Origin of the sequence: Bradyrhizobium sp. RDI18 (genome assembly GCF_043203335.1) — a bacterium.
Classification (GTDB): domain Bacteria; phylum Pseudomonadota; class Alphaproteobacteria; order Rhizobiales; family Xanthobacteraceae; genus Bradyrhizobium; species Bradyrhizobium retamae.
On the sequence record NZ_JBICRN010000008.1, the window covers coordinates 4,834,281 to 4,890,591 of the forward strand.

General features: G+C 63.6%; 50 protein-coding genes and 6 pseudogenes (2 of these 56 only partly in view). 27 read left to right on the plus strand and 29 right to left on the minus strand.

Annotation, left to right across the window (positions count from 1 at the left end):
• The 5 genes and pseudogenes from ACFXS9_RS32470 to cobS all read right to left on the minus strand — a co-directional run.
• Positions 1-150: the 5' end (the start) of an LLM class flavin-dependent oxidoreductase gene (locus ACFXS9_RS32470; protein ID WP_392696196.1), read on the minus strand. It extends 951 nt beyond the left edge of the window; the window shows 150 of its 1,101 coding nt (coding positions 1-150); it begins with the start codon at positions 148-150; the stop codon falls past the left edge of the window.
• Between the two features lie 167 nt (positions 151-317).
• Positions 318-1,429 (minus strand): annotated as a pseudogene (locus ACFXS9_RS32475) (NADH:flavin oxidoreductase/NADH oxidase).
• Between the two features lie 89 nt (positions 1,430-1,518).
• A complete protein-coding gene (locus ACFXS9_RS32480; RefSeq protein ID WP_392696199.1) occupies positions 1,519-2,586 on the minus strand; it encodes an esterase-like activity of phytase family protein in 1,068 nt (355 codons plus the stop codon).
• Between the two features lie 4 nt (positions 2,587-2,590).
• Positions 2,591-4,495, minus strand: a complete 1,905-nt coding sequence (cobT, locus tag ACFXS9_RS32485) for a cobaltochelatase subunit CobT (RefSeq protein ID WP_392696201.1) — start codon at positions 4,493-4,495, stop codon at positions 2,591-2,593.
• A 136-nt stretch (positions 4,496-4,631) separates the two neighbouring features.
• A pseudogene (gene cobS / locus ACFXS9_RS32490) lies at positions 4,632-5,629 on the minus strand (cobaltochelatase subunit CobS).
• Between the two features lie 301 nt (positions 5,630-5,930).
• Between cobS and ACFXS9_RS32495 the strand changes: the two are divergent.
• Positions 5,931-6,590 carry a DedA family protein gene (locus ACFXS9_RS32495; protein ID WP_392696204.1) on the plus strand — a complete coding sequence of 220 codons (660 nt, stop codon included), beginning with the start codon at positions 5,931-5,933 and terminating at the stop codon, positions 6,588-6,590.
• Here ACFXS9_RS32495 and ACFXS9_RS32500 read toward each other — a convergent pair.
• Positions 6,548-7,765, minus strand: coding sequence for a citrate synthase family protein (locus tag ACFXS9_RS32500; RefSeq protein ID WP_392696207.1), 1,218 nt, complete (start codon positions 7,763-7,765; stop codon positions 6,548-6,550). The two genes, ACFXS9_RS32495 and ACFXS9_RS32500, sit on opposite strands and share 43 nt — an antisense overlap.
• A 74-nt stretch (positions 7,766-7,839) precedes the next feature.
• Between ACFXS9_RS32500 and ACFXS9_RS32505 the strand changes: the two genes are divergently transcribed.
• Entirely contained in the window at positions 7,840-8,931 is a 1,092-nt protein-coding gene (locus ACFXS9_RS32505; protein WP_392696209.1) for a citrate synthase/methylcitrate synthase, read from the plus strand.
• A 179-nt stretch (positions 8,932-9,110) separates the two neighbouring features.
• Here the strand turns inward: ACFXS9_RS32505 and ACFXS9_RS32510 are convergent, their stop codons facing one another.
• Positions 9,111-9,758 (minus strand): J domain-containing protein, encoded by a 648-nt coding sequence (locus ACFXS9_RS32510; protein ID WP_392696212.1) that lies wholly within the window; start codon positions 9,756-9,758, stop codon positions 9,111-9,113.
• Between the two features lie 109 nt (positions 9,759-9,867).
• Here ACFXS9_RS32510 and ACFXS9_RS32515 point away from each other — a divergent pair, with 109 nt between their 5' ends.
• The 3 genes from ACFXS9_RS32515 to ACFXS9_RS32525 all read left to right on the plus strand — a co-directional run bounded on the left by ACFXS9_RS32515 (position 9,868) and on the right by ACFXS9_RS32525 (position 11,285).
• Complete coding sequence (locus tag ACFXS9_RS32515; RefSeq protein WP_392696215.1) at positions 9,868-10,146, plus strand: BolA family protein; 279 nt, start codon at positions 9,868-9,870, stop codon at positions 10,144-10,146.
• A gap of 33 nt (positions 10,147-10,179) precedes the next feature.
• Complete coding sequence (locus tag ACFXS9_RS32520; RefSeq protein ID WP_392696218.1) at positions 10,180-10,695, plus strand: AAA family ATPase; 516 nt, start codon at positions 10,180-10,182, stop codon at positions 10,693-10,695.
• Positions 10,696-10,877: 182 nt separating this feature from the next.
• Positions 10,878-11,285: a hypothetical protein gene (locus ACFXS9_RS32525; protein ID WP_392696221.1), complete on the plus strand. Its 408-nt coding sequence runs from the start codon at positions 10,878-10,880 to the stop codon at positions 11,283-11,285.
• Between the two features lie 44 nt (positions 11,286-11,329).
• Here the strand turns inward: ACFXS9_RS32525 and ACFXS9_RS32530 are convergent, their stop codons facing one another.
• The 3 genes from ACFXS9_RS32530 to ACFXS9_RS32540 all read right to left on the minus strand — a co-directional run bounded on the left by ACFXS9_RS32530 (position 11,330) and on the right by ACFXS9_RS32540 (position 14,515).
• Positions 11,330-12,682: a hemolysin family protein gene (locus ACFXS9_RS32530; protein ID WP_392696223.1), complete on the minus strand. Its 1,353-nt coding sequence runs from the start codon at positions 12,680-12,682 to the stop codon at positions 11,330-11,332.
• A gap of 61 nt (positions 12,683-12,743) precedes the next feature.
• Entirely contained in the window at positions 12,744-13,886 is a 1,143-nt protein-coding gene (gene aroB / locus ACFXS9_RS32535) for a 3-dehydroquinate synthase (RefSeq protein ID WP_392696226.1), read from the minus strand.
• Positions 13,883-14,515: a shikimate kinase gene (locus ACFXS9_RS32540; RefSeq protein ID WP_392696227.1), complete on the minus strand. Its 633-nt coding sequence runs from the start codon at positions 14,513-14,515 to the stop codon at positions 13,883-13,885. Before ACFXS9_RS32540 ends, aroB begins: the two co-directional genes overlap by 4 nt.
• 143 nt (positions 14,516-14,658) lie before the next feature.
• On the opposite strand from ACFXS9_RS32540, the gene ACFXS9_RS32545 reads away from it, so the two are divergent.
• Positions 14,659-14,805, plus strand: a complete 147-nt coding sequence (locus ACFXS9_RS32545) for a histidine kinase (protein WP_213251304.1) — start codon at positions 14,659-14,661, stop codon at positions 14,803-14,805.
• A gap of 32 nt (positions 14,806-14,837) precedes the next feature.
• Here ACFXS9_RS32545 and ACFXS9_RS32550 read toward each other — a convergent pair whose 3' ends face one another.
• On the minus strand, positions 14,838-15,419 hold the full coding sequence (locus ACFXS9_RS32550) for a helix-turn-helix domain-containing protein (protein ID WP_392696231.1): 582 nt from the start codon (positions 15,417-15,419) through the stop codon (positions 14,838-14,840).
• Positions 15,420-15,526: 107 nt separating this feature from the next.
• On the opposite strand from ACFXS9_RS32550, the gene ACFXS9_RS32555 reads away from it, so the two are divergent.
• The 5 genes from ACFXS9_RS32555 (at position 15,527) to ACFXS9_RS32575 (ending at position 21,170) form a co-directional block, all read left to right on the plus strand.
• On the plus strand, positions 15,527-16,573 hold the full coding sequence (locus tag ACFXS9_RS32555; protein ID WP_392696234.1) for an SDR family oxidoreductase: 1,047 nt from the start codon (positions 15,527-15,529) through the stop codon (positions 16,571-16,573).
• A 96-nt stretch (positions 16,574-16,669) separates the two neighbouring features.
• On the plus strand, positions 16,670-17,080 hold the full coding sequence (locus ACFXS9_RS32560; protein ID WP_392696235.1) for a nuclear transport factor 2 family protein: 411 nt from the start codon (positions 16,670-16,672) through the stop codon (positions 17,078-17,080).
• A gap of 64 nt (positions 17,081-17,144) precedes the next feature.
• Positions 17,145-18,104, plus strand: a complete 960-nt coding sequence (gene xerD, locus ACFXS9_RS32565) for a site-specific tyrosine recombinase XerD (RefSeq protein WP_392696238.1) — start codon at positions 17,145-17,147, stop codon at positions 18,102-18,104.
• Between the two features lie 319 nt (positions 18,105-18,423).
• Positions 18,424-19,386 carry an acetyl-CoA carboxylase carboxyltransferase subunit alpha gene (locus ACFXS9_RS32570; protein WP_392700140.1) on the plus strand — a complete coding sequence of 321 codons (963 nt, stop codon included), beginning with the start codon at positions 18,424-18,426 and terminating at the stop codon, positions 19,384-19,386.
• Positions 19,387-19,676: 290 nt separating this feature from the next.
• Positions 19,677-21,170, plus strand: a complete 1,494-nt coding sequence (locus tag ACFXS9_RS32575; protein WP_392696241.1) for a L,D-transpeptidase family protein — start codon at positions 19,677-19,679, stop codon at positions 21,168-21,170.
• Positions 21,171-21,231: 61 nt separating this feature from the next.
• Here the strand turns inward: ACFXS9_RS32575 and ACFXS9_RS32580 are convergent, their stop codons facing one another.
• From ACFXS9_RS32580 to ACFXS9_RS32610, 7 genes and pseudogenes are all read right to left on the minus strand, one after another.
• The gene (locus ACFXS9_RS32580; RefSeq protein ID WP_392696243.1) at positions 21,232-21,933 is read right to left on the minus strand and encodes an ABC transporter ATP-binding protein; all 702 of its coding nucleotides are present in this window, start codon (positions 21,931-21,933) and stop codon (positions 21,232-21,234) included.
• Entirely contained in the window at positions 21,926-22,660 is a 735-nt protein-coding gene (locus ACFXS9_RS32585; RefSeq protein WP_392696245.1) for an ABC transporter ATP-binding protein, read from the minus strand. The genes ACFXS9_RS32580 and ACFXS9_RS32585 overlap by 8 nt, the downstream gene beginning before the upstream one ends.
• Positions 22,647-23,684, minus strand: coding sequence for a branched-chain amino acid ABC transporter permease (locus tag ACFXS9_RS32590; RefSeq protein ID WP_392700142.1), 1,038 nt, complete (start codon positions 23,682-23,684; stop codon positions 22,647-22,649). Before ACFXS9_RS32590 ends, ACFXS9_RS32585 begins: the two co-directional genes overlap by 14 nt.
• Positions 23,685-23,748: 64 nt before the next feature.
• Complete coding sequence (locus tag ACFXS9_RS32595) at positions 23,749-24,969, minus strand: substrate-binding protein (protein WP_392696247.1); 1,221 nt, start codon at positions 24,967-24,969, stop codon at positions 23,749-23,751.
• 4 nt (positions 24,970-24,973) lie between these two features.
• Positions 24,974-25,830, minus strand: a pseudogene (locus ACFXS9_RS32600) (branched-chain amino acid ABC transporter permease).
• Between the two features lie 35 nt (positions 25,831-25,865).
• Entirely contained in the window at positions 25,866-27,380 is a 1,515-nt protein-coding gene (locus tag ACFXS9_RS32605) for an amidase (protein WP_392696249.1), read from the minus strand.
• A 150-nt stretch (positions 27,381-27,530) separates the two neighbouring features.
• Positions 27,531-28,715 (minus strand): substrate-binding domain-containing protein, encoded by a 1,185-nt coding sequence (locus ACFXS9_RS32610; protein WP_392696252.1) that lies wholly within the window; start codon positions 28,713-28,715, stop codon positions 27,531-27,533.
• A 179-nt stretch (positions 28,716-28,894) separates the two neighbouring features.
• On the opposite strand from ACFXS9_RS32610, the gene ACFXS9_RS32615 reads away from it, so the two are divergent.
• On the plus strand, positions 28,895-29,338 hold the full coding sequence (locus ACFXS9_RS32615) for a MarR family winged helix-turn-helix transcriptional regulator (RefSeq protein WP_392696254.1): 444 nt from the start codon (positions 28,895-28,897) through the stop codon (positions 29,336-29,338).
• 100 nt (positions 29,339-29,438) lie between these two features.
• On the opposite strand, the gene secA is transcribed toward ACFXS9_RS32615, so the two are convergent.
• The gene (secA, locus tag ACFXS9_RS32620) at positions 29,439-32,276 is read right to left on the minus strand and encodes a preprotein translocase subunit SecA (protein ID WP_392696257.1); all 2,838 of its coding nucleotides are present in this window, start codon (positions 32,274-32,276) and stop codon (positions 29,439-29,441) included.
• Between the two features lie 345 nt (positions 32,277-32,621).
• Here secA and ACFXS9_RS32625 point away from each other — a divergent pair, with 345 nt between their 5' ends.
• The 3 genes from ACFXS9_RS32625 to ACFXS9_RS32635 all read left to right on the plus strand — a co-directional run bounded on the left by ACFXS9_RS32625 (position 32,622) and on the right by ACFXS9_RS32635 (position 35,371).
• The gene (locus tag ACFXS9_RS32625; RefSeq protein ID WP_392696259.1) at positions 32,622-33,542 is read left to right on the plus strand and encodes a peptidylprolyl isomerase; all 921 of its coding nucleotides are present in this window, start codon (positions 32,622-32,624) and stop codon (positions 33,540-33,542) included.
• A gap of 161 nt (positions 33,543-33,703) precedes the next feature.
• The gene (gene argJ, locus ACFXS9_RS32630) at positions 33,704-34,945 is read left to right on the plus strand and encodes a bifunctional glutamate N-acetyltransferase/amino-acid acetyltransferase ArgJ (protein WP_392696262.1); all 1,242 of its coding nucleotides are present in this window, start codon (positions 33,704-33,706) and stop codon (positions 34,943-34,945) included.
• 15 nt (positions 34,946-34,960) lie between these two features.
• A complete protein-coding gene (locus tag ACFXS9_RS32635) occupies positions 34,961-35,371 on the plus strand; it encodes a (deoxy)nucleoside triphosphate pyrophosphohydrolase (RefSeq protein ID WP_392696265.1) in 411 nt (136 codons plus the stop codon).
• 355 nt (positions 35,372-35,726) lie between these two features.
• On the opposite strand, the pseudogene ACFXS9_RS32640 reads toward ACFXS9_RS32635, so the two are convergent.
• The 5 genes and pseudogenes from ACFXS9_RS32640 to ACFXS9_RS32660 form a co-directional block, all read right to left on the minus strand.
• A pseudogene (locus ACFXS9_RS32640) lies at positions 35,727-35,866 on the minus strand (IS5/IS1182 family transposase); the annotation flags it as partial.
• A gap of 380 nt (positions 35,867-36,246) precedes the next feature.
• A complete protein-coding gene (locus ACFXS9_RS32645; RefSeq protein WP_392696267.1) occupies positions 36,247-37,179 on the minus strand; it encodes an MBL fold metallo-hydrolase in 933 nt (310 codons plus the stop codon).
• 80 nt (positions 37,180-37,259) lie between these two features.
• Positions 37,260-37,949 carry an isochorismatase family protein gene (locus tag ACFXS9_RS32650; RefSeq protein ID WP_392696269.1) on the minus strand — a complete coding sequence of 230 codons (690 nt, stop codon included), beginning with the start codon at positions 37,947-37,949 and terminating at the stop codon, positions 37,260-37,262.
• A 117-nt stretch (positions 37,950-38,066) separates the two neighbouring features.
• Positions 38,067-39,002 carry a helix-turn-helix domain-containing protein gene (locus ACFXS9_RS32655; protein WP_392696272.1) on the minus strand — a complete coding sequence of 312 codons (936 nt, stop codon included), beginning with the start codon at positions 39,000-39,002 and terminating at the stop codon, positions 38,067-38,069.
• 358 nt (positions 39,003-39,360) lie between these two features.
• Positions 39,361-40,206, minus strand: a complete 846-nt coding sequence (locus ACFXS9_RS32660; RefSeq protein ID WP_392696274.1) for a methyltransferase domain-containing protein — start codon at positions 40,204-40,206, stop codon at positions 39,361-39,363.
• Between the two features lie 77 nt (positions 40,207-40,283).
• Between ACFXS9_RS32660 and ACFXS9_RS32665 the strand changes: the two genes are divergently transcribed.
• The 4 genes from ACFXS9_RS32665 to ACFXS9_RS32680 are packed head-to-tail and all read left to right on the plus strand — an operon-like array spanning position 40,284 to position 42,751.
• Positions 40,284-41,093, plus strand: a complete 810-nt coding sequence (locus ACFXS9_RS32665; RefSeq protein ID WP_392696277.1) for a ComF family protein — start codon at positions 40,284-40,286, stop codon at positions 41,091-41,093.
• Positions 41,094-41,136: 43 nt separating this feature from the next.
• Positions 41,137-41,409 carry a glutaredoxin 3 gene (grxC, locus tag ACFXS9_RS32670; protein ID WP_392696280.1) on the plus strand — a complete coding sequence of 91 codons (273 nt, stop codon included), beginning with the start codon at positions 41,137-41,139 and terminating at the stop codon, positions 41,407-41,409.
• Positions 41,406-42,284, plus strand: coding sequence for a carbon-nitrogen hydrolase family protein (locus tag ACFXS9_RS32675; protein ID WP_392696282.1), 879 nt, complete (start codon positions 41,406-41,408; stop codon positions 42,282-42,284). The genes grxC and ACFXS9_RS32675 overlap by 4 nt, the downstream gene beginning before the upstream one ends.
• A complete protein-coding gene (locus tag ACFXS9_RS32680) occupies positions 42,281-42,751 on the plus strand; it encodes a DUF1178 family protein (protein ID WP_392696284.1) in 471 nt (156 codons plus the stop codon). Before ACFXS9_RS32675 ends, ACFXS9_RS32680 begins: the two co-directional genes overlap by 4 nt.
• Positions 42,752-42,841: 90 nt before the next feature.
• Here the strand turns inward: ACFXS9_RS32680 and ACFXS9_RS32685 are convergent, their stop codons facing one another.
• From ACFXS9_RS32685 to ACFXS9_RS32695, 3 genes are all read right to left on the minus strand, one after another.
• Entirely contained in the window at positions 42,842-43,741 is a 900-nt protein-coding gene (locus tag ACFXS9_RS32685) for an EamA family transporter (RefSeq protein WP_392696286.1), read from the minus strand.
• A 252-nt stretch (positions 43,742-43,993) separates the two neighbouring features.
• Positions 43,994-44,752 (minus strand): bifunctional 2-polyprenyl-6-hydroxyphenol methylase/3-demethylubiquinol 3-O-methyltransferase UbiG, encoded by a 759-nt coding sequence (ubiG, locus tag ACFXS9_RS32690; protein ID WP_392696287.1) that lies wholly within the window; start codon positions 44,750-44,752, stop codon positions 43,994-43,996.
• A gap of 3 nt (positions 44,753-44,755) precedes the next feature.
• Positions 44,756-45,235 (minus strand): PH domain-containing protein, encoded by a 480-nt coding sequence (locus tag ACFXS9_RS32695; RefSeq protein WP_392696290.1) that lies wholly within the window; start codon positions 45,233-45,235, stop codon positions 44,756-44,758.
• 176 nt (positions 45,236-45,411) lie between these two features.
• Here ACFXS9_RS32695 and ACFXS9_RS32700 point away from each other — a divergent pair, with 176 nt between their 5' ends.
• From ACFXS9_RS32700 to ACFXS9_RS32720, 5 genes and pseudogenes are all read left to right on the plus strand, one after another.
• Positions 45,412-46,665: an aspartate kinase gene (locus tag ACFXS9_RS32700; RefSeq protein WP_392696292.1), complete on the plus strand. Its 1,254-nt coding sequence runs from the start codon at positions 45,412-45,414 to the stop codon at positions 46,663-46,665.
• A gap of 318 nt (positions 46,666-46,983) precedes the next feature.
• Positions 46,984-49,252: pseudogene (ptsP, locus tag ACFXS9_RS32705) on the plus strand (phosphoenolpyruvate--protein phosphotransferase).
• A 56-nt stretch (positions 49,253-49,308) separates the two neighbouring features.
• Positions 49,309-50,387: pseudogene (prfA, locus tag ACFXS9_RS32710) on the plus strand (peptide chain release factor 1).
• A 163-nt stretch (positions 50,388-50,550) separates the two neighbouring features.
• Positions 50,551-51,432: a peptide chain release factor N(5)-glutamine methyltransferase gene (prmC, locus tag ACFXS9_RS32715; protein ID WP_392696295.1), complete on the plus strand. Its 882-nt coding sequence runs from the start codon at positions 50,551-50,553 to the stop codon at positions 51,430-51,432.
• A 490-nt stretch (positions 51,433-51,922) separates the two neighbouring features.
• A complete protein-coding gene (locus tag ACFXS9_RS32720) occupies positions 51,923-52,666 on the plus strand; it encodes a DUF4167 domain-containing protein (RefSeq protein WP_392696298.1) in 744 nt (247 codons plus the stop codon).
• A gap of 165 nt (positions 52,667-52,831) precedes the next feature.
• Here ACFXS9_RS32720 and ACFXS9_RS32725 read toward each other — a convergent pair whose 3' ends face one another.
• A complete protein-coding gene (locus ACFXS9_RS32725) occupies positions 52,832-53,578 on the minus strand; it encodes a methyltransferase domain-containing protein (RefSeq protein WP_392696300.1) in 747 nt (248 codons plus the stop codon).
• A gap of 120 nt (positions 53,579-53,698) precedes the next feature.
• Here ACFXS9_RS32725 and gloB point away from each other — a divergent pair, with 120 nt between their 5' ends.
• The 3 genes from gloB to ACFXS9_RS32740 all read left to right on the plus strand — a co-directional run bounded on the left by gloB (position 53,699) and on the right by ACFXS9_RS32740 (position 55,681).
• Positions 53,699-54,466 carry a hydroxyacylglutathione hydrolase gene (gene gloB, locus ACFXS9_RS32730; protein WP_392696303.1) on the plus strand — a complete coding sequence of 256 codons (768 nt, stop codon included), beginning with the start codon at positions 53,699-53,701 and terminating at the stop codon, positions 54,464-54,466.
• 5 nt (positions 54,467-54,471) lie between these two features.
• Positions 54,472-54,897, plus strand: coding sequence for a cupin domain-containing protein (locus ACFXS9_RS32735; protein WP_392700144.1), 426 nt, complete (start codon positions 54,472-54,474; stop codon positions 54,895-54,897).
• Between the two features lie 103 nt (positions 54,898-55,000).
• Positions 55,001-55,681, plus strand: a complete 681-nt coding sequence (locus ACFXS9_RS32740; protein WP_392696305.1) for a flavin reductase family protein — start codon at positions 55,001-55,003, stop codon at positions 55,679-55,681.
• Here the strand turns inward: ACFXS9_RS32740 and ACFXS9_RS32745 are convergent.
• A protein-coding gene (locus tag ACFXS9_RS32745; protein WP_392696307.1) for a DMT family transporter crosses the window boundary here: on the minus strand, positions 55,678-56,311 show its 3' portion. Its footprint extends 236 nt past the window's final position; the window shows 634 of its 870 coding nt (coding positions 237-870); its start codon lies off the right edge, out of view — the gene reads right to left on this strand; its stop codon occupies positions 55,678-55,680. The genes ACFXS9_RS32740 and ACFXS9_RS32745 overlap by 4 nt on opposite strands.

Genomic DNA, 56,311 nt, shown 5'->3' on the forward strand with positions numbered 1-56,311 from the left:
CTCCCAGGGCGCGGTGTGGTGCTCGCCGATCCAGGCTTCCTGATAGCCGAGCTCGTCGAGCCAGCGCAGCGTCTGCAGGTCCCAGTCGTGACCCTCTTTCAATCCGCACTCCGGCGGATGGGACGGCATCGTGAAATATCCGATCTCCATGGGGTGTCCTCGCTGTATGTTGTTATTGAAAACGCGTCTATCGCGCGCACGCGAAAGCATAGCACGCCGGACGTATGGCCGAGATATGACGAAACGGATGGGCAGGAGTTCGCGCGGCGGAGCGATGCGCACTTCCCTTCTCACCTTGTGGGAGAAGGAAGAAGAGGCTACCGCGTCCCGAATGTCGTCGCGCCGAACAGCGCCTTCTGGGTCGAAGGCTGCGAGCGCCAGTATTGCGGCGGGGCGAACACCTCGCCGCCGAGTTCGGCCGCGGCGTGCCAGCCCCAGCGCGGGTCGTAGAGCATGGCGCGGGCGAGCGCGACCATGTCGGCCTTTCCGGAGGCCACGATCTCCTCGGCCTGCTTGGCTTCCGTGATCAGGCCGACGGCAATCGTGGTCAGCCCGGTCGCCTCGCGGATCGCGTGCGCGAACGGCACCTGATAACCGGGGCCGAGCGGAATTTTTGCAGCGGCGACACGCCGCCCGAGGACGCGTCGATCCAGTCGACGCCGTGCTTTTTCAGCTCCTGTGCAAATTCGATGGTCTGCGCCAGATCCCAGCCGCCCTCGACCCAGTCGGTGCAGGAGACGCGCAATCCCACCGGCTTGTCATGCGGGAACGCCGCCCGCACCGCGTCGAACACTTCGAGCGGAAAGCGCATGCGATTCTGCAACGAGCCGCCATATTGATCGGTGCGCCGGTTGGCGATCGGCGACAGGAACTGGTGCAGGAGATAGCCGTGCGCCGAGTGCACCTCGATCGCGTCGATGCCGAGCCGCTCGGCGCGCTTCGCGGTCGCGACGAACGCATCGCGCACACGCGCAAGGCCCGTGGCATCGAAGGCAACGGGCGGCGGCTCGCTCTCCTTGTGCGGGATCGCCGACGGCCCCTCCGCCCGCCAGCCGCCCTCAGTCACCGGGATCAACTGCCCGCCCTCCCACGGCGTGTGGCTCGACGCCTTGCGGCCGGCATGCGCGAGCTGCATCATCACGGCGGCCTTCGAACGCTTGCGCACGGACGCCAGGATCGGCCTCAGCGCGGCTTCGGTGGCGTCATTGTAGAGGCCGAGGCAGCCCGGCGTGATCCGGCCCGTCGGCTCCACCGCCGTCGCCTCGATACAGAAGACGCTCGCCCCCGACAGCGCCAGCGAATTGATATGGGTGAAGTGCCAGTCAGTGGCCTCGCCGTCGACGGCCGAATACTGGCACATCGGCGCCACCATGATGCGGTTGGCGAGGTTAAGGCCGCGCAGCTTGATCGGGGTAAACAAAGCGCTCATGGGGACATTATCCGGACTGGAGGACAGCGAGCCTTATGGTGTAACGAGCCGGCCCTGCCGCCTCAACCCGCGCCGGCTGCAACCCACCCCTACTCCACCAGCGCGAATTGCAGCAGCAGATTGCGCTGGATCATCGAGAAATTGTCATCGGAGACGAGCGTCAGGACCGTTTCGCCCTCTGGCGTGACATGGGCGTCGATGCCTTCCAGATTGTCGATCTCGCTGCCGAGGTCGGCCTCGAAGATCACGGGGCCGTCGATAACTGCCCCGGGGGCGATAGAGGCAAGTGCGATGCGGCGGATGCGGATGCCGACGCCGCCGAGCCAGGAGAATTTGCGTTCGAGCAGCAGCAGCCCGCCGGACGGCAGCAGCACCGCGTCGCTGACATCGAAGTTGTCGCTGCGGCGGACGCTGAACAGCCCCAGCGTCCTGCCGATCAGGAAGGCCGTGATGTTGCCCTGCGCATCGAGCCCGCGTTCGGAGATCGCGATCAGCGTTCCCGCCAGCGGCAAGCCCTTCGGCACCAGGACGAGCGCCTCGATTCCCTTGTTGTGGGGCAGCTTGCGCACGCCGAGCGGCAACTGAATCAATTCGCCATGCGCGCGCGTAAATCCCTTGGCGAAGTCGAAGCGCAGGATCTGATTGACGCGCTCGAGGCCGACATAGACCAGCGAGCCGTCGAGCGCGAGCGCCTCGGTGTCGTACCAGCCGCGCGAGGTGATCGGCTTGCCGTCGGGACCGAGCACCGGCGAGGCCTCGACATCGTCGAGGCCGGTCATCTCGCGGCCCTTGTAGACAATGCGGCCGGTGAACCAGCCTCCCTTGTCGCTGATGGCGATGAAGCGCTCGCCCTTTGGATCCAGCCGCAGGCCCGACAATCCGCCGAAGCCGCGGAACCGCGAGGTCAGGATCAGCCCGCTGCGAAATTCGAGTTCGCCGAACCGCACACGCGAGCGGTCGCGGGTATCGAACGACTGCAGCGGCCTTGCATTGACGTCGATCGAAACCGGCGCACGGACCGAGAACTCGTCGGGAACGGTCTGCCTCGGCGGCCGCTGAACGGCGGTCTGCGCCAATGCCGCGCCGGGCACGGCAGCCATGGAAAGCGCCGCCGCTGCATATTTCAGAAGGCGGCGGCGGCCTATGAGCGGGGGCATGCGCTCACGAATGCAGGCGGCGCGGCCGGCGGTGACCGTTGGCAGGCGCGGCGCCGTGGGTCTCGCTGAACAGCTCGGCGAGTTTTTCGGTGATGGCGCCGCCGAGTTCCTCGGCATCGACGATGGTGACCGCGCGGCGGTAGTAACGCGTGACGTCGTGGCCGATGCCGATCGCGATCAGTTCGACCGGCGAACGGGTCTCGATCTCCTCGATGATGTGGCGCAGATGCCGCTCGAGGTAGTTGCCGGGATTGACCGACAGCGTGGAATCGTCGACCGGCGCGCCGTCCGAAATCATCATCAGGATTTTGCGCTGCTCGGCGCGACCAAGCAGCCGCTTGTGCGCCCAATCCAGCGCCTCGCCGTCAATGTTTTCCTTCAGCAGGCCCTCACGCATCATCAGGCCCAGATTCTTGCGCGAACGACGCCAGGGCGCGTCGGCGGACTTGTAGATGATGTGGCGGAGATCGTTGAGCCGGCCGGGATTGGCCGGCTTGCCGGCCGCGAGCCAAGCCTCGCGGGACTGGCCGCCCTTCCAGGCGCGGGTGGTAAAACCCAAAATCTCGACCTTGACGCCGCAACGCTCCAGCGTGCGCGCGAGAATGTCGGCGCAAGTGGCCGCCACCGTGATCGGCCGGCCGCGCATCGAACCGGAATTATCGAGGAGCAGCGTCACCACGGTATCGCGGAAGGTCGCTTCCTTTTCGTGCATGAAGGACAGCGGGTGATAGGGATCGGTGACCACGCGCGACAGCCTTGCGGGGTCGAGAATGCCCTCCTCGAGATCGAACTCCCAGGCGCGGTTTTGCTGCGCCATCAGGCGGCGCTGCAGCCGGTTGGCGAGCCGCGCGACGATACCCTGCAGATGCGCGAGCTGCTTGTCGAGGTAGGAACGCAGCCGTTCCAGCTCGTCATGGTCACAGAGATCTTCGGCGGCGATGACCTCGTCGAATTTCGGGGCAAAGGCGTGATATTCCGGGCCGCGCGGCTCGTTGGCGCCACGCGTATTCGGCCGCGTCGCCTCGCCCGGCGTCTCGTCGTCGCCGAGCTCGCCATCGTCGAACGTATCTGACGTGGAAGCCTGCGCGCTCTCCATCGCGCTTTCCGACATTTCGTCGGTGGAAGCCTGCGCCTGGTCGGCGCTCATTTCCTGCGCGGCATCGGAATCGGGTGAGCCCTCGGCGCCGGACTGATCGCTCTCGCCGTCCGGATTCTCGTCATCATTTTCGTCGTCATCGGCGTCCGCATCGCGGTCGTCGCCGAGGTCGAGCGCCGACAAGAGGTCGTGCACGAGATCGCCAAACTTGGCCTGGTCCTCGGTGACGCGGCTGAGCTTGTCGAGCCGGGTGCCGATCTTGTCTTCCAGCGCCGGACGCCAGAGATCGACCATTTTTTTCGCGGCCGCCGGCGGCGCAAGGCCCGTCAGCCGTTCGCGCACCAGCATCGCCAGCGCATCGGACAGCGGCGCATCGGCGCGGTCGGTGATCTCGTCGTATTTGCCGCGATGAAAGTGATCGTCGAGCATCGCGGTAAGGTTCTTCGCCACACCCGCCATCCGCCGCGAGCCGATGGCCTCGACACGGGCCTGCTCCACCGCCTCGAACACGCCGCGCGCCTGCGGATTTCCCGGCATCAGCTTGCGATGCACCTTGGGATCATGACAGGCGAGCTTCAACGCGACCGAATCGGCGTGACCCCGCACGATCGCAGCATCCCGCTTGGTCATCTTGCGCGCCGGCTCCGGCAACCGCGCCTTGCCCGGTGCAAGACCGGGACGCTCGGCCGCGAATGTCACTTCAAGTTCCGGCGCCTTCGCGATCGCACGCAGGCACGAGGTCACCGCGCGCTTGAACGGTTCGGTCGGGGCTTCCTTGGATCCGGTGCGGAATTTGATGTTCGACGTCGTCATTACGTTTCTATCACCCGTCGTCCCTGCGAAAGCAGGGACCCATAATCACCAGCGGTCGTTAGGTCACCCGACGTTGGCAGCATCCTTCCATCGAAAGTCCTCGGCGTATGGGTTCCCGCTTTCGCGGGAACGACAGCTACGAGAGCGCCACGTTCACCGAACTCTCGGGCAGCTCCTGGTTGAAGCAGCGCTGATAGAATTCCGCCACCAGCGGCCGCTCCAGTTCGTCACACTTGTTGAGGAAGGTGACGCGGAACGCGAAGCCGATGTCGCCGAAGATGTCGGAGTTCTCGGCCCAGGTGATCACGGTGCGCGGGCTCATCACCGTCGACAAATCGCCATTGGCGAATGCGTTACGGGTGAGATCGGCCAGCCGTACCATCTTGTTGACGGTGTCGCGACCTTCCTGGGTGCGGTAGTGATGCGCCTTGGCCAGCACGATCTCGACTTCCTCGTCATGCGCCAGATAGTTCAGCGTGGTGACGATCGACCAGCGGTCCATCTGGCCCTGGTTGATCTGCTGGGTGCCGTGATAGAGGCCCGAGGTGTCGCCGAGGCCGACCGTGTTGGCGGTCGAAAACAGGCGGAACGCCGGGTGCGGCTTGATCACCTTGTTCTGGTCCAACAGCGTCAGGCGGCCGGAGACTTCCAGCACGCGCTGGATCACGAACATCACGTCGGGGCGGCCGGCGTCGTATTCGTCGAACACCAGCGCGATGTTGTGCTGCAGCGCCCAGGGCAGGATGCCGTCGCGGAATTCGGTGACCTGCTTGCCGTCCTTGATGACGATCGATCCTTGCCGACCAGATCGATACGGCTGATGTGGCTGTCCAGGTTGACGCGCACGCAGGGCCAGTTCAGCCTTGCGGCGACCTGCTCGATATGGGTCGATTTGCCGGTGCCGTGGTAGCCGGTGACCATGACGCGGCGGTTCTTGGCGAAACCGGCGAGAATCGCGAGCGTGGTGGCGCGGTCGAAGCGGTAGTCCGAATCGACTTCCGGCACATGCGGGTCGACTTCGGAATAGGCCGGCACTTCGAGGTCGCTGTCGATACCGAAAACCTGCCGGACCGACACCTTCATGTCGGGCAGTCCGACGGGCTCCGAAACTTTGCTCATGGCGGCGGTCGTCATCAGTCCTCCGAGGTCCCGGGCGTTCCCGAAACCAGATCTGTTGAATGGCTGCGGATGGGGGCTAACGTGAACCTAGCAGAGAGCAGGGGCCGGCAGAAGCCCGCGGCGCAATCAAAGTTCCATTGCCTTATCATTGAGATAAGCCATCTCTCAGGTTTTTGGAGGGCTGCCCTGCGAATCACGCCGCACTTTTGCCCGCTTGGCCGCTTTGCCGGAGCCATGCCGAGGTCTGCCGGGTCTTTCCGCCCCTGCCCGGGCTTGGTAGCTCTGGGCGCAGGCGGCCAACCGCAGGACGGCAATTGTGACTTCATTCCTCGATCCCGTGATTGCAGTCGTATCGGCCCATCCGTGGCTGGCCTATCTGACGCTATTTCTGGCGGCTCTCTTGGAAGCGATCCCGGTCGCAGGTGCGCTGGTGCCGGGCTCGACCATCATCCTTGCGCTGAGTGCGCTGGTGCCCGGCGGCGAACTGCAGCTATGGGGCGTGCTGGCGGCCGCGATCGCCGGCGCCATACTCGGCGACGGATCGGCATTTTGGGCCGGCCATCGCTCGCAACGCCAAATTCTGGGCGCCTGGCCGATGTCGAAATATCCAGGCGTGATGGCGCAGAGCGAGACGTTCTTCCACCGCTGGGGAACGCTGGCGGTGTTGTTCGCGCGCTTTGTGCCGCCGATCCGCGCCTTCGTACCGGTCACGGCCGGCGCGCTCGGAATGTCGCCGGCCGTTTTCTTCGGCGTCAACATTCCGGCGGTACTCGCCTGGGCTTTCGCGCATGTGCTGCCAGGCGTGCTCGCGGTCTCGGCGTTGCATGAATATGCCGGTCTGCCGCATCACCAACACACCGGCAAGCATCTGTGGATTCTGGCCGTGTTCGCGGTGGCAATCATCGCGCTCGGCGTCCGGACGCTGCGCCGCCGTCAGGCGCGGACGGGGCTCCGTCCCGGGGCGGGGCCGACATAGCGCGCACGGGGCCGGATCAGCCGGCCATGGCGCAATTGCTCGCAGGCGTGCGCGATCCATCCGACCGTTCTCGCCATGGAAAACAAGACCAGTTCATGGCCGGTCGGCAGGCCGAGCGTGTGCACCAGCACCGCAAGGGCATAGTCGATGTTGACGAACTCGCCGGTCGCTTCGGCGATCCGCTCCGGGATTTCGTGGGTAAACTTACGGTCCGCGCCCGAGCGGGCCAGCGCCTCCAAGAGCGCCCACGCACGGGGATCGCCATGCTTATAGACCCCATGACCAAAGCCCGCGAAGCGTTCGCCGAGCGCGACGCGCTCGCGGATGACGGGGGCGACCTCGCTATTGGCAAGCGTCTTCAAAAGCTGCGCCGCCAGCACGCCGGCGCCGCCGTGCTTCGGACCTTTCAGCGCGACGAGACCGGCGATCATGGCATCGTAGAGATTTAGCCCGGTCGAGGCCGCGCAGCGCACGGTGAAGGTCGAAGCATTCAGCTCATGATCGGCCAGCAGCACGAGCGCGCGGCGGATCAGATCGGCCGCGTGTTTGTGCTCCGGCGCCCAGACGCGCGCGATCTGCAAGTGAAGCGGCTTTGCCGAGGATTTGGCGTTCAGCATGGTCGCGACCACGAGGCGCATGATGCGGCCACCCAGCATCGCGCGCTCTTCGTCGGCGCGGGTGAAGGCCCGCGGGTCAGCCCTGGCGGCGAGCGCCAGCACGGCGATGGCGCGATCGATCGCATTAGCCCCACGTGCAGCCTCGGCCACTGCGCGCATTTCGTCCGACACAACGGGACAATTGTTCTGATCGAAGGGATCGACGCCTGTGACATCCCACAACAGCGTCGCGGCATGTTCGAGCGTGTCGCGCTCGGCGAGATCGATGCAGTTGACGCCGCGATAGATTGCGCCGTCCTCGGTGATGGTTCCGACGGCTGAGTCCAGCACCGGCAGATCGGCGTCGAAGCTGCGCAGGCCGCGCGGCTCCGGCGACGGCGCGCGCCGCTCTTTTAGCGTGCGGACGTCCTCAGCCCGGTAGCGGCGGCTGCGGGAATCCTCCGATGGTTCCGACCGGATCAAGCCACGGCTGACATAGGCGTAGAGGGTCGCCTGGGAGATCGCGAGTTCGGCGGAGGCCTCGCGGGCCGAGAGATAAAGGCCGGCGGATTTTTTCATATTGATTTACATAATCAAGATTGATCAATCTGTCGAGAGGCCCGACCTTTGACAGCAGGCAAAGGAGAGCCCTCATGAACATGCAGATTTCCAAGACCCCGATCGGCCTCGACGGCATTCCGGCCGCCGAAACCGTCCTCAGCCATGTCGACGGCGAGCGCGGCGAACTGATCATCGCCGGCGAACGGGTCGGCGACCTCGCGGGCAAGTCGAGTTTTGAAGGCGTGACCGCGCGGCTGTGGAACGCCACAATGGGAACCTCGCTCAACGAAGCCAATGTGCGCTCACGGCTCGGCGCTGCGCGGGAACGCGCATTCGCACGGCTACCCGAATTGCTGCCGGCAACGCGTGGCATGTCGATTGTCGACGGCTTTCGCGCAGCCGTTGCCGGCCTGCGCGGCGAAAACGGACTTGAGCACGAGGCGACCATCGTCGGCGCGTTGCCTGTGATTGCGGGCGCGCTGCTGCAGCGGGCCAAAGGCGAGGACCCGATCGCGCCCGACCCGACCGTCGGCCATGCCGCCGACACGCTGTCGATGCTGCGCGGCCGCAAAGCCGAACCGCGCGAGATCACCGCGCTGGACACCTACTTTGTCACTGTCTGCGACCACGGCATGAACGCCTCGACCTTCTCGACGCGCGTTGTAGCCTCGACGCAAGCGGATTTGTTCGCAGCCATCACGGCCGGCTATTGCGCCCTGACCGGGCCATTGCATGGCGGCGCCCCTGAGCCGGTGCTGGAGATGCTGGATGCGATCGGCTCGACCGAGCGGATCAAGCCGTGGGTCGACAGCGCACTGGCCCGCGGCGAGCGGCTTATGGGATTCGGCCACCGCGTCTATCGCGTCCGCGACCCACGCGCAGATGTGCTCAAGCGCGCGATCGAGCGGCTCGCAGAAGGCGGCGCCGATCTGCCGTTCGCGGGCGAGGTCGAGGCCTACATCCGCGACGCATTGCGGCGGAAAAATCCGGAGCGCCCGCTCGATACCAATGTGGAGTTCTTCACCGCAATCCTGCTCGACGCGCTGAAAATTCCACGGCAGGCGTTTACGCCGATCTTTGCGGTGGCGCGCGCCGCAGGCTGGACCGCGCATGCCCGCGAGCAGCAGCGTGGCGGCAGGCTGATCCGGCCGAGTTCGGCGTATATTGGCCCAATGCCGAGGTGAGCGGGACCAAAGCTTCGTACAAGACAACAGCGGAGCCAAGATCTCCGCTGTCGTCCCTGCGAACGCAGGGACTCATACGCCGCGGCCCATGGAAAGGGCATACGGGTAGACAGCTTTCTCTATCGATTAATGCCGGTGGTTATGGGCCCCTGCGTTCGCAGGGGCGACGATGAACAGCGCTACGCGCGCACCACCGTCTTCAAATAATTATACGCCTTGATAATCTCGATCAGGCGGTCCTCGGTGGAGCGGTCGCCGCCATTGGCGTCGGGGTGGTGCTGCTTGACCAGCGCCTTGTACCTGGCCTTGACGTCATCGAGCGTTGCTTCGGCGGAAAGCCCCATCACCTGCAGCGCCTTGCGCTCGGCGTTCATCACCTTGCGCGTTTCGGTCTTGGCCTGCGCGCCCGGGCCGGGTCGCCAGCGGCCGCGGCCGTTGAGCTCGGAGAACATGCTGAACGGATCGGCGGCGCCGTCAAAGTCCTCGGCGCTGGGCTGCTTGCCCTTCTTGCCGGCGGTGTTGGCGCCCATCTTCCAGGTCGGGCGATGGCCGGTCAGCGCGTCCTTCTGGTAGCGCGCGACGGCGTCGGCGTTCATGCCCTGGAAAAAATTGTAGGACTGATTGTATTCGCGCACATGGTTGAGACAGAAGTGCCAGTACTCGCGGGAATTCTCCCGGCCCTTGGGCGCGCGGTGCGGGCCCTTGTTCTGGCAGCCCGCCCACTCGCACATGGCGGCTTCCTCGCGCGCCTGCGCCTGCTGCTTCGCACTCAGCTTGTTGGGCTTGATGCGAATGGAATCGAAGAACTTGGATGAATCAATCGGCATGGCTGACTTTGACTACGCAATGCGCAAGGCTTCAAGTCTTGACATTGCGAATACCTCCGTTCGGATGCGCCATTGACGGGAAGCGGACACACAATTATCTGCCGCCATCATGAGCACCAGGGACATTATCATAAACAAGTTGCGTGAAGCTTTCTTGCCGGAAAGCCTCGACGTCGCGGACGAATCTCATCTGCATGAGGGCCATGCGGGCCACCGGCCAGGCGGTGAGACGCATTTCAGGGTGTATATCGTATCTCCGGCCTTCGAAGGGAAGAGCCGGGTTGAACGCCACCGCATGGTAAATGCGACGCTTGCGGCGGAACTTGAGGGCTCCGTCCATGCACTCGCCATCAGGGCGCAGGCGCCGGGAGAAACCGCCGGCCGGTAGTTTGGCACCCTGCCGCAACAGTATGAGCGCCCGATGCTGTCGCAGAAGCTCGTGATTTTGGCAGGGCTCCCGGGTTCCGGAAAGAGCACGCTGGCCGAAGGGCTTTCGCGCCATTTTTCGCTGCCGCTGTTTTCCGTCGATCCGATCGAGGCCGCGATGTGGCGCGGCGGCCTGCCCCGGGATAAAACGGGAATTGCGGCATATGTCGTGGCGCAAGCATTGGCCGAAGAGCACCTGCGGCTGGGGCAGTCCGTCGTGATCGACGCCGTCAATCCGGTCGAGGCGCCGCGCGCCGCATGGCGGAATCTCGCCGCAAACTATCACGTAGAGCTAGCGATCATCGAATGCGTTTGCGCGGATGAAGCAACGCACCGCCGGCGCATCGAAGCGCGAATGCGCTCCATCGAGGGAATGACAGAAATTACCTGGGCCGAGGTCGAGAAGCGGCGCTCCGGCTATGAAGCCTGGACCGATGCCAGGCTGACGCTGGACACATCGGCGTATCCACCAGAACGGCTGCTCGCGGAAGCCATCGCCCACCTGACATGAGGTTATCCGCCAGCTTCCTGTGAAAATCGGCGGAGACGGTAGAACCATCTTCGCAACTATGAGACAATCATCAAAGCGAAGGCCAAGTTGCGGTTGAACGCGGGTCGGCTGACCCTGATGCCATCGCAGCTCGATGGGGTCGTCCGATGCGATATTGGGCACGCTTCAGATGGACTGCCGCCGTGGCACTGCTAGTTGCGGCCTCCCCAATCAGGACGCAGGCGCTCGACATGCCGAGCCCCTTCGTTCAGGAGGTGCTGATCAAGAGCATTCTGGTGACGCTCAACGACGCGGTGGCATCGGACAACTTCACGGTCCTGCACGCCAAGCTTTCAAAGCCGTTCCGCGATCAGTTTCCGCCCGACAAGCTGCGGGCCGTCTTCAAGGACCTGGTCGAGAAGCACGCCGTGTTCGACGCGATCGTCGCCAGCCCGGTCATTCCGGAGGAGGACGCAAAGATCGACGACAAGGGCGTGCTGCGCCTGAAGGGCCGCTTCGACACCACACCGAAAAAGGTGAAGTACCAGCTCGGCTTCATTCCCTCCGATGGCCAGTGGAAGCTCTCCGGCGTCACGATCGATATTGAATAGTCCCACCGTCCTGAGGAGCGAGCGCGCAATGCGCGGAGAAGCGCTCAGAACGCTGTCCCTGCCCGCTTCGGCTTCGGATACTCCGCGTCGGTTTCGCGCGGCAGCGGCGTGATCTTCAGCGCCGTAATGCGGTTGCGCTCGCGGCGCAGCACGCGGAAACGGCAGCCGTGGAAGGTAAAATTCTGGCCGCGTTCGGGAATCGAGCGCGCCTCGTGAATCACGAGGCCGGCGACCGTCGTCGCCTCCTCGTCGGGCAGATGCCAGTTCATGGCGCGGTTGAGGTCGCGGATCGGCACGGAGCCATCCACCACGACGGAGCCGTCGGCCTGGATGCGGACGCCGGCGACCACGACGTCGTGCTCGTCGGAAATATCGCCGACGATCTCTTCCAGAACGTCTTCCAGCGTCACCATGCCTTCGACCTCGCCATATTCGTCGACGACGAGCGCGAAGTGGGTTTTGCGGCGGCGGAACGCTTTCAATTGTTCGGACAGGGGCCGCATTTCCGGCACGAACCAGGGCGGGCGCATGATGTCCGAAACATTGATGTGCGAGGTATCGCCGTCGGAAGCACGGATCGCGCGCAAGAGATCCTTGGCGTGCAGCACGCCGATGATGTTCTCCGGCTTGTCGCGCCAGAGCGGGATGCGGGTGTATTCTGTTGCCAGCACCTCGCCCACCAGTTCGTCCGGCGGCAGGTCGGCATTGATCATCACCATCGCGGTGCGATGAACCATGACGTCGGATACCGCCAGATCGCCAAAGCGGAAGACATTTTGAATGTACTCGGCCTCACCGCTTTCGATTCCGCCGTGCACGGCCGATTCTTCCACCAGCCCTTCGATCTCGGAGTCGGTGAGAATTTCGTGCTGCGAGGATTCCTGTACGCCGAGCAATCGCAGAATCCCGCGCGAGGCGCTGTTGAGCAGCCAGTTCAGCGGCCAGAAAACCAGATAGGACAAATAGAGCGGATACGCGATCCATTGCGATACCGGCATCGGCTCCCTGATCGCCAGCGTCTTCGGCACCTGCTCGCCGACGACGATATGCAGCGAGGAGAACACCAGGAACCCGGCCAGGAACGACACGAAGTGCAGGCTGGCTTCCGACATTCCGAGCGGCATGAGCACCGGTTCGAGCAGCGCCGAAACGGTCGGTTCGCCGACCCAGCCGAGGCCGAGCGAGGCCATGGTGATGCCGAGCTGGCAGCAGGCGAGATAGGCCTCGATATTGCCCATCATGCCGTGCAGCAGGCGCGCACCGAACCGGTCCTGCTCGACCATCGCCTTGATGCGGAAGCCGCGGCTCTTGACCAGCGCAAACTCGGCGGCCACGTAAAACGCGTTGGCGGCGAGCAGGAAGATCGCGAGCAGCAGATTGAACGCGGTCGAACTCATATATTCCTCGTGACGGCCCCGGCCCCGCGCGACGCTTGCGTCAAGCCGCCCGATAATCCCGTCATCCCGACAACTTCTGTTGCAGGAAATCGCGAACCAGCGCCGGCTCGACGTCGTTTGCAACCACCGCGCGGCCGATCGCCTGCAGCAGGATGAAGGTCAGCTTGCCGCGCTTGACCTTCTTGTCCTGCGCCATCAGCGCCATCAGGGCGTCGGCATCGGCCAGCCCTTCCTGGGCGAAGCCTGCGATGTCCTGCAAATGGGTTGGCAGGCCAACGGAAGCAAGATGGCGCTCGACCCGGGTGGCGTCGGCCTCGGAGATCATGCCGAGTTTCGCTGAAAACTCCGCCGCCAGCACCATGCCGACCGAGACGCCTTCGCCGTGGAACAGGCGGTCGGAAAAGCCGGTCGCGGCCTCCAGCGCATGGCCGAAGGTGTGGCCGAGGTTGAGCAGCGCGCGCTCGCCATTTTCGCGCTCGTCGCGGGAGACGATCGCGGCCTTGGCGCGGCAGGAAGTTGCAATCGCGTGCTCGCGCGCCGCGCCACCGGAAAAGATGTCGGCATGGTTGGCTTCGAGCCAGGTAAAAAAGGCTTCATCGCCGAGCACGCCATATTTAGCGACCTCGGCATAGCCGGCGCGGAACTGGCGCGGCGACAGCGTGTCGAGCACCGACGTATCGGCGATCACCAGCACCGGCTGATGAAACGCGCCAAGCAAATTCTTGCCCTGCGGCGAATTGATGCCGGTCTTGCCACCGACCGAGGAATCCACCTGGGCCAAAAGCGAGGTCGGCACCTGCACGAAATCGACGCCGCGTCGCAGGATCGCCGCCGCGAAACCGGCGAGATCGCCGACCACGCCGCCGCCGAGCGCGATCACCAGATCGTTGCGCTCGATCTTCGCCGCGATCAGCGCTTCGGAGACACTTTCGAGACCGGCATAGGTCTTTGATATCTCGCCTTCCTCGACGATGACGCGAGACGTCGCGATGCCGGCTTCGGCAAGCGAACGCTCGGTCTGCTCCAGCCAGTACCTGGCCACAGTACGATCGGTGACGATGGCGGTCCGCACGCCGGGCCGCAGCGCAGCGACGCGTGCGCCGAGCGTATCCAGCACGCCGCGGCCGATCACGATGTCATAGGCGCGGTCGCCGAGGGCGACGTCGACCGTGATGTCGGCGGAATGTTTCAGCGGCGCAGTCATGGCGTGACGTTCATCCCGTCGGTTGTTGGCTGGGCGGCCGGGCCGCCGGCACACAGCCGGGCGCGCAGGGCCTCGATGCATTCGTCGACGATTCGATCGTGCGGCACGTCGCGAGACAGAATGGTCACGTCGGCGCTCCGGTAGACCGGCTCGCGCGCTTCGAGCAGGCGGCTGACGGTGGCAGTCGGATCCTCGGTCTGCAGCAGCGGCCGGTCGGCGCGACGCCTCACGCGCTTCATGATGACGTCGACGTCCGCCTTGAGCCAGATCGAGACCGCCCTGTCGCGGATCCGGTTGCGGGTCTCCTCGCGCATGAAGGCGCCGCCGCCGGTGGCGATCACGGCCGGACCGCTATCGAGCAGCCGCGCAATCACCCGCGCCTCGCCGTCCCGGAAATGCGGCTCGCCATGGGTTTCGAAAATGTCCGGAATCGACATTCCGGCGGCCGCCTCGATCTCGATATCGGCGTCGAGAAATGGCAGCCGCAGCCGCGCCGCCAGGCGGCGGCCGATGGTCGACTTGCCTGCCCCCATCATGCCAACCAGCACAACCGAACGCCGTGCCAGGGCCGACGTAACGTCGGCCTCCTGGGGGGCGCTCGCCTGGGCCGGTGCGACGGTCTCGGACATCAAAAAACTCTGTGGTTTCGCGGATTTCCACCGCTCTGCGACACCTATACTACCCCGACTGATGCAGTTGCCAGAGACTCTTGCCACGGGGATGGGAACATGTTGGATGATTTCGTTGGTTAATTCGCCGCCCTGAGCCCCCTATGCCCAGCTTGTTCCGCTTTCTGACGGTCGTCGGCGTGATAGCCGGGGTGATCTATGGCGTGATTTTCGCGCTGGCGAATTTCGTCAATCCAAGCCCCCGGGAAATGACGGTCACCATTCCCGCAGACAAGTTCCTCAAAAGATAGCCGCTGGTTGCGAGGATCAGACGGCCGGCAAATTAACGACTCAGCGCTTTGCGCAGTAGACGCAGGAACAGCCGCGTATCTTCGAGCAGATCGTGGTCGGCGACTTGCGCGTCCTTGATACCCTCCATGGCCGCAACAATGATGGCGGCCACGTCTGCAGGCGTGGCATGCAAAGCATCCAGGGTGATCGCACCTGTTGCCTGCGCATTGGTGAGCGCTTGAGCAAGGAGGGCCACTAGCTCGGCGCGCGCCGCCAGCGTGACGTCTCGGGCCAACGCAATGTTGGCTTCGAACAGTTCCGCCGCGTCGCCGCTGCCGGCGAAAGGCGCAATTAATTCCCGTTGGAAAGCGGCAATTGCCATTTCAGTCCGACTGAAAACATCGCCATCGCCGGCAAGCGCGGCCTCGACCTTTCGCATCGCCCGGGCGTGCGCCCGCGCCGACCCCGCCCGAAACAGTTCTTCCTTGCTGCTGAAGCTCAAATAGAGCGCCGCCCGAGACATGCCCGCGGCGCGCGCGATGTCGGCCATCGACGTCTTGCGAAAACCGTGACGGACAAAGACGGGAAGCGCCGCGTCGAGAATGGCTTCGGATTTTTGGTCGCTCTGGTTCATCCGAGACAGATTGACAGTGTTTGTCTAATCCGTCAAAAGACGATTAGACAATTACTGTCTATGTGTCTAAGCATCGCCATTCGGCGGTCCTAAAGGATTGAATCTACATGCATACCAAGTTGAATGATCCTGCGGCCGCCGCCACGGTGCTCGTCACTGGCATCGGCGGATTTCTCGGCGGACACATCGCGAGGCAATTGCTGGCGAGCGGCTATCGCGTTCGCGGCACCGTCCGCAGCCTTACCGCCTGTGACCGGATCAGAAGCCAGCTTGGTGCTGCGGCACCTGCTGGCGCCGAGGCGCTCAGCTTTGTTCAGGCCGATCTTTGCTCCGATGCCGGTTGGGATGCCGCGCTATATGGGTGCCGCTACGTCATTCACACAGCCTCGCCGTTCCCGGCGGGTCTGCCAAAGAACGCGGAGGAATTGATCGAGACCGCGCGAGAGGGCGCACTACGGGTGCTGCGCGCGGCCCATCACGCCGGCGTCGCGCGTGTGGTGCTGACATCCTCGATCGCCGCTACTAATCACGGCAGCGGTCGGGCTCCCTATACCGAGAGCGACTGGACTGATCCGACCAGCGCGCGCGCCACGCCGTACTACAGGTCGAAAACGCTGGCCGAACAGGCGGCGTGGACCTTTGCCAGGAAGACCGGGCTCGATCTGGCCGTCATCAACCCGGGCATGATCTTCGGCCCGCTGCTTGGTCCGCAGTACGGCACATCGGTCGGGCTGATCCAGCAAATGATGAGCGGCAAGCTGAAGCGTGTGCCGCGCTTCGGCTTTGCGGTCGTGGACGTGCGCGATGCGGCCGATGCCCATATCCGCGCCATGACCTGTCCGGATGCTTCCGGCCAGCGCTTCATCATCGGCGGAGGGTTTTTCTGGTTGCGAGCATTGGCCTCCGTGCTGGCAAAATCGTTCCCAGCCTATGCTGCCGATTTGCCCCGTGGCGAAGTGCCGAGCTGGATGGTGAGGGCAATGGCTCCGTTTAGCCCGCGTTCGCGCATGATCATTCACGAACTCGATCGCGACCTTAGCGTAAGCGCGGCCAAGGCGCATCGGGTGCTGAACTGGAGAGCGCGGCCCGACGAGGACTGCATCCGCGCCAGCGCACAAAGCCTGATCGACTATGGTCTGATCACCAGGGCGTAGAGCGGCAGCTCCGTTACTCGCGCAATCAGCGTCAAACCCGCAGGTTGCGTCGTCACGACCCACTAATCGTCCCCCTTACAGAATTGGACAACACCGATGCCAACGCACACCACCGACATGGACGGCTCGCCGGAAGCCGAGCACATCCGCAACACCGAACGGTCCCGGCTTCGCGCCCTGGTCGCCGGCGACATGGAGGCGGCAAGACCGCTTCATGCGTCTGAGTTCCAGTTGATTACGCCAATCGGAATGCCGCTATCCAAGGACGAATATCTGGGTGCGATCGCGAGCGGCCAGATCAAATATCTCATGTGGGAACCTGGACCTATCGCCGTACGGCAGCACAAGGGCCATGCAGTGATCCGGTATCGGGCGAGGCTCGAGATCGTGTTCGGTGGCCACCAGGTCGCCCCCGGTGATTACTGGCACACCGACACTTACGAATATCGCGACGGGCGATGGATGGTCGTCTGGTCGCAAGCCACGGCGATCAGTCAAATGTCCTAACCGCATGCGCGTGCTGTGTTTGAAAAAGCCTCCGTCCTGCCCGGATCATGAGGTATCATAGCGAATGCGCACGACACCCTCCGACGCGAAGCTGATCAACCTGTTCCTTGACATGCTCGCGGCGGAACAGGGGGCGGGCGACAATACGCTCGACGCCTATCGGCGCGACCTCACGGATTTCTCCGAATTTCTTGGGCAAGCCGGCCAGAACTTTACCCGTGCCGGGACCGACGTGCTGCGCGACTACCTCGCCGATCTCGACACCCGCGGCTTCAAATCCTCCAGCGTGGCGCGGCGGCTGTCGGCGATGCGGCATCTGTTCCGCTTCCTGCTCAACGAGCGTATCCGCGCCGATGATCCGGCCGCGATCCTGTCCGGCCCGAAGCGCGGCCGCGGGCTGCCGAAGGTGCTGTCGATATCGGATGTCGACCGGATGCTGACGCGGGCCAAGGAATTGACCGGGGCCGAAAACGCCTCGCCGCAACAGCGGCTGCGCGCGGTGCGGCTGTATTGCCTGCTGGAAGTGCTCTACGCCACCGGCTTGCGCGTCTCGGAGTTGGTGGCGCTGCCGCTGTCGGCCGCACGGCGCGATGCCCGCATGATCATGGTGCGCGGCAAGGGCAACAAGGAACGGCTGGTGCCGCTCAACGAAGCCTCAAGGCGGGCAATGGCCGATTATCTCGCCGCCATGGAAGCGCTCAGGCCCGAGAAGAAGAGAAACGCCGCTGCATCGAAGTGGCTGTTTCCCTCCTTCGGCGAGAGCGGCCATCTGACGCGCCAGCACTTTGCGCGCGATTTGAAGGAACTGGCGGCGGCGTCAGGCCTGGCGCCGCGGCTGGTCTCGCCGCACGTGCTGCGCCACGCCTTTGCCAGCCATCTGCTGCATAACGGTGCGGACCTGCGCATCGTGCAGACCCTGCTCGGCCACACCGACATCTCGACCACGCAAATCTATACCCATGTGGTCGAGGAACGGCTGAAGAGCCTGGTGCGCGACCTGCATCCGCTGGCGGAGAAGCCGTAGTCGTCCCTGCGAACGCAGGGACCCAGAACCACCGTAGCTGATTATTTACAGAAGGCGTCGACCCCATTGGTCTGCCCGATAGGCCGCGGCTTATGGGTCCCTACGTTCGCAGGGACGACAGGTAGATGAACTTCCCGCCTTGACTTCCGCGGCTTCTCCCCCGAAACAGCCGTCCCGCCCGCGGCCTTGTTTGGCGCGCTTTCGGCAAACCGGGTCATCCGGACCGAGATGCGCGCTAAATCATTGAAGATGCGTGCTTTCTTGGGGCGAGATCGAAAACCGCTTCGCCTCACAGCGCGTTGTTACCTATATTGTCTTGATGCCGGAACAGATGCGCAGCTATCTCGACTTCGAAAAACCAGTCGCCGAACTCGAGTCCAAGATCGACGAATTGCGCGCGCTGGCGGCGTCCGGCAGCGACATCGGCGACGAGATTGCGCGCATCGAGGACAAGGCGTCCCAGGCGCTGGCCGATCTCTACGCCAATTTGACGCCGTGGCAGAAGACGCTGGTGGCACGCCATCCGCAGCGCCCGCACTTCACCGATTTCGTCAATGCGCTGATCACGGAGTTCACGCCGATGGCGGGCGACCGCAAATTCGGCGAGGACGAGGCCCTGATGGGCGGCTTCGGCCGCTTCCGCGGCGAGAGCATCTGCGTCGTCGGCCAGGAAAAGGGGGCCTCGACCGAGGGCCGCATCAAGCATAATTTCGGGATGGCGCGGCCTGAAGGCTATCGCAAGGCCGTGCGGCTGATGGAGTTGGCCGATCGTTTCGGCATTCCCGTGCTGTCGATCGTCGATTCCGCCGGCGCCTATCCTGGCATCGGCGCCGAGGAACGCGGCCAGGCGGAAGCGATCGCGCGCTCCACCGACGCCTGCCTGTCGCTCGGCGTGCCCAATGTCGCGATCGTCACCGGCGAAGGCATGTCGGGCGGTGCGATCGCCATCACGACCGCGAATAAGGTCTTGATGTTCGAACACGCGATCTACAGCGTGATCTCGCCGGAGGCGGCCTCCTCGATCCTGTGGCGCGACGGCACCAAGGCGCAGGAAGCTGCCACCAGCATGAAGATCACCGCGCAGGACATGCTGCGTTTCGGCGTGATCGACCAGATCCTGAAAGAGCCCGCCGGCGGCGCCCATCGCGATTCTGCCGCCATGATCGCGGCCACCGGCGATGCCATCGCGGAGGCCTTCAACGACCTCCGCAATCTCGACGCGGATGCTGTCCGCCGGCATCGGCGGCAGAAATTCCTCGATATCGGCCGCAAGCTCGGCTGATCGCTCCGTCCCTATCTACGCTGCCCGGTAAGGTCGGTCGGGCTACTCGCTCCAAATATTAACGACCTCCAAACGGCCATTATTTTCGCCAGCGCGCATGATTCGGCCGCAATTAGGCCCCGAGCCCGGTCTTTAGTTTCTGTTGACCATGCCTGCCGCAGCATCCGCTGGACGGCCCCGTTCGGGTTGCGGCGCAGGGGGGCAATGGGTAATATTTTAGACAATGGCTTCAGGGCATGTCGCTGTTGATTTGGGGTGCGAGAATGCCCGGTGGGTGTGGAGCTTAGCCTTTGATTAACCGCTCGCTGGTTCGCGCGCTCGTCACGTCGGCTGTCCTCGTGGGCGCAGGCGTGTTGATGGCCGGCTGCAACAGTGACGGCATCTCGCTGGCCAACAACGCCAAGGCCAACCAACCAGTCCCGCCAAAACTGATCGCCGACATGACGGCGAAGGACATGGACCTGCAGTCCCCGATCCTGGTCCGGCTGTTCAAGCAGGAAGCCGAACTGGAGATCTGGAAGCAGGACCGCTCCGGCCGTTTCGCGCTGTTGAAGACGTATCCAATCTGCCGCTGGTCAGGCGACCTCGGACCGAAGATCAAGGAAGGCGACCGCCAGGCGCCGGAGGGCTTCTACTCGATCTCGCCGGCGCAGATGAACCCGCAGTCGGCCTATTACCTCTCCTTCAACACCGGCTATCCCAATGCGTTCGACAAAGCATTGGGACGCACCGGCTCGCAGTTGATGGTGCATGGCGACTGCTCCTCGCGCGGCTGCTACGCGATGACCGACGAGCAGATCGCGGAGATCTATTCGCTGGGCCGCGAATCCTTCTTTGGCGGCCAGAAGTCGTTCCAGTTGCAGGCCTATCCGTTCCGGATGACGCCGGCCAACATGGCCAAACACCGCAACAACCCGCACATGCCGTTCTGGAAAATGATCAAGGAAGGCAATGATCATTTCGAAGTGACGCGGCAGGAGCCGAAGGTCGATTTCTGCGAAAAGAAATACGTGTTCGATGCGGTCAAGCCGCCGGGCGCCACCAAGGACCCGGTGTTCGAGGCATCCTCCAAGTGTCCCGCCTATGCGATATCAGATGAAATCGCCGACGCCGTGCGCGAGAAGCAGGCCACCGATATTGCCGAGACCGCACGGCTGATCGCAAAGGGAACGCCGGTGGCGCGGATCAACACCGGTATCGACGGCGGCATGCACAAGGTGTTCGCCGCCCGCGTGCCCGAAGGCAACACCGGGCTTTCGGAGCCCGGCGACGGCTCAAGCCTGTCGCTGATGGCGCGTGCGCCAGGCACCGTTCCCTCCCACGTCAGTCCGCCGAAAGCTCCGTCCGAAAACCTGCTGATGGGTCCGCCGGAGCAGCCGAAACTGGCCGCAGTACCGGCTGCTGCTCCTGCCGCTGCTCCTGCCTCCGCCCCAGCTTCGACGCGGGTCGCCAATGCGGCGCCGACGACTGAGCAGAACGACGGCTTCTTCTCCAGCCTCGCCCGCAAGGTTGGCCTGGGCGGCGCAGCCGACGCCACCGCCAGCACGCCACCGTCCAAGCCGAAGGCGGCGACCGAGGCCAAGCAGCAGCCGCGTCCTGATGCCGCTGCGCCGAAGACGACGGCAGCAAAGCCCGACGTCAAACACGCCGCCGCCAGCCGCCCGCCGCTGAAGCCGTCAGTGTCAGATAGCCCGGCACCTGCCGCCAAGGACAATCAGGTCGCAGGCTCCGCGCCGATCGTGTCCACAAACTCGTTCGACAGCCGCTTCGGGGCGGTGAGGTAAGGCGCGGCAACACTTTCATAGCCGGATCAGCCATCGACGCCGGCGCGCCTTCGGCCGGACGCTACGGTGCGAGATAGCGCAATAATTCCGGATCGTTCCGCACCTCGCCAGCAGCGCCTTGCAGCGCCACCCTGCCGCGATCGAGCACATAGGCATAATCGGCGACGCGCAGCGCGAGATCGAGATGCTGCTCGACGATGACGATCGAGATCTGCCTGGCCAACTCGATGAGCCGCTCGGTGATCTCCTCGATCACACCAACCCATACGCCTTCGGTCGGCTCGTCCAGCAGCAGCAATTTGGGATTGCCAAGCATCGCGCGTCCGATCGCCAGCATCTTGCGCTCGCCGCCCGACAGCGTGCCGGCCGGCTGGTCGAGCCGCTGCCCGAGCTTCGGGAAGATGGTCAGGACCCGATCGACCGCCGTCGGATCAACGTTGAACAGCGAACCGACTGCGAGATTGTCGCGCACCGAGAGCCGAGCAAACACCGAATGTTCCTGGGGCACGTAGCCGATGCCCGAGCGGACCCGCTCCTCGGTCCGGCGCCGGGTGATGTCACGGCCGTCGAAAAACAATTCGCCATTCGAACTCGCAAGCTCGCCGACGATCGTCTTCATCAGTGTGGTCTTGCCGGCTCCGTTACGGCCGAGCACCGCGACGCCGCCACGCCAGGGAATGCCGATGTTGACATCGAACAGGACCTGGCTGCGGCCATAACCGGCTTCGAGATGCCGTATGTCGAGAAATGTCTGTTCAGGCACGACGCAGATAAATCTCCTGGACGCTCTTGTTGGCCTGAATCTCTGCGACCGTTCCGGACGCGAGCACACGACCCTGGTCGATCACGGTCAGGCGGTCGCAGATATCGCGGATGAAATCCAGATCGTGTTCGACGATCACAAGCGAACAATGCTGCTTGATGGGCTGCAGGAGTTCGCCGGTGACGCGGCGTTCTTCCAGGCTCATGCCGCCGGTCGGCTCGTCCAGCAGCAGCAGCCGCGGCCTGGCTGCGAGCGCCATGGCGATTTCCAGCCATTGCTGCTGCCCGTGCGACAGCGACGCGGCAGCATCATGCGCGCGATCGGCGAGGCGGAACTGGCTCAACATCATCATTACCTGATCGTGCAGCACGCCGCGCGTGCGCGAGAACACCAGATCGAACAGCGAGGATTGCGCCTGCAGCGCCAGCAGGATGTTGTCGTACAGCGTCAGTGTCGGCAGCACGCTGGTGATCTGGAATTTCAGGCTCATGCCGGCGCGGGCTCGCTCGGTCGGCGACAACTGGGTGATATCGCGGTTGATGAAGCTGACCTTGCCTTGGGTCGGCATCTCGGCGCCTGCGACGCACTTCATCAGGGTGCTTTTTCCCGAGCCGTTCGGCCCGATCAGGCCGTGAAACTCGTTTTCGCCTATCGTCAGCGCTGCACCATCGAGCGCGGTGAGCTTGCCAAACACCTTGACGATGCCGGTCGCCTCAAGGAGCGGCATTGCGCTTCTCCTTGCGTGTCGCCCCAAAACTGCCGACGCGCTCGCGTTCGCCGAGCACGAAGCTGATCAGCCCGAGCGGGCGGAACAGGATCACCAGCAGCAGCAACACGCCGAGAAGGATCGGCCAGATGTCGCGATAATTGTCCGACAGCCAGAAGCTGACGCCCTCGATGATGACGGCGCCGATAACCGCGCCGATCAATGTGCCCGATCCGCCGAATAAAACGTAAAGCACGACCTGCGTCGAGATTACCACGCCGACCATATTGGGCCAGACGAAGCCCTCGTGAAATGCGTAGAGACTACCTGCAAGGCCTGCGATGGTGCCGCCCACGGCGAAAACAATCGCCTTCAGGTGTTGCGCCTTGTATCCGAAGAAGGCGATGCGCTGCTCGTTCTCGCGAAGCCCCGCCAGTGCCAGGCCGAACTGCGAGCGCACCAGGAAGCGGCACAGCAGATAGACCACGACCAGAATGCCGAGCGCGAAATAGTAATAGACCGGTCCTTCGGTAATGTCGTAGCTGCCGAGCGACATCGACGGAATCGAAGGAATGCCGTTCTGTCCGCCGAGATAGTACCAGCCGCGCGCCAGGCGGTCAGCGGCGTAGGATCCGGTCAGGGTACCGAGTGCAACGAAGATCACGCTGGAGGGATGCCGGCCGAGCAGCAGAAAGCCACCGAGCAACAGCGAGGTGGTGAGCCCGATCAGCGTTCCCGCCGGCAGCACCAGAAAGATCGAGGTGATGTTGAGGTCGCGCGCCATCAGTGCAACGCCATAACCGGCCGAGCCGAAGAACAGCGCCTGACCGAAGCTCATGATGCCGGCATATCCCCACACCAGATCGAACGAGAGCGCGAACAGGGCGAGAATAATGACACGGGTGGCGAACACCGTGAGGTAGTCCTGCAGAACCAGCGGCAGGATCAGCGCCGCGATCAGCACCGCCCCTTCCACGATCGGGAGCACCTTTCGTCCCGCCGCTAGTTGCGCCGGCAATGCTCGATTCAATCCACCGTCAACCATCGAAACGTCGGGCCCCCGACTCACCGCTGCGCGAAGGGCCTGCTTTGCTGCACCCATGGATCACTCAGCATTCCTTGGGATCGACGAGGCCGTCGCTGCGGCCCACGATCTCATAGTTCCCGCCTTTGGCAACAGCGGTATACATCTTCATCTTGCAGTGCCGCTTGCCCGGCACCATCTCGGCCGGTCCGCCCGGGCCTTCCGCGATCTTGGCGTGATCGAGCGCCGCGGCCACCGCATCGCGTTCGATCTTGCCGGCCTCCTTGACCGCCGCTTCCCATAGCTTCAGCCCGCGATAGGTGCCGGTCGCCGCGCTGCCGGCGGCGAACAGGAAATTGCCGGGGAAATCCTTCTCGTAGGCCGCGTGGATCTTGGCGCTGACCGGATCGTCCTTGGTCAGCGCCTTGAAGTAGTCAAGGCAGCTTGCAAGCCCCTCGATCTCGCTGGCCTGATTGATGTTGAGCGTATTCTCGTCATAGTACACGCAGGCCAGCCGTCCCCCATTCTTCAGGAAGCCCGCCTCGTAGAGCTGCTTGAAGAACGGGCCGACCCCGGGAGGGATTACGGTGTTAAAGACGACATCGACCTTGTTGGAGATGATGCGGTTGACGGTGGCTGAGAAGTCGACCTGGTCGAGCGGGTAGTATTCCTCGAACACGACCTCGCCACCGCTGGATTCAATCACCTTGCGTGCATAGACGTTGAGCGTGTGCGGCCAGACATAGTTCGCGCTTGGCAGCGCAAACTTCTTGCCGCCGTTCTTGATCAGCCATGGTATGAACTCGTCGCATTGCTGCGCCGGAGTAGGGCCAGTGCAGAATAGATTGGCCGTGCATTCCTTGCCCTCGTAAAGCTGCGGATAGATGTACAGCGTCTTGCCGCGCGCCACGATCGGATCCTTGATCGCGTTGCGCATCGAACTGGTGATGCCGCCGAGCACCATGTCGACCTTGTCGCGCTGGATCAGCTTGCGAACGTTGCCGACGGCGACCGATTCGTTGGAGGCGGTATCTTCGATATAGAGCTCGAGCGGCCGGCCGAGCAGGCCGCCGGCGGCGTTGATCTGCTTGATGACCATCTTGGCGACATTGGCGTCGGCATTGCCGGCATAGGCGATCGGGCCGGTCAGGTCGGTTGCGATGCCGACCTTGATCGGGCCTTCGGCGGCATTGGCCCAGTCGGGCCTGACCACCCAGCTACCGATCCCGGTCGCGATCGCGCCGGTCGTGAAAGCAAAGCCGCTGAGGAAACGACGGCGCGTCAAATCAAGGCGATCGGCAAACATGCGACTAAACCCCTTTTCCAGCGATGAGGCCTTGCGGCCGGAATTTGATGAAGACGATGGCGAGTACGAAGACGAGAACATCGGCAACCACGGGCGCCATGACCCAGGGCAGCGCCGCGCTGAGCGTTCCGATCAAGCCGGCTCCGGCGACCGGCCCGATAAACGATCCGACGCCGCCGACCATGACCGCGACAAAGCCCTGAATCAGGAAGCGAATGCCGAGGTCGGCGAACAGGCTGAACACGGGCACGATCAACGCGCCGGCAAGCCCCGCCAGCGCGGCGCCGAAGGCAAACGTGGCGCCGTAGATCAGGGAGTCGAGATTCCCGACACCCGCGCCAGCGCGGGGTTTTCCAACGTCGCGCGCACGCGAAGGCCGAAGCTGGTACGCGACAGCAATAGATAGCAGCCGCCCATCACCAGCAGCGTGATGACGATGATCGTGAAGCGCCACGTCGAAATGTGCATCGTGCCGATATCGATCGAGCCGCCGATCGGCTCCGGCACGGTCAGATAGAAACCGCCGATCAGGCCGCGCACGCTTTCGCGGATGATCAGGCCGAGCGCATAGGTGCCAAGCATCGCCACGATGGGCGCGGCGTAGAAGCGCCGGATGATGAGCGCCTCCAGCACGAAGCCGAGGCCGCCAACGATGAATGGCGCAGCCGCCATGCCCACCCAGATCGGAATCCCGCGGCTATGCGCCAGATAGGTAACGTAAGCGCCGAGCAGGACGAACTCGCCCTGCGCGAAGTTGAAAATTCCCATCATGCTGGCAATGATCCCGAGCCCCAGCACGACCAGAACGATGATCGCGCCGAAACTCAGGATCTCGAATGCCGCAACGAATGCGCTAGCCATGTTCTATGTCCAGCCGGCCTGCAACGATGAGTCCCTCACATCTTCTTCCAGTCGCCGATCTGCTCGAAGGCGTGCGCGGCGCGGTAGATCGTCGATTCCTCGAACATCCGTCCGACCAGCATCAACCCGACGGGCAGGCCGTCGATCATGCCGCAGGGCAGCGACATTGCAGGATGATGCGTAATGTCGAACGGCGCGGTGTTGGCAATCATCTCGAGCGCCCGCGCCACGTAATCCTCGCGGCTCGCATTGGCCTGCGGCAGCGGCGTCGCCTTCATCGGCGTCGTCGGCAGCAGCAGGAGATCGTAATCCTTGAACGCCTTGTCATAGGCGGCGGTCAATCGGCGTGAGATGTTGAGCGCCTTGCCATAGTAGCGCGGCCCGAAATTATTGTTGATGTAAGTGCCAAGCAGCAGGAACAGCTTCGTGGTCTCGGAGAGCGAGTCGGCCTGCCGTCGCCAGCCGCGATGGAAGTCCATCAGCGAGGTCGAATAGAGGTCGGCACGGCTAAGTCCGTAACCGTCGCCATACATCATGGTCTGCGTCATGCCTTCGGTGCCGATCGGCGTCCAGATCGCAGGCCCGCTCAGATGCATCGGAATCGAGACCTGCTCGACGATGGCGCCGAGGTCGCGGAAACGCTTTGCCGCCTCTCGCACGCTCTCATTGACCGCCAGCTCGGCCGTCGGCTGTTCGAAGCCTTCCTTCAGGATGCCGATCTTCATCCCTTTGATGCCGCCGCCGAGCGCCTTGGTGTACTCCTCGACTTTCGGGGCCTTGATACGCGGATCGTAGCCGTCGTCGCCGGCGATGACCTCCAGCAGCAGCGCGTTGTCCGCCACCGTCGCCGTCATTGGCCCGGTGTGGTCGACGAAGATTTCGATTGGCATGATCCCGGTGTATGGCACCAGCCCCCAGGTCGGCTTCATGCCGTAGATGCCGCAGAACGAGGACGGCATGCGGATCGAACCGCCCTGGTCACCGCCGATCGCCATGTCGACCTCACCGAGTGCGACGACCACGCCGCTGCCCGACGACGAACCGCCGGCCGAATAGCCCATCTTGTGCGGATTGTGCACAGGCCCTACCGCGCCGGTGTGGCTGCCGCCGGACATGCAGAAGGATTCGCAGTGAACCTTGCCGGCGATCTCGGCGCCTGCATCGAGCATGCGCGTGACGATGGTGGCGTCGAAATCGGGTACGTAGCCTTCCAGCGTCGCCGACCCGTTCATCATCGGCACGCCCGCCAGCATGATGTTGTCCTTCAGCGCCACCGTCTTGCCCTTGAGCTTGCCGGCAGCGGCGCCCTTCACGGTCGACTTGCGGTACCAGGCGTTGCGCGGGTTTTCCTCCGGCTGCGGCCGGTAGCCGGGCGTGCGCGGATATTTCACCGGCGGCACCTCGTCCGGCATTGCTGCCACGAGATTGTAGGCGTCGATCGAGCCCTGCATCAGGCCGCGAAACGATGCGACGTCTTCGTCGGTCAATGAAAGGCCGCACTGTTCCGCGACCGCACGAAGTTGGGTTGGGGTTGGTAGGACGACTGACACGACGCTCTCCTGAAGCTTTGAGTTCCCGGCGCGGTGCCGCTGCCCGCCTTGCGGCGTGCCGTCGGCTCCTTCTTGGTACTAAAAACGGAAATATTTTCCTTTTCAAGTATTATTTCGAAATTTGGCACCGACAGGTCGTGCGTTGTTTTTCTAGATCGTCTTGATCACCTTGAAGTCGAGGCCACTGGCCTCGGCAAGATACATCGGCATCTCGGCACGGCCATCGCGGATGGTGATGGGGCCTCGGGCGCCCGCATACACCACGTTACGCGCCGCTGCGAGCAACGGCCCCATCGACAACGATCCGGCTCGGTTGGCTGCCGCTTCGAGGAAGCGCAAGCCCTCATAGTTGGATTGGCTGACGGATCCGATCGGCGGCGCGTGCGGACCGAACATCGCCCGATAGCGGGAGAGGAATTCGTCATTGGCGCGCGAGCCGACGCAATTGAAATAGCCGGATGCGCAGAACAAGTTCTCGGTATTCTCGGCCCCGATGCCGAGCAGGACTGTCTCGTCCATCGCGCCGGCGAAGCGCAGCGTGGTGGCGGCGAGGCCACATTGGGCGAAGGCGCGATTGAACGTGATGCTGTCCGTGCCGATCAGCGAAATCAGCACCGCATCGGGCTTTGCGGCACGAATGCGCGCCAGATGCGCCTCGTGGTTGTCTTCCCCGACCGGAACGAACTCTTCGCCGACGACCTGCCCGCCCGCTTCGGCGATGTATCGCTTGACCGCGCGATGCGACTGCCATGGCCACACATAATCGCTGCCGATCAGATACCAGCGCGACGCCTTCTTGACGTCGGACAGCCAATGGATAGACGGCCGGCTCTGCCAACGCGGTGTCTCGCCGATCGCCATCACGCCCGGCGTGCGCTCGCCACCTTCATAGACGGGGGTATAGATATAGGGAATGCGGTTGCGAGTGACCTTGCGCAGTGCGACACGGACCGCGCTGATGTGCGAACCCATGATCAGGTCGACTTCGTCGAAGGCGAGAGCGCGTTCGGCGCGGCGCACCACCTCCTCGATTGGCCCACCGGAATCGTAGACCGACAGCTCAATCTCGCGTCCGAGAATGCCGCCGCGTTTATTGATCTCGGAGATCGCCAGCAGGACGCTATTGGTGGCGCTCGGGCCCCAGATTCCGGGCGACCCCGAGAAGGTGAGAAAATTGCCGACCCGCAGCTTGCTGTGAGCGCCTCGGCGCCTCGACGACCCGGGCTTGATCGTGGACAGGTCGAGATCGTCCGTCGCCGACGACAGGTTTCGAAACAACAGCGCGGGCGGAATCGCAGAACCGCCGGTAGCTGGGAAGTTTACCGTCGAGCGCACGCCAACTCCTGTCTGTCACCAGACCAAAACGCACCCAGCGGGCGGCCGCGGCATCCACCCTTCCTAGTTGGGGAAATATCCTATTTGAAAATATTGAATATTCAACAATTGAAGTGCATATAGAAACGGCACCGACTGCCAGCCGTTCACTCATTCGGGTCAAGACAAAGTCTCAAGCCGTGGCCAAACCGCCGAAAGACAATCCCCCCATCACAGAACACCTCGCCTATTTGCTCGCGCAAGCCAACCGGGAGATCAACCGGCAGCTCGAAATGCGCTTGAGCAAGGAAGGCGTACCTGTCGAGCAATGGCGCATCCTTAAGGTTCTGTCCGACGGCAACGGCCATTCGATGGGCGAGCTTGCGGACGCGGTGCTGCTCAACCATCCCACACTGACCAAGATGGTCGACCGCATGGTGTCAGACGCGCTGGTCTACCGCGTACAGGACCCCAAGGACCGCCGCAAGGTCCTGATGTTCGTGTCCGACCGCGGCAAGGCGCTGAGCAAGCGGCTGAACTCGCTGGCGGTGAGCCAGGAAGAGCACATCGTCGAGAGCTATGGCGACAAATCGACCAACGAGCTGAAGCGTCTGCTCGAGAGCCTGATCGACAGCTCGAACTAGAGGATGATCCGCGCCTTCGCAGCGGCCAGCTAAATTCGCCTACGCATTCCATCGTCATGGCCCGCCAACGGGTCGGCCGAATGGCCGCCCGATGACAGGCTCAAGCGTACTTGCCGTGGCAATGCTTGTACTTCTTGCCGCTTCCGCAAGGGCAATCCTCGTTACGGCCGACCTTGCCCCAGCTTGCGGGGTTTTTCGGATCGCGATCGGCGGCCGGAGCCTGGGGCACCAGCGAGGCGTTGGCAAAGGCCATCTCGTCTTCGCCGGTATTGGGATCGAACTTGTGCGCTTCCATCGCCGGCAGCACCGGCTGCTGCTCTTCCGGCGGCACGATCTCGACGCGCATCAATTGCGCCGTCACCGCCTCGCGCAGATGCGCGGTCATTGCCTCATACAGGCCGAAGGCTTCCGATTTGTATTCCTGCAAGGGATCGCGCTGGCCATAGCCGCGCAGGCCGATTACCTGACGCAGATGATCGAGCATGATCAGGTGCTCGCGCCAGAGGTGATCGAGCGTCTGCAACAGGATGGTTTTCTCGACGTAGCGCATCACGTCGGGACCCCATTGCGCGACCTTGGCCGCCATGTGCTCGTCGACGCGCTGCTCGATCCGCGTCAGCAGTTCCTCGTCGGCAATGCCTTCTTCCTTGGCCCATTCATCGACCGGCAGATCGATATCGAGCACGCGCTTCAATTCTTCCTTGAGGCCGGCGACATCCCACTGCTCGGCATAGGCGTGTTCGGGCACGTGCTTGGTGACGATGTCGTCGATGAAGTCGTGACGCATGTCCGTGACCATTTCGGCCACGCTGTCGCTCCTCATCAACTCGACGCGCTGGTCGAAGATCACCTTGCGCTGGTCGTTCTGGACGTTGTCGAACTTGAGCAGGTTCTTGCGGATATCGAAGTTGCGCGCCTCGACCTTCTGCTGCGCCTTCTCCAGCGCCTTGTTGATCCACGGATGGATGATGGCCTCGCCCTCCTTCAGGCCAAGCCGCTGCAGCATGGTGTCGAGCCGGTCGGAGCCGAAGATCCGCATCAAATCGTCTTCCAGCGACAGGAAGAACTTTGAACGGCCCGGATCACCCTGGCGGCCGGAGCGGCCGCGAAGCTGGTTGTCGATGCGCCGGGATTCATGGCGCTCCGAGCCCATGATGTAGAGCCCGCCGGGCTTGGTTACGGTCTTGGCCGCCTTTGAGCCCTTGGCAGGCTCGAGTTCCACCACTTCCTCGGCCTTCAGCACGATCTCGCGAAAGCGCTCGATGTCGGCCTTGATCTGTTCGATCTTTTTGGCCTTCTCGGCCTCGTCGGTGATGTCAGCGGTCTCCTGAAGGATCCGCATCTCGAGCGAGCCGCCGAGCTTGATGTCGGTACCGCGGCCGGCCATGTTGGTCGCGATCGTGATCGCGCCGGGCACGCCGGCCTCGGCAACGATATAGGCTTCCTGCTCGTGGAAGCGCGCGTTCAGCACCGCAAACAGTTTTGCCGGCTTGCCGGCGCGCGCGGCGGCATAGAGCTTCTCCAGCGCGACGTCGTTGCCGAAATCGATCTGCTTGTAGCCGTGCTTCTTCAGATAGTCGGCCAGCACTTCCGACTTTTCGATCGAGGCGGTGCCGACCAGCACCGGCTGCAGCCGCGCATTGGCGCGCTCGATCTCGGCCAGGATGGCGGCGTATTTCTCGGTCTGGGTGCGGTAGACCTCGTCGTCCTCGTCGAGACGCGCCACCGGCAGATTGGTCGGGATTTCCACGACCTCGAGCTTGTAGATGTCGAACAATTCGTCGGCTTCGGTGGCAGCCGTACCGGTCATGCCCGCGAGCTTTTCGTACATCCGGAAATAGTTCTGGAACGTAATCGAGGCCAGCGTCTGGTTTTCCGGCTGGACCTGAACGTGCTCCTTGGCTTCCAGCGCCTGGTGCAGGCCTTCCGAATAGCGCCGTCCCGGCATCATGCGGCCGGTGAACTCGTCGATGATGATGACTTCGCCGTCGCGGACGATGTAGTCCTTGTCGCGGGTGAACAGCGAATGCGCCCGCAGCGCCTGGTTGATGTGGTGCACGACCGAGACGTTCTCGACGTCGTAGAGCGACTCGCCCTTGAGCTGACCGGCGTCGCGCAGCAGCGTCTCGATCTTCTCCATACCGGCTTCGGTCAGCGTCACCGTGCGCTGCTTCTCGTCGACCTCGTAGTCGGTCTTGTCGAGCTTGGGGAAGAAGGTGTCGATGGTGTTGTAGAAATCCGAGCGGTCGTCGAGCGGGCCGGAGATGATCAGCGGCGTGCGCGCCTCGTCGATGAGGATCGAGTCGACTTCGTCGACGATGGCGTAGAAATGGCCGCGCTGGACCATGTCCTCCAGCCGATACTTCATGTTGTCGCGCAGATAGTCGAAACCGTATTCGTTGTTGGTGCCGTAGGTGATGTCGCGCGAATAGGCTTCCTTGCGCTCGCCATCATCGAGACCATGAACAATGACGCCGACAGTCAAGCCGAGGAAATTGTAGATCTGGCCCATCCATTCGCTATCGCGGCGGGCGAGATAGTCGTTGACGGTGACGACGTGGACGCCCCGGCCGGCCAGCGCGTTGAGATAGACCGCGAGCGTGGCCACCAGCGTTTTGCCTTCACCGGTCTTCATCTCGGCGATGTCGCCCTCATGCAGCACGATGCCGCCGATCAACTGGACGTCGAAATGCCGCTGGCCGAGGGTGCGCTTGGCGGCCTCGCGGACGGTCGCGAAGGCTGGAACCAGAATGTCGTCGAGCGTCTTGCCGTCGGCGAGCTGCTGGCGGAATTCGGCGGTGCGGGCTTTCAGCGCCTCATCGGAGAGTTTCGCGAGCTCGGGCTCAAGCGCGTTGATGGCGTTGACGCGGGATTGATATCCCTTCACCCGCCGGTCGTTGGCGGAGCCGAAAAACTTGCGGGCGAGCGCGCCGATCATGCCAATTCCTGCCTTTGCCGTTACTTGCGTTGCAAGCCGTGATGGACCACCAAATTGCCTATCAACTCACCGTGACGCACGGCGGCAAATACCCCGTTCCGGGGCGTTATCCGCCTAATGAGTGGGAATTAAGCAATCCAAGGTTCAACGGCAAAAAACGCAGCAAAATAAGCGCTATCGCCGCTGTACGATCGGGCACAGATATGGCCGGGTTCGGGCCTTGTCAACGTGGGTCCATATGTCAAGGAATTCATCATTTTGACAGACTTTTCGCGTTGCCAAGGCCGCATGATTGGGCGAGTGTCCCGCCGCCTTTGGCGCCCCTCTTCAAGACAAGGATTTTCCATGACCACCTCGTTCCCGGAAACGAAAACCGGCCTGCGCTTCGGCACGGCCTGCTCACGGGGTTCTTTGGCCGTAATGGCCTGTCTGGCTGCGGTTCTTGCCGCCGGCCTGCCGGCTCGTGCCCAGGACAACCCCGTTCTTGCCAAGGTTAACGGTGCGGAGATCCGCCAGAGCGACGTCGCGCTCGCGGAAGAGGAACTCGGCCCCAGCCTCGCGCAAATGGACCCGGCGACCAAGAAGGACAACGTGCTGGCCTTCCTGATCGACCTCAAGATCGTCGCCAAGGCCGCCGAGGAAAAGAAGGTCGAGAATTCCGAAGACTTCAAGAAGCGCCTGGCGTTCACGCGCAGCCGCCTTTTGATGGATAGCCTGCTCGCCACCGAGGGCAAGGCCGCGACCAGCGAAGCGGCCATGAAGCAGGTCTATGAGGAGGCCGCCAAGCAGATCACCGGCGAGATGGAGGTCCACGCCCGCCATATCCTGGTCGAGACCGAGGATGAGGCCAAGGCGATCGCCGAAGAGCTGAAGAAGGGCGGCGACTTCGCCGAACTGGCGAAGAAGAAGTCCAAGGACCCCGGCGCCTCCGATGGCGGCGATCTTGGCTTCTTCACCAAGGAACAGATGGTGCCGGAATTCTCCTCCGTCGCCTTCACGCTCGAACCCGGCAAGATCTCCGACCCCGTCAAGTCGCAATTCGGCTGGCACCTGATCAAGGTCGAGGAAAAGCGCGCCCGCAAGGCGCCCGAGTTCGAGCAGGTCAAGGCCCAGATCGAAACCTATGTGACGCGCAAGGCGCAGGCCGAATACGTCGCCAAGCTGCGCGAAGCCGCCAAGGTCGAGCGCATGGATAAGCCGGCCGAGGCCACCAAGCCGGATGCCGCCAAGCCCGCGGACTCCAAGATGGCGCCGCCGAAGAAGTAAAAAATCGCTGTCACTTCTTCGAGACCGATAGTATCTACCATCGTCATGGCCGGGCCGAAGCGCCCGGCCGTTCCATGTCCGGGGACCGGCTGTCAGGCCCTGAAGACGTCGATGCCGGCGCAGGTCCGGCGATGGTTGATCTGGTTGAAGAAGGTGTTCGCATGTCCGCCACCGTTTCCCCCCTCGCCCCGACCGATGTCCCCGAGATGCCCGCGATTGCGGGTGTGAAGCTTGCCACCGCCGCCGCCGGCATCCGCTACAAGGGGCGAACCGACGTGCTGCTCGCCGTCATGGACAAGGGCACCACGGTCGCCGGCGTGTTCACCAAATCGAAATGCCCGTCCGCGCCGGTGGAATGGTGCCGCGCCAAGCTCGGCCGGGGACAAGCCCGCGCGCTGGTGGTGAATTCCGGCAATGCCAACGCATTCACCGGCAAGACCGGCAGGCAGTCAACGGCGCTGACCGCGCAAACCGCCGCGAAGGCGGTTGGCTGCACCACCGGCGACGTGTTCCTCGCCTCCACCGGCGTGATCGGCGAGCCGCTCGACGCCACCAAGTTCGACGGCGTGCTGGCAACGCTGGCGGATACCGCCACGCCCGACCACTGGATGGACGCGGCGAAGGCCATCATGACAACCGACACCTTTCCGAAAGTCGCAACCGCCACGGTGAAACTCGGCAAGGCCAAGGTCACCATCAACGGCATGGCCAAGGGTGCCGGCATGATCGCGCCCGATATGGCGACCATGCTGTCTTTCGTGTTTACCGATGCGCCGCTGTCGTCCGCCGTGCTGCAGTCGCTGCTCAAGAGCGGCGTCGAGGACACTTTCAACGCCATCACCATCGACAGCGACACCTCGACCTCGGATACACTGCTGGCCTTCGCCACCGGCGCGGCCGCCGACGATGGCGCGCCAAAGATCAGCCGCGCCAGCGATCCGCGCCTGAAGGCGTTTGCCAAGGCTTTCCAGGGTGTGCTGGCCGACCTTGCCGAACAGGTGGCCCGCGACGGCGAAGGCGCGCGCAAGCTGGTCGAGGTTATCGTCGAAGGCGCGACCACCAAGAACTCCGCGCGCAAGATCGCCATGTCGATCGCGAATTCGCCGCTGGTGAAGACGGCGATCGCCGGCGAGGATGCCAATTGGGGCCGCGTGGTGATGGCGGTCGGCAAGGCCGGCGAGCCCGCCAACCGCGACAAGCTTTCGATCTCGTTCAACGGCATTCGCGTCGCCAAGAGCGGAGCGCGCGATCCGTCCTACAACGAGGCGGAGGTTTCCGAGGTGATGAAGAACCCGAAGATCCAGATCAAGGTTGCGCTTGGCCTCGGCAAGGGCCGCGACCGTGTGCTGACCTGCGACCTCACCAAGGAATATGTCGCGATCAACGGCGACTACCGCTCGTAAGCGAGAAAGCGGCGCATGGCTGACATCAAGCTCACTCTCGTCGTCGCCTGCGCCCTCGTCGATGCTGACAAGCGCGTGCTGATCGCGCAGCGCCCGGAAGGAAAGGCGCTCGCAGGCTTGTGGGAATTTCCCGGCGGCAAGGTCGAGCCCGGCGAGCGGCCGGAGCAGACCTTGATCCGCGAACTGCATGAAGAGCTCGGCATCGACGTCAGCGAGCCATGCCTGGCGCCGCTGACGTTTGCGAGCCACGCCTATGACAGCTTTCATCTGTTGATGCCGCTCTACATCTGCCGGCGCTGGGAAGGCATGGTGACGGCGCGCGAAGGCCAGCAACTGGCCTGGGTCCGCGCCAACAGACTGCGCGATTACCCGATGCCGCCCGCGGACATTCCGCTGATCCCGCATCTGATCGATTTGCTGATGTAGCGGGAGGGCGTTCCCGGATGCTGCGCAGCACGAAGTGATGCGCTGCTGTTCCGGGGTCCATCGTGGGTCCCGGCTCTGCGGTCCATCGCTTCGCGCTGCACCGCGTCCGGGACACGATCACTCCCCCTTCACCTTCTTCATCGCCGCCTCCAAACTCGCTTTCGCCGAGCCCGGCCGCAGCCCCTCTTCGGCGGCACGCGGAGCCCAGACACAAAAACGCGAAAACAACCCCATGCAAAGTAGAATGGGGCCGGCTCGCCGCACTCGTGCTGCTTGCGTCTGGGCACGAGAAGAAAAATGGGTCCGTCGTCACGGCCCAACCCAGCTAGGGTGTGGACTCATAACGCGCAGCAAATCACCGCCGAATGGTTGCAAGCTGGACGAAGGCAAGGAATTGGTGGCGAACTTATCGTAGCGTGTCGCGACCTAACGACATTGCTTGGTCCGATTGAAGAACCGTTCGACTCTGTTAGGAACGCGGTAGAGATAAGGGGCTGGAGGCAGATTGCTCACCCGGCTTGTTGGACAGCACCGGCTATGGCAACCCATTCACAATCGGCGAGTTCATGGCGCATGATCGGAGCCTCCCATTTCGGAGTTTGGGTCACAGACGTCCGGTCAAACGCAACGCGTCTGGTCCTGGCTCAGCTTCGGCGCTTTCGGGGTAAAGCCGACATCGACTAGTCCACACGCGCCGGCGAATCTGTCGAAAATGACCCATTGCGGAAAGCGTCTCCAGCTCTTCCGTATCACGACGGGCTGCGGGCGGTGGGGACCCGTCTCCCGAGGTCGCAATCCTATCATTCGGTTTCGGACTTCGTGTGAACTCATCAGCTCGATGAGTTCACACGAAGCAGGTCCTCACGGCACCTAATTCAATAGTCCCACCAAGTCGGTACCCAACGAAAGACATCGCCTGCGAGCGCTACCCGGCCGATGGAGGGAAATGGCATGTGCGTAGCCACCAGCCATGCGCCGGTCTCAGCCAGCTCCCGCATGAGTCGGATCCGGACGCGGGTCGCCTCCTCGGGGTCGTGCTCGAAGCCGTTGTGCCATTCAGGATGGTCGAACGAGACCGGGAAAATGGCGTCGCCGGCGAACATCAGCCGCTCGTCGCCGGACGCCAGGCGGACCACGCTGTGCCCGGGGGTATGTCCGCCGGTGCGACTGACAACCACTCCCGGCGCGACCTCGGACTCCTCATCGAACGTCCGCAACTGGCTCTGGTACTCCTTCACGAACCGGCTCGAGGCCGAGCGAGCCAGGTCCGCGAGCACCGGCGGCATGGCGGTGCGGGAGAAGTCGGGCGACTCCCAGAACTTCACCTCGGCGGCGGACACGTGGATGCGCAGGTCCGGGCGCAGCCGCTCCTTCACCCCGTCGACGAGCAGCCCACCGACGTGGTCAAAGTGCATATGGGTCAGCACCACGTCGGTTACCGAACCAACATCGATACCGGCCCTCTCCAAACGCTGGCCCAATTGGCCGGCCCGCGGAAAGTCCGGGTATTCCGCCCCTAGTCCGGAGTCGATGAGGATGGTCTGGCCGCCACTACGCACCACCACCTCGTTCAGCGCCCAATCGAATGCCTCCCGTGACAGGAACATGTCGTCCAGCCAGGCGCCCCGGGCGACCGGGTCGGCGTTGGTGGCCATTGACTCGGCCGGCGGCGTCAGCACGCCATCGCTGATCACCATCACGTCAATCTCGCCGACTCGCAGCGCGTAGCGCGACGGGACCAATTCGTCCGGTCGGATCATCTGATTCATCTTCGTTTCCTGCCGAGGGTTGCGGATCACCTGATTCATCTCAAAACTCCTTCTTTTTCCTCATCGAGGGGTTATCTGCGGCTTGGTCTTTCCAGCGATGTCGCCCAACATCCGCGCCGCTATACGTGGGGCTCCAGTCGCTTTGCAGATTCCTGCTGTCCGGCACCGACGTTCTTTGCCCGGTCGTAGCTTTCGATCACGGCTCGATAGGTCGGCACGGTTAAGGCGTAGATATCGGCGATCTCTGCCGCTTCCGGACGGCGCCAGGTGCGGTGAAGCTCGCTGATCACCGCATTGGTGCTTGTCGGCACGACCCCGGACTGAACGAAACGGGCTAATGTCGTATGAGACGTCATTACGGTAGGATCGCCCGATGCATCGATTACCGCGTAGACGTTGAAGCCGGCGGCCCTGGCATCGAGCGCAGGAAACATGACGCACACACTGGTCCAGACGCCGGCCATGATTAGTGTCTTCTTTCCCGTCTGCCGAACGGCCTTGACGAACAGATCGTTGTCCCAGGCATTCACTTCGCCCTGCCGCGGCACGTAGATCGCTGTCGGCGCCAGCTTGGCGATCTCCGGCATGATGGGGCCGTTGGGTCCATCCGGGACGGAAGCCGTCGTAATGATCGGGACATTCAGCAGGCTGGCGATCCGAGTGAGCGCCATGACATTGGCGCGTAACTCGGCGATGGTAATGTCCTTGACCGTCTGAAACAGACCAGTTTGGTGATCGAGCAGTAGCAAGGCCGTATCGTCGACATTCATCAGCGCTTTGCCGCCGCCGCTGGGGAGAATATGCGTCATTTCGGGCTCCTGTGCTTCCTGAGTTGGTTCCACCAGAAGCTGGTGGGCCTTGATGACCTAATGGATCGGAGCCGTGACTGCGCCAGCGCGATTGCCCGACCTCTAGCGAGATTGCTGCTAACGCATCCGCTTTCGCCAATCGCTCGGCGTCTCGCCTGTCAGCTTCTTAAACGCTGTCCCAAAGGCGGTCTGGGAGGAATAGCCAAGGGCCGCCGCGATCGAGATCACCGACATGCTGGGGTCGCGAAGCATTTCCATGGCCCGTTCGAGCCGCTGCTGGCGCAGCCAGGCATGCGGCGAAAGCCCGGTGCTCTCCTTGAAGGCGCGGCAGAAATGGAAGCGCGACAGGCCGGCATCCGCGGCCAGCGCGGCAAGTGATACGTCCGCATCGCTGTCCGAACGCAGGCGTTCGATCACGCGACCCAGCGCTTTGGGAGTCAGTCCGCCGACGGCCGGCCGGAACGTTGCAGGTGAGCCGATGTGGGCCACGAGCAGGCGTGTAGCCAGAAGATCAGTGAGTTGGTGTCTGAACAGCGTATCCAGCGCCGCGCTGCCTTCCAGGGAATCTGCCGCGCTTAGCAGCAATAGGGATGTAATGGAGTCGGGCTGCGCCGTTCGCTCGACAAGGTCGCTCGAACCGGACGTGCCGGCTTCGCTGGCAACGCGATTGAGGGTTGTCTGCGGAAGATAGAGCTGAAGGACACTCAAGGGCTGGTAGATGTCCCATCGTGAGCTTGAACCGGCCGGGATGATTGTCAACGTCCCGGGACGCGTCATTCCCCTCACAAAGGTTTTGCCGTCGCGGCGCTCAAACCGCACAGGCTCAGCGGGGAAAGTCATGATGACGTGGTCGGCCATGGGGCGGACAACGTCGTGCAAGGGATCATGCCTCCAGAAGGTGATTGCACCGCTGGACGGGTCTGAGGCCTTGTGGAGCGGTGCCATGTTGAGCACGCGTTCCATTTCGACATCGGCGGGACGTCGATCAGCAGGCACCACCTGGTGCTGACTTTCCTTGGGCGGGGCCGGCTGATTTTTCGAGGAATCAGTCATGTAGACTGTGCTCGCACTGGCGACATTATGTGCCAGCCCGGTGGAAACGCCAAGCGTGACGTCTTGCTTCAGTGAGCGTGTAATATCCGGTGAAATTTTGCGGGGCGGTATCGAGCTAACGGTCTTGCTGAAGTTGGATCTAGGGACAGATAGACCTATACCTTCGGATAGAGTGGGCTCATGTATCCGATAACCGCCAGTGGACTAAACCGCTCGCGCGGTAGGACGCTGGCACCTTGAGACATATTGCGCCGCGGCGCGAGCCTGGTCGCAAACTGGGCAAGGCGGACATAGTCTTCGTCGCGTCGCGCCGACGGGTTATGGGTACATGGCCTGATCTCGTCCCGCCTTGGGTTGTCTATCTGGGAGCAGCTTTTTTCACCGCCGCTTCCAGGCTTGCTTTCGCCGAGCCGGGCTTCAACGGCTTCTGCTGGCTCTCATGCGGCGCCCAGCCTGACAGCCAGATCACGTCGAAGGTCGCGCGGATGCGGCCGTCAGGATCCGCGAAGCGCTCGCCGTAAATCTGCGCCATCCGCAACATCGTGGCGCGGCGGGTCGGCGTCCGCCGCCGCTCGATCAAAAAATTGGTCGCACCCATCCGCCTGAGATCGGCCATCAGCGCGAACGCGCTGTCGTAGCGCACCACGACGCGATCGACGTCGGTGACCGGCAGCGCAAGCCCTGCGCGCTGCAGCAGGCTGCCGATGTCGCGCAAATCCGCAAACGGCGCGACGCGCGGCGACACTCCGCCCTCGCATTCGGCTTCCGCCGCGGCAAAGCTCTGCCGAAGCTCCGTCAGCGTATCGCCGCCGATCATCGCTGCCAGCAACAGCCCATCCGGCTTCAACGCGCGGCGGATCTGCGCCAGCACGCCGGGGAGATCGTTGACGAACTGAAACGCCAGCGCGGAAACCGCGAGGTCGAGCGATTGCGGCGGCAAGTGCAGCGTTTCGGATTGATCGACATCGATGCGGGTGATGGATGAGAAGCGCTCGGCCAATGGTTTTCGCAGGAGTTCGCCCGGCGTCCAGATATCGGCCACATCGGCAAAACTTCGCGTCACCGCCTGCAGCCGCTCTTCGAAATCTTCCCTGATACGATCGAGCAGGAATGTCGCCGGCCCGCCGCGCCGCGCGCGGTCTAGCCGCGCGCGCAGGAGCGCACGGTCGAACAGGATGGGCGCGCTGGCCGGGTTCGAAGCCATGCCGGTTGGTACGCTGGCTGCCTATCTCTGGCAATGCCGCGCTTGAGCCGCGCACGGCACGGCGCTAGCCTCACGCCATGGACGCCGAGGCATCACCACCACGCTCCATTTCCAGCCAGCTTCGCGGCGCGCTCGGCGCCTGCCGCGACGCATTCGCGCATCTGCCGCGGCTCGCGCTCGACATCGCACTGCCGACGCAGTGCGTTTCCTGCCGCGAACCGGTCCATGGCGAGGGCGTTTGCGCGGCATGCTGGGCCAAACTGTCGTTCATCGCACCACCGTTCTGTCCGCGGCTCGGCATCCCCTTCGTCTACGATCCCGGCTCCGAATTGCTGTCGATGGAAGCGATCGCCAATCCGCCGGCCTACCAGCGCGCCCGCGCCGCGGTGCGCTATGACGACGTCGCGCGAACCCTGGTTCATTCGCTGAAGTACCAGGATCGCACCGATCTGGCGCCCGCGATGGGCCGCTGGATGGCCCGTGCGGGCAAGGAATTGCTTGATGAAGCCGACGTGCTGGTCCCAGTTCCCCTGCACTGGCGACGCGGCTGGAGCCGCCGCTACAACCAGTCCGGCGCGCTGGCGCGGGTGATTTCGCGCCAAACCGGCGTCAAACTGGCCGCTGAGGCGCTTCGCCGCATTCGCGCGACCGAGCAGCAGATCGGGCTATCCCGACCACAGCGCGCCAGCAATGTGCAGGGCGCCTTCAAGGTCGCCGCCGACCGCGTGGCCGACATCCAGGGCCGCCGCGTCATCCTGATCGACGACGTGCTGACGTCAGGCGCCACGACCGACGCTTGCGCCCGCGCGCTGCTGCGCGCCAAGGCCGCGCAGGTCGACGTGCTGGTATTCGCGCGGGTTGTGGACAGCCACCGGGCTCCCATATAATTCAAAGACTTGCGATTCAAAGACTTGCCAATCAGAGCGCGCCATGACTGCTATTGAAATCTATACCCGCCCGGGCTGCGGCTACTGCACCGCCGCCAAATCGCTGCTGACGCGCAAGAGCGCCGCGTTCACCGAACTGAACGTGGCCACCAACCCGGCCTATCGCGAGCAGATGTACGACCGCGCAGGCCACGGCTCGACCTTCCCTCAGATCTTCATCGGCACAACCCATGTCGGCGGCTGTGACGAGCTTTATGCACTGGACCGCGCGGGCAAGCTCGACGGCTTGCTGGCGGGAGAAAAGGCCCCCTCATGAGCGCTGGTTCCACCTTCACCGCTGCGATGGTGCAGATGCGCACCGGGCTGCTGCCCGAACCGAGCCTCGAACAGGGCATCAACCTGATCCGCGAGGCCGCGGCGCAAGGTGCCGACTACGTGCTCACGCCCGAGGTGAGCAACATGATGCAACTGAACCGCAAGGCGCTGTTCGAGCACCTTGCATCGGAAGCAGACGACCTCTCGCTGAAAGCCTATCGCGCGCTGGCGGCGGAGCTGAAGATTTATCTTCACATCGGCTCGCTGGCGCTGCGCTTCTCGCCCGAGCGCGCCGTCAACCGCTCGTTCCTGATCGGGCCCGATGGTAATCTGCGCGCCAGCTACGACAAGATCCACATGTTCGATATCGACCTGCCCGGCGGCGAGAGCTATCGCGAATCCGCCAACTACCAGCCGGGCGAAACCGCCGTGATTTCCGATCTGCCGTGGGGGCGGATCGGACTGACGATCTGCTACGACGTGCGGTTTCCGGCGCTCTATCGCGCGCTGGCCGAGGCCGGCGCGTCGTTCCTCACCGTGCCCTCGGCGTTCACCAGGAAAACCGGCGAGGCACATTGGCACACGCTATTGCGCGCCCGCGCCATCGAGACCGGCTGCTTCGTGTTCGCCGCGGCGCAGGGCGGCATGCATGAGAACAAGCGCGAGACCTACGGGCATTCACTGATCATCGACCCCTGGGGCGAGATCCTCGCCGAGGGCGGCGTCGAGCCCGGCGTGTTCCTCGCCAAGATCGACACATCCAGGGTCGAGACGGCCCGGAGAGCCGTCCCGTCACTGCAGCATGGCAGGCGCTTCGGCCTTGCCGATCCCAAGGCCGGCCCGGAGCATCTGCACCTCGTCCGGGGCTCGGCATGATCCGCTACAACCTTCGCTGCGAGAAGGGCCATGCTTTCGAAAGCTGGTTTCAAAGCTCCGCGGCTTACGAGACCCAGGAAAAGCGCAGGCTGGTGAGCTGCCCGAATTGCGGCTCGGTCAAGGTCGAGCGCGCCATCATGGCTCCGCAGATCGTCAGCAAGAAGGGCCGCGAGCAAGCCGCGCCTACGCCAGCCGCGCCTGCGGAAGCAACCGGATCGGAATCGACGCCGCTGTTGATGGCGCAGGAACGCGAGCTGCGCGCCAAGCTGAAGGAATTGCGCGATCACATCGTCAAGAATGCCGACAATGTCGGCGAGCGCTTCCCTACCGAAGCGCGCAAGATGCATTACGGCGATATCGAGCATCGCCCGATCTACGGCGAAGCCACGCCGGATGAGGCGCGCGCGCTGATCGACGAAGGCGTCGAGGTCTCCCCGCTGCCGGTACTGCCGGAAGATAGGAATTGACGCGAAGCGTCATTCCGGGATGGTCCGAAGGACCAGACCCGGAATCTCGAGATTCCGGGTTCGGTGCTTTGCACCGCCCCGGAATGACGCCTACGCCGCTACCAATAGCGCCACGCCCACCACGATCAACACGATGCCGGACAGTTCGCGCGCCGACAACGGCTGCTTGAACGAGTAATACGACACGGCCTGCGCGAACACCACTTCGACCAGCGCGAGCGTGCGCACGTTGGCGGCCGCCGTCAGCGCAAATGCCAGAAACCAGAATTGCGAGGCGAAGGCGCCCATGAAGCCCGCGAGCATCGAAGGGCGCCACAGGCGCAAAATTTTCATTAGCGCATCAGGCGCGCGGGCGAGCAGATAGACGGTTAGCACCAGCGTTTGCACGAAGAGGCCGAACACCAGCGTGTAGGACGCCGCCGTCACAAAGGAGACGCCAGGCACCGTGATGATCGCGCCGCGAAAGCCGATCGCCGACAGCGCGAAGCAACCCGCGGCAACCAAGCCGATGATGGTCGGCTTCAGCTCCGCAAAGCCCTTTTCGCCGCCCGGCCGCAGCGCGGTGATGACCACGCCGACGGTCGCGATCACGATCGCGACCACTTTCAGCAGCGTCAGATGATCGCCGAGGAAGATGAAGCCGAAGATCGCGGTCTGGATCGCTTCCGTCTTGAGGTAGGCCGTCGTCACGACAAAGGAGCGATCGTTCATCGCCACCAGCATCATGCCGGTGGCGACGATCTGGCTGAGCGCGCCGAGCAGCAACCACGGCCAGAATATAGCCGTCGGCCACGGCACGGGATCACCTGTTGCAGCGATCACGATCGCGAAAAAGGCCAGTGAGAACGGAAAGCCGAACAGGAAGCGGATATTGGTTGCGCCCCAGGTCCCGAGCGGTCCCGTCAACGACCGCTGCATCGCATTGCGCGCGACCTGCCCCAGCGCAGCGATGATGGTGAAGGGAATCCAGAGCGTGGCGACGGAGAGCATGGGAAATACCGGCGGGATGCTGCTGCACCGTGCCGGGCGCGATGCGTCAGGTCAACAGAACGGACGTCATGACAGGATTGCGTGCGGCCCCAAAGGCAGTGTCGTCCCTGCGAACGCAGGGACCCATACGCCGCGGCCCCTCAATTCTATTCCGCTGGCAGACGGCCTTCGTGCGACAACAAACAGATGTGGTTATGGGTCCCTGCGTTCGCAGGAACGACACTGGTGATGCGGTAAAAGTGCCGCCATTAGTTACACCCCTTCAGCCACCACCATGTAGTTCACGTCCATGTCGGACGAGATGCTCCATCGGTCGGCGAGCGGGTTATAGACCACGCCGGCCTGCTCGGTGATGGAGAGGCGGTTGCTGGCGAGATGCCGGGCGAGTTCGTCCGGCGTGACGAACTTGTCCCATTGATGGGTGCCGCGCGGCAGCCAGCGCAGCACATACTCGGCGCCGACGATCGCAAGCGCAAAGCTCTTCCAGTTGCGGTTCAGTGTCGAGACCACCATCATCCCGCCCGGCTTGACCATCGCCGCGCAGCGGGCGAGGAACGCACCGACATCGGTGACATGCTCGATCACTTCCATCGCCAGCACGACATCGAACCGCTCGCGGTGGTCCATCTGCTCGACGGTGGTGCAGCGATAATCGATCGACAGATGCCCCTTGTCGGCGTGCAGCTTGGCAGCCGCAATATTGGTCGCGGACGGATCGATCCCGATCACCTGCGCGCCCAGCCGCGTCAACGGCTCGCACAACAGGCCAGCGCCGCAACCGATATCGAGGATTCGCAGCCCCGAGAGGCAACTCAAGCTCCTGGCGTTACGCTCAAACTTGCGGCAGGCGGCGTCGCGGATATAGGCGAGCCGCAGCGGGTTGATCTTGTGCAGCGGGGCCATCTTGCCTTTGGGGTCCCACCATTCCTCCGACAATCTCGAAAATTTCGCGACCTCGGCCGGGTCGACCGTGCTGCCAGTGGCGGCGGAAGCGTTTTGCTGCATGGCCATGACTTACGTACCGGCCGGTCGTGCCGTGATGGCATTGCGAAATGCCAGCGGCGACGTAATGGTGTCGAGGGTCTTGCCACCCTCGCCGACCCCAAAGACCGTTACGTCGCCGTAGTTGAGGATGCGGCCGAGGATGCTCTGGCTGACGTCGACGCTCTCGACCTTGTCCACACTCATCTCGAACGTCTGCCGCTGAATAAAGCCGGTCTTGTGGACGACACGGAAATTCGTGACGTCGGTCTCGGTAGTCCAGCGGTGGAACCAGGCCGTCACCGTCTTGTACAGCGCGAACAGCGCCGCGAGGCCCGCCATGGTCAGACTGAGCAGCACCAGCACGTCGCCCACGATCATCCGGGACGACACCAGAAACGCGATCGCCACGATCCAGGCAGCTATCGCCGGCAAAAAGTAGATCCAGTGCGCATTGGTCGAATACAGCACCCTCTCGCCGGGCTGCAGGATATCATCGATATAACGCCCCATACGCTCGTCCTGAATTAACCCGTCACCACAGCAATTCGCGCCATTTTTGGGTCGAAAACGGAACCAGGGGTGCTTGCCCCGGACCGCGTCGCTATGTATACGCCGCTTTCGGCCCGGGCGCTCCACTTTCCGTTCGGGTCACCTAACTTATCCTCACAGGGAATGCACGCGTCGTCATGGGCCGCCTCGTGATGAAATTCGGCGGCACGTCCGTCGCCAACATCGACCGAATCCGCAACGTCGCGCGTCACGTCAAGCGCGAAGTCGACGCCGGGCATAACGTCGCCGTCGTGGTGTCGGCCATGGCCGGCAAGACCAACGAGTTGGTCGGCTGGTGCGGCGACGCCTCGCCGCTGCATGATGCGCGCGAATATGACGCCGTGGTGGCATCCGGCGAACAGGTGACCTCGGGCCTGCTCGCGATCGTGTTGCAGGGCATGGGCATCCAGGCCCGTTCCTGGCAGGGCTGGCAGATCCCGATCAAGACCTCCGACGCCCACGCCTCGGCGCGGATTCTCGAGATCGACGGCAGCGAGATCACCGCTCGCTTCAAGGATCGCCAGGAGGTCGCCGTCATTGCCGGCTTCCAGGGCATCAACCCGCAGACCAACCGGATCACCACGCTTGGCCGCGGCGGTTCGGATACCTCTGCGGTGGCGATCGCCGCCGCGATCCGGGCCGACCGCTGCGACATCTATACCGACGTCGATGGCGTCTACACCACCGATCCGCGCGTGGTTCCCAAGGCGCGGCGGCTCGACAAGATCGCCTTCGAGGACATGCTGGAACTGGCTTCGCAGGGCGCCAAGGTCTTGCAGGTACGCTCGGTGGAACTCGGCATGGTGCACAACATGCCTGTGTTCGTCCGTTCCAGCTTCGACAAGCCAGAGGATATCGACCCGCACGGCACCCCGCCGGGCACGCTGATCTGCAGCGAGGAGGAAATCATGGAAAGCCACGTCGTCACCGGCATCGCCTTTTCCAAGGACGAAGCCCAGATTTCCGTGCGCCAGATCGAGGACAAGCCAGGCGTTGCGGCGGCGATCTTCGGCCCGCTCGCGGAAGCCAACATCAATGTCGACATGATCGTCCAGAACGTCTCCGAGGACGGCAAGACCACCGATCTCACCTTCACCGTGCCGGCCGCCGATTATACCCGCGCGCGCGACACCATCACTTTGGCCAAGGCCAAGATCGGCTATGCCCGGCTCGACACCGCCACCGACGTGGCCAAGGTTTCGGTGATCGGCAGCGGCATGCGCAGCCATGCCGGCGTCGCCGCGCAGGCGTTCACCGCGCTAGCCGGGCGCAACATCAACATCCGCGCCATCACCACCTCCGAGATCAAGTTTTCGGTGCTGATCGACGCCGCCTATACCGAACTTGCGGTGCGCACGCTGCACACGCTCTACGGGCTCGATCAGACTTAGAACGATTTTCTCTCAAATTTAGCGCATGGTCTGATCCAGACCGGCCTGGTTTGGCGGATCATGCGTTTCGCTGGCGCAACATCGGCCCTGGCCCACACGTTATTGCTTCTGGCAGGCGTTTTGCTTGGCAAAGCAAGCCTCGATTGGCTATACGGCCTATGAGGTGCGTTGCCGCAAACTGCACCACAGGCGATCTCGATTCGGCCTGGATCGGTGGCCAGCGGCGGCGCCGAATGAATATAATTGTAGTGTTTCGTGCGTTTCACGCCAGCTACCGGCCACCCGGCGGGCTGGCCTTGCGGGGGAGGATACCAGCACATGCGGAGCACGTCGGGAGGTCCCCGCGTCTTGTTGAGACGGCTTCGCGAAACCATGGCGGAGAAAGTCTCGGCGCAGGAACGCCTGGACAAGATCGTGGTGTTGATCGCGGCCAACATGGTGGCCGAGGTCTGCTCCTGTTACGTGCTGCGCATCGATAACACGCTCGAACTTTACGCCACCGAGGGTCTGAACCGCGACGCGGTGCACCGCACCGTGCTGAACGCGCATGAGGGCCTCGTCGGCCTCGTCGCCAGCGAGGCCAGCCCGCTCAACCTCTCGGACGCGCAAAGCCACCCGGCCTTCTCGTTCCGCCCGGAAACCGGCGAAGAAATCTACCATTCGTTCCTCGGCGTGCCGATCCTGCGCGCCGGCAACACGCTCGGCGTGCTGGTGGTGCAGAACCGCGCCAAGCGCACCTATGTCGAGGAAGAGGTCGAGGCGCTGCAGACCACCGCCATGGTGCTGGCGGAAATGATCGCCTCGGGCGAACTGGCAGCGCTGGCGCAGCCCGGCGCGGAACCGGCGGCGCGGCATTCGCTGCACAAGACCGGCGCGATCCTCTCCGACGGCATCGCGCTCGGCCATGTCGTGCTGCACGAGCCGCGTGTCGTCATCACCAACTACATCGCCGAAGACCTGCCGAAGGAAATCAAGAAACTGGATGCCGCGCTGACCAAGCTGCGCGCCGATCTCGACCGCATGCTGGAGCGCGGCGACGTCGCCGATGGCGGCGAGCACCGCGAGGTGCTGGAAGCCTACCGGATGTTTGCCAACGACCACGGCTGGTCGCACAAGCTGCATGAGGCGGTCGCTACCGGCCTCACCGCGGAAGCCGCGGTCGAGCGCGTGCAGTCCGACACTCGCGCGCGCATGCTGCGCTCGACCGATCCTTATCTGCGCGACCGCCTGCACGACCTGGAAGACCTCGGCCATCGCCTGATGCGGCAACTGGTCGGCCAGGATCACGCGCCCTCGCGCGAGCAGCTTCCCGAAAACGCCATTCTGATCGCGCGCGCGATGGGACCGGCGGCGCTGCTCGACTACGATCGCAAGCGGCTGCGCGGCCTGGTGCTGGAGGAAGGCACCGCGAATTCCCACGTCTCGATCGTGGCGCGCGCGCTCGGAATCCCTGCGGTCGGCGAAGTCCCGAATGCGCCCGGCATTGCCGACCCCGGCGATCCCATCATTGTCGACGGCACCTCGGGCTCGATCTATGTCCGCCCCTCGGCCGAGATCGAGATCGGCCTATGCCGAGCGGGTGCGGTTTCGCGCGCGGCGGCAGGCGCAGTATGCCGCGCTGCGCGACAAACCCTGTGTGACCAAGGACGGCCAGCCGGTCGAACTGATGATCAACGCGGGCCTCGTCATCGACCTGCCGCATATCGACGACACCGGCAGCGCCGGGATCGGGCTGTTCCGCACCGAGTTGCAGTTCATGGTCGGCCAGAACCTGCCGCGCTCTTCCGATCAACTCGCGCTCTATCGCACCGTGCTGGACGCCGCCGGCTCCAAGCCGGTCACGTTCCGCACCCTCGATATTGGCGGCGACAAGGCGCTGCCCTATATGGAGACCGTGATCGAGGAAAACCCGGCGCTCGGCTGGCGCGCGATCCGGCTCGGGCTCGACCGGCCCGGACTGTTGCGCGGCCAGATTCGTGCGCTGCTGCGGGCCGGCGGCGGCCGCGCGCTGAAGATCATGTTTCCGATGATTTCGGATGTCGCCGAATTCGACCAGGCCAAGGCCATCGTCGAGCGCGAACTCACCTACCTGCGCCAGCATGGCCACGCGTTGCCGGAACGTATCGACGTCGGCACCATGGTGGAAGTGCCGGCGCTGCTCTATCAACTCGACGAACTCTTGAAGAAGGTCGATTTCGTTTCGGTCGGTTCGAACGACCTGTTCCAGTTCTTGTTTGCGGTCGACCGCGGCAACGCAAAGGTTTCCGAACGGTTCGACACCATGTCGGTGCCGATCATGCGCGCGCTGCGCGATATCGTGCGGAAGGCGCAAGCCGCGAAGAAGATGGCCTCGCTATGCGGCGAGATGGCCTCAAAGCCGCTCGGCGCGCTGGCGCTGATCGCGCTCGGCTACCGCTCGCTGTCGCTGTCGGCCACCGCGCACGGCCCGGTCAAGGCGATGATCCTCGACCTCGACGCCAAAAAGGCCGAAGCTGTCCTGATGCCGCTGCTCGATGCGCCGGCCGGCAGCGTCTCGATCCGGCAGAAGCTGACGGAATTCGCGGAAGCCGAGGGGCTGTCGTTGTAGCGAGGCTCTGTCCCGACAACGCCACCTTTCCGTATCCGCTGCCTGAGAAATACGCCATGTTGCCCGAAGCCAAACTCGATATCCTGCTCGCCCATCATGCCTCGCTCGAGGCTGAGCTGCTGGGCCAGGTCAATTCCGAAAAATACGTCCAGATCACGCGCGAGCTCGCCGAGCTCAATCCGCTGATCGATGCGGTCAAGGCGTATCGGACGGCGCGGGCCGAGATTGCGGGCGCCGGACAGCTCTTGGCTGATACCGGCACCGATCCCGAAATCCGCAGCATGGCCGAAGCCGAGCTCGAAACGCTGCAGGCGCGCGTCGCTGACCTCGAGCAGAAAATTCGCGTCGCGCTGCTGCCCAAGGACGCCATGGACGACCGCAACGTGATGCTGGAAATCCGCGCCGGCACCGGCGGCGACGAGGCCTCGCTGTTCGCCGGCGACCTGTTCCGCATGTATGAGCGGTTTGCCGCCTTGCAGGGCTGGAAGGTCGACGTGATCTCGGCCTCGGAAGGTACCGTGGGCGGCTACAAGGAAATCATCGCCGAGGTGCAGGGCCGCGGCGCGTTCGCCAAGCTGAAATTCGATCCGGCGTGCACCGCGTGCAGCGCGTGCCCGACACGGAAACGCAGGGGCGGATTCACACCTCGGCCGCAACGGTGGCGGTACTGCCCGAGGTCGAGGATGTCGATGTCGACATCAGGAATGAAGATCTGCGGATCGAAACCATGCGCGCGCAAGGCGCCGGCGGCCAGCACGTCAACAAGACTGAATCCGCGATCCGTATCACGCACATTCCGACCGGCATCGTGGTGATGATGCAAGACAGCCGCTCGCAGCACAAAAACCGCGCTTCCGCGATGAACATCCTGCGCTCGCGCATCTACGACGCCGAGCGCCAGCGCGCCGACGCCGCGCGCTCCGCTGACCGCAAGGAGAAGGTCGGCTCCGGCGACCGAAGCGAGCGCATCCGCACCTATAATTTCCCGCAGGGCCGCGTCACCGATCACCGCATCAACCTGACGCTCTACAAATTGCCGCAGGTGATTTCGGGCGAAGCGCTGGGCGAACTGATCGACGCGTTGACGACCGAGCACCAGGCCGCCCAGCTCGCCGCACAGGGCGCGGCGGCGTGAGGATACATCTCACCGTCGTCCCTGCGAAAGCAGGGACCCATAACCACCGGCTTTTGTCGCGACCCAAGATATCAACCCACACTGCCTTAATCGATAGGCCGCGGAGTATGGGTCCCTGCGTTCGCAGGGACGACGTGTGGAGGGATTTGCGCGAGAATGCCGCATGATGAATTTCGCTGGCCAAAACGTCGAGACCTCACGACGCCTACTCACGGCGCAGCTCAAATCCGCGGCAATCGATTCCGCAGAACTCGACGCACGACTGCTGACAGGTCATGCGCTCGGCCTCGATCTGACCGGCATGATCACAGCGGCACAGCGTCAACTCACGCCGGACGAATCCGCCCGCCTCGAAGCTTTCATGCGCCGACGTCTCGCAGGCGAGCCGGTCGCCCGCATTCTCGGCGAAAAAGAATTTTGGGGTCTGCCCTTACGACTCTCCCCCTCAACGCTGGTGCCGCGGCCCGATACCGAAACCGTGGTCGAACTGGCGCTGGAACGGTTGCGCGCCGGCGGCGACCTCAATCGTCCCTTACGCATCGCGGACCTCGGCACCGGCTCCGGCGCTATCCTGCTGGCACTCCTGTCGGAGCTGCCAGCGGCGCATGGATTCGGGACCGACATTTCGGAAGCCGCCCTGCAGACCGCCGCCGCCAACGCGGCGCGTGCAGGGCTATCCGATCGCGCAACGTTCGTCGCCTGCGATTATGCCGGCGGATTATCCGGCACGTTCGATCTGATTGTTTCGAATCCGCCCTACATTCGCTCGGCGGACATCGCTCACTTGGCCGAGGAGGTCAGGAACTACGACCCGCTCGCCGCGCTCGATGGTGGCGCCGACGGGCTGGACGCCTACCGCGCGTTGATCCCTCAGGCGGCCGGCCTCCTCGCTCCGGGTGCAGCCTTGGTCGTGGAGGCCGGAGAGGGCCAAAGCGGCCCAATCCAGGCCCTGATGACGAGCGCAGGGTTAACGCCTGCAACAGCCCCCAAGGCCGATCTGGCGGGCATTCCAAGGGCGGTCGCGGGCCACAAAATGGCCCGATAAAGTCCTTTTGGAACGCAAAAAAACCCCTTGGAATATTCCCCCGGAGCGACTACGTTCCGCTCACAACATCGGTCCAGGGTTGCTGGCCCCGTGAGATCATGCGGGTGAGGCCAGAGTTTCTCAGAAACGAGAGCCCGCCGGGTGAAAGGTTCCAAACGCAGGTCGAATAGAGCGCAATAGCTGGAGCTGTGCTGCTCTCGACCGTAAAGCGAACGAAAGCCTGATATTGCGCTTGAAGACTTACGCAACAGCCAGTCACGCGAAGCCGTCACGCAAGACGGCAAGACTGGTTTTGGCAGGCTGAATGATTGATCCGGCGGGCAAATGTACGCCGCCGATTGGGGAACGCGTCTTTGCTGAACGCGAGGGTTGGCGAAATCGACGACATGAATTTGAACGGCATCGTGATTCGGTGCGCCTGAGGGCGCGCCCGATCGGATCAGGCTACGACGGCAACTGCAAAACATCAGGGCTGGAATAAAGGCGAGACATGAGAAACGGTCAAAACAACAAGCGGATGCGTAACCGGAACCAGGGCAGTAACCGGAACGATGGCCGGCGCGGTCAGAACCCGATGACCCGGGTATTCGAATCCAACGGGCCTGACATCAAGATCCGCGGCACCGCTTCGCACGTTGCAGAAAAATACGTTCAGCTAGCGCGCGACGCGCGCTCTTCCGGCGACCCCGTCGCGGCCGAGAATTACTACCAGCACGCCGAGCATTATTTCCGCCTGATCGCCGCTGCGCAGGAGCAGTTCCGGCAGAACCAGCCGCAGCCGCGCATCGACACCGAAGCGCAGCCGACGGAAGACGGTGACGACGACGGCGAGAGTTTTTCGCATTTCGGCCAGGAGCCGGGCTTCGTCCCGCAGCAGCCACAGCCGTATATCCGCGACAACAATCCGCGCGAACGCGAACAGCGCGGCGACAACCAGCCCTATCAGCGCGACCAACAGCCGCGCGAACACCATCGCGAACGCGAGCACCGTCCGCAGCCGCAGTATCAGCCGCAAGCCCAGCCGCAGCCGGTGATTGCCGATACCGGTGGCGTCGATCGCCTGCCCTCCTTCATCACCGGCCCGCAGCCGCAGGTGAACGGCGCGCCCGGCGGATATGAAGAGGGCCGCGGCGAGCGTTTCCCGCGCCGGCGTCGCCGGCCGCACGGCCCGCGCCCCGACAGCATGGCCGCGCCTGCCGCGCCAAGCGAAGATTTCAATCCGGGGAATGAATAGGTAGTTCACCACTATCGTCGTCCCTGCGAACGCAGGGACCCCGAGCGTGAGCGCAATTGCGCTCATCGCGGCGCCGCGGCCTTCGTTTGAGGCACGCGGGTGGACGATATTTTTAAACAAATGCCGGCGGTGGTTATGGGGCCCTGCGGACGACGAGCGGATGGACTACGCCTTGTCCCTTGTCGCCGTCGATGACGGCACCAGCGCTGGCTCAAGCGACGGAATCAGCCGCGTACGTTCGCGGCCCGCGGGGATCGCGCGATAGACCTGTTTGGTCGCTTCCACGATATGGACGCCGGCGAACGGCAGCGACAGCGCGGCGCCGACACGCTCCCACGCCATCGCCGAGCGCAGAAACCAGCTATTGCCGACCGGCGGCAGAAACAGCGCCTCGCCCCACGCCGCCGGCGTGAACCAGGTCTGTCGCAGCAATTGCGTGATCTGCGCGCGCGAATAGGGCCGGCCATGACCGAACGGCGTATTGTCGGAGCGCGTCCACACGCCCCGCCGGTTCGGGATCACCGCGATCAGCCGGCCGGACGGCGCCAGCACCCGCCACACTTCGCGCAGCAGGCGCTCCGGATCGTCAGACATCTCCAGCGCGTGAACCAGCAGGATCCGATCCACCGCGGCGTCCGGTAGCGGCATCGAGAATTCATCGATCAGAGATGCCAGCGCCGGCCGCCCCGTCGGCCATTTCAGGACGCCCTGCGCCGCTGGCATGAAAGCGATGCAGCGCTCCAGATCCTCGCGAAACAGCCCGAGATAGGGCGTCGGATAGCCGAGCCCGAGCACGCGCTGCGCCGCCGCATCGGGCCAGCGCGCCCGAATGCCGCGGTTGATCAACTGCCGCGCCACGATGCCGAGGCGCTGCGAATAGAAATCCCGGAGATCGATGACGTCGATGGTCATGGGCACAATCTACCATACCGTGTTTCATTGCGGCGCGCCGAAAATGGCATTGCCGCGCAAGCGTTAACGCCATATTTCTTGCGGATTAATGGGGCTGAAAGCCTTAACCACGGAGCTGTCATGGCCGCGGAAATTCGTACCTTCACCTGCCTCAACGACAATTTCGGCTATTTGATCCACGATCCCGCGACCAAGGCGACGGCATCGATCGACGCGCCCGAAGCCGCCCCGATCATCAGGGCGCTGGAGCGCGAAGGCTGGACGCTGACGGATATTCTCGTCACCCACCACCATCACGACCATGTCGGCGGCATTGCCGAGTTGAAGCAGAAATACAACTGCCGCGTCGTTGCACCGCACGACAAGTCCACCAAGATCGCCAATGTCGACCTGCGCGCTGCCCATGGCGATGTAGTCAAGGTGGGTAGCCTGCTGGCCCGGGTGCTGGAAACACCGGGGCACACGCTCGATCATATCTCCTACGTATTCGACAACGAGAAGGCGGTGTTTGCCGCCGACACGCTGTTCTCGATCGGCTGCGGCCGGGTATTCGAGGGCAATTATCCGATGATGTGGGATTCCCTGTTGAAGCTCCGTGCGCTGCCGGATGATTTCAAGCTCTATTGCGGCCATGAATATACCGCGTCCAACGTCAAGTTCGCGCTCAACGTCGACGGCGACAACCCCGCACTCAAGGCGCGCGCCGAGGAAGTGACGCGGCTGCGTGCAGAGGGCAAGCCGACGATACCGGTGCTGTTGGGCGAGGAGAAAAAAGCCAACGTTTTCCTGCGCGCCGACGAGCCGTCGATCGCGGCCGCGTTGCACATGAAGGGCGCGAGCGCCGACAAAGTGTTCGGCGAGCTGCGCGAGCGCAAGAACAAGTCCTGATGGCGCTGCCAACACAAGCCGCCGAGATCATCGCGCGGCTCGACCTGAAGCCGCATCCCGAAGGCGGGCATTATCGCGAGACGTTTCGCGATGAAAGCGTGGACGCCGCCGGGCGTTCGCGATCGACCGCGATCTATTTCTTGCTGGCGCGCGGCGAGCGCTCGCATTGGCATCGCATCGATGCCGTCGAGATCTGGCATTATTACGCGGGCGCGGCGTTGACACTGCAGATCGCCGATGACAGCGGCCGGCGCAGCATCAGGCTCGGCCCCGATCTTGCCGCTGGCGAAGAGCCGCAGGCGATCGTCCCGCCGCACGCTTGGCAGGCAGCCGAGAGCACCGGCAGTTGGACGCTGGTCGGCTGCACGGTGGCGCCTGGGTTTGAGTTTGCGAAATTCGAGCTGGCACCGAAGGGCTGGCTGCCGAGCTAATTCTCATTCGTTCCTGCCGCGCTAAAAAATCGCGATCTGGAATCGGGTGGGTTTGATGCGCTCTTGAACATAGTTTCCGCTCCACAACACGAGGAGCGGAAAAATGCACGGGACATTCAGCGTTTCACATCAGATCGAACCGGCCATTCTCTATTTCGGCACGCCGGTGGTCCTGATCGGCTCTACCAATGAGGACGGTTCATTCAACCTCGCGCCGATGTCGTCGGCATGGTGGGTTGGTTGGCGCTGCATGCTGGGGTTGGCGGCCAACTCAAAGACCACCGAGAACATGATCCGAACAGGCGAGTGCGTGCTCAATCTGCCGTCGGCCGCGCTAGTCGGCGCGGTCGACCGTCTGGCTCGCACGACCGGCTCGGATCCGGTGCCGGCGGGCAAGCGTATCCGCGGCTATCGGCACGCGCGCGACAAGTTTGGCCTGTGCGGCCTGACCGCGATGCCGGGCGAAACCGTTGCGGCGCCCCGCGCGCCGGAGTGCCCGGTGCAGATCGAAGCCAAGGTCGCACGCGTCCATGAGATGGCCGAGGAGGATGCGGTCTGGCGCGGCAACCTTGCCGCGATCGAGGTGCGCGTCACCCGGGTGCATGCGCATCCCGGCATCATGTTGGAAGGCGAAGCGAACCGCATCGATCCCGACAAATGGCGGCCGCTGATCATGAGCTTCCAGCAGTTCTACGGGCTGACGCCGGAGAAGCTGCAACGCTCCGAGCTCGGGCAGATTCCGGAGGCGATGTACAAGCCGCCGGGCTGGAAGCCAGCGGCTTAAGATTTCCGCCACACCATATCCTTCGCCGCGATCAGCCCGCCGCCCGCAATCAGGATTGCGGCGACGGCGATCGTGGCGGTGGCTTGCGCAAAGCCGGCGAGGATCAGAAACAAGGTCGATAGTAGCGGCGTCGCGTAGGATGCCGCTCCGAGCACGCGGATATCGCCGCGCTTCATGCCGATATCCCAGACGAAGAACGCAGCCCCGACAGGGCCGACGCCGAGCGCGATGACGGCGAGCCATTGCCCGATCGTTTCCGGCCAGACCGTCTTCTCCACCATGGCATGGACGAACGCGGCCAGCAGCGCGGTGGCGAGGCAGAAGCCGGCCACCGCATCGGTCGGCACCGCCTTGAGCTTGCGCGACATCACCGAATAAGCCGCCCATACAAAGGCGGCGACGAAGGCCGCAGCCAGCCCCGGGATCTGGCCTGGCGCAAAGCTGGCGCCATTGCCGGCGAACAGCAGCACCGTGCCGGCAAGCCCGAGCAACGCACCGATAATGTGATGTGGCGCCAGCCGCTCGCCCGGCAGCAGCGACGAGAACAGCACAATCAGCAGCGGCCAGAGATAATTCAGCAGGCCAGCCTCGGCCGGCGGCGCAAACCGCAACGCGAGGAAATACAGCGCG

Excerpts from the sequence above, each read along its gene's own strand:
- ACFXS9_RS32480 (WP_392696199.1), bottom strand. The coding sequence starts at position 2,586 with ATGCCCCCGCTCATAGGCCGCCGCCGCCTTCTGAAATATGCAGCGGCG.
- cobT (WP_392696201.1), bottom strand. The coding sequence starts at position 4,495 with ATGACGACGTCGAACATCAAATTCCGCACCGGATCCAAGGAAGCCCCG.
- ACFXS9_RS32500 (WP_392696207.1), bottom strand. The coding sequence starts at position 7,765 with ATGAAAAAATCCGCCGGCCTTTATCTCTCGGCCCGCGAGGCCTCCGCC.
- ACFXS9_RS32505 (WP_392696209.1), top strand. The coding sequence starts at position 7,840 with ATGAACATGCAGATTTCCAAGACCCCGATCGGCCTCGACGGCATTCCG.
- ACFXS9_RS32510 (WP_392696212.1), bottom strand. The coding sequence starts at position 9,758 with ATGCCGATTGATTCATCCAAGTTCTTCGATTCCATTCGCATCAAGCCC.
- ACFXS9_RS32515 (WP_392696215.1), top strand. The coding sequence starts at position 9,868 with ATGAGCACCAGGGACATTATCATAAACAAGTTGCGTGAAGCTTTCTTG.
- ACFXS9_RS32520 (WP_392696218.1), top strand. The coding sequence starts at position 10,180 with ATGCTGTCGCAGAAGCTCGTGATTTTGGCAGGGCTCCCGGGTTCCGGA.
- ACFXS9_RS32530 (WP_392696223.1), bottom strand. The coding sequence starts at position 12,682 with ATGAGTTCGACCGCGTTCAATCTGCTGCTCGCGATCTTCCTGCTCGCC.
- aroB (WP_392696226.1), bottom strand. The coding sequence starts at position 13,886 with ATGACTGCGCCGCTGAAACATTCCGCCGACATCACGGTCGACGTCGCC.
- ACFXS9_RS32540 (WP_392696227.1), bottom strand. The coding sequence starts at position 14,515 with ATGTCCGAGACCGTCGCACCGGCCCAGGCGAGCGCCCCCCAGGAGGCC.
- ACFXS9_RS32545 (WP_213251304.1), top strand. The coding sequence starts at position 14,659 with ATGCCCAGCTTGTTCCGCTTTCTGACGGTCGTCGGCGTGATAGCCGGG.
- ACFXS9_RS32550 (WP_392696231.1), bottom strand. The coding sequence starts at position 15,419 with ATGAACCAGAGCGACCAAAAATCCGAAGCCATTCTCGACGCGGCGCTT.
- ACFXS9_RS32555 (WP_392696234.1), top strand. The coding sequence starts at position 15,527 with ATGCATACCAAGTTGAATGATCCTGCGGCCGCCGCCACGGTGCTCGTC.
- ACFXS9_RS32560 (WP_392696235.1), top strand. The coding sequence starts at position 16,670 with ATGCCAACGCACACCACCGACATGGACGGCTCGCCGGAAGCCGAGCAC.
- xerD (WP_392696238.1), top strand. The coding sequence starts at position 17,145 with ATGCGCACGACACCCTCCGACGCGAAGCTGATCAACCTGTTCCTTGAC.
- ACFXS9_RS32570 (WP_392700140.1), top strand. The coding sequence starts at position 18,424 with ATGCCGGAACAGATGCGCAGCTATCTCGACTTCGAAAAACCAGTCGCC.
- ACFXS9_RS32585 (WP_392696245.1), bottom strand. The coding sequence starts at position 22,660 with ATGCCGCTCCTTGAGGCGACCGGCATCGTCAAGGTGTTTGGCAAGCTC.
- ACFXS9_RS32590 (WP_392700142.1), bottom strand. The coding sequence starts at position 23,684 with ATGGTTGACGGTGGATTGAATCGAGCATTGCCGGCGCAACTAGCGGCG.
- ACFXS9_RS32595 (WP_392696247.1), bottom strand. The coding sequence starts at position 24,969 with ATGTTTGCCGATCGCCTTGATTTGACGCGCCGTCGTTTCCTCAGCGGC.
- secA (WP_392696257.1), bottom strand. The coding sequence starts at position 32,276 with ATGATCGGCGCGCTCGCCCGCAAGTTTTTCGGCTCCGCCAACGACCGG.
- ACFXS9_RS32625 (WP_392696259.1), top strand. The coding sequence starts at position 32,622 with ATGACCACCTCGTTCCCGGAAACGAAAACCGGCCTGCGCTTCGGCACG.
- argJ (WP_392696262.1), top strand. The coding sequence starts at position 33,704 with ATGTCCGCCACCGTTTCCCCCCTCGCCCCGACCGATGTCCCCGAGATG.
- ACFXS9_RS32635 (WP_392696265.1), top strand. The coding sequence starts at position 34,961 with ATGGCTGACATCAAGCTCACTCTCGTCGTCGCCTGCGCCCTCGTCGAT.
- ACFXS9_RS32645 (WP_392696267.1), bottom strand. The coding sequence starts at position 37,179 with ATGAATCAGGTGATCCGCAACCCTCGGCAGGAAACGAAGATGAATCAG.
- ACFXS9_RS32650 (WP_392696269.1), bottom strand. The coding sequence starts at position 37,949 with ATGACGCATATTCTCCCCAGCGGCGGCGGCAAAGCGCTGATGAATGTC.
- ACFXS9_RS32655 (WP_392696272.1), bottom strand. The coding sequence starts at position 39,002 with ATGACTGATTCCTCGAAAAATCAGCCGGCCCCGCCCAAGGAAAGTCAG.
- ACFXS9_RS32660 (WP_392696274.1), bottom strand. The coding sequence starts at position 40,206 with ATGGCTTCGAACCCGGCCAGCGCGCCCATCCTGTTCGACCGTGCGCTC.
- ACFXS9_RS32665 (WP_392696277.1), top strand. The coding sequence starts at position 40,284 with ATGGACGCCGAGGCATCACCACCACGCTCCATTTCCAGCCAGCTTCGC.
- grxC (WP_392696280.1), top strand. The coding sequence starts at position 41,137 with ATGACTGCTATTGAAATCTATACCCGCCCGGGCTGCGGCTACTGCACC.
- ACFXS9_RS32675 (WP_392696282.1), top strand. The coding sequence starts at position 41,406 with ATGAGCGCTGGTTCCACCTTCACCGCTGCGATGGTGCAGATGCGCACC.
- ACFXS9_RS32680 (WP_392696284.1), top strand. The coding sequence starts at position 42,281 with ATGATCCGCTACAACCTTCGCTGCGAGAAGGGCCATGCTTTCGAAAGC.
- ACFXS9_RS32685 (WP_392696286.1), bottom strand. The coding sequence starts at position 43,741 with ATGCTCTCCGTCGCCACGCTCTGGATTCCCTTCACCATCATCGCTGCG.
- ubiG (WP_392696287.1), bottom strand. The coding sequence starts at position 44,752 with ATGGCCATGCAGCAAAACGCTTCCGCCGCCACTGGCAGCACGGTCGAC.
- ACFXS9_RS32695 (WP_392696290.1), bottom strand. The coding sequence starts at position 45,235 with ATGGGGCGTTATATCGATGATATCCTGCAGCCCGGCGAGAGGGTGCTG.
- ACFXS9_RS32700 (WP_392696292.1), top strand. The coding sequence starts at position 45,412 with ATGGGCCGCCTCGTGATGAAATTCGGCGGCACGTCCGTCGCCAACATC.
- prmC (WP_392696295.1), top strand. The coding sequence starts at position 50,551 with ATGATGAATTTCGCTGGCCAAAACGTCGAGACCTCACGACGCCTACTC.
- ACFXS9_RS32720 (WP_392696298.1), top strand. The coding sequence starts at position 51,923 with ATGAGAAACGGTCAAAACAACAAGCGGATGCGTAACCGGAACCAGGGC.
- ACFXS9_RS32725 (WP_392696300.1), bottom strand. The coding sequence starts at position 53,578 with ATGACCATCGACGTCATCGATCTCCGGGATTTCTATTCGCAGCGCCTC.
- gloB (WP_392696303.1), top strand. The coding sequence starts at position 53,699 with ATGGCCGCGGAAATTCGTACCTTCACCTGCCTCAACGACAATTTCGGC.
- ACFXS9_RS32740 (WP_392696305.1), top strand. The coding sequence starts at position 55,001 with ATGCACGGGACATTCAGCGTTTCACATCAGATCGAACCGGCCATTCTC.